Origin of the sequence: Arthrobacter sp. SPG23, from assembly GCF_000876655.1 — a bacterium.
In the GTDB taxonomy this organism is placed as follows: domain Bacteria; phylum Actinomycetota; class Actinomycetes; order Actinomycetales; family Micrococcaceae; genus Arthrobacter.
On record NZ_JYCN01000009.1, the window covers coordinates 284,362 to 335,832 of the forward strand.

A 51,471-nucleotide genomic window follows, 5' to 3' on the forward strand; every position below is an offset into this window, starting at 1 on the left:
CCGGCTCAGTCGTGGCGTAGTTCGCTAGCTCGCCCCCGGAGAGCACGTGGTGCACGGCGGAGATGGGCACGCCTGCCTCGCGCATCGTGTCCACGGTAAGTTCATGTGCCGCCCCTCGGCGTGATCCGGCGTTGATGACGACGGCGGCGGAGCGGGCGTCCCGGGCAGCATTCATGTGGGACATGTTAGGCGGCGGACCTGTGAATTCTCTTAGCCAGCCACCGCCGCCTTCGCCTCCTGCTTGGCCTGCATCCATTCGCTCATCCACGGTGCCCGGACGCTGGACGTGATCCGGCAGTCGGCCACGAAGGTTCCGTTGGCGCCTGCGTCGATCCAGTCCGGAAGCGCGGAGAGATCGGACAGCGTACGGATGATCGCCGACTCGGCACCGAGCGCGCGGGCGACGCCGCTGAAGTCCACTTCGGGGATCAGCATCGGCTTTTCGGTCAGGCCTTGGGAACCGTACTGGTGGATTTCGGCTCCGTAGGCGGCATCGTTGTAGATCACCACGACGGCGCTGTTCGCCGCACCGATCAGCGATTCGAGGTCGGACAGGCCCATCAGGAAACCACCGTCGCCGGAGGCCAGCACCAGGGTGCGGCCGTCCTCCACGGCGCGGGCCGCTCCGACGGCGCTGGCAAGGCCCAGACCGATGGTCTGGAAGGCCGTGCCCACCATGACCAGGTCCTGCGGCCGCGGGATGTTCCAGTACATGGGGGCCCAGCCGAGGAAGTGCCCGCCGTCCTGGACCACCGTGCGGCGCTCCGGCAGCATGGCGTCCAACGCGATGGCAAGGCAACGCGGGTCCAGCCGGCCGTCCACGGTTTCGGTGGTGCCTGCGTGGTGACCCGGTCCTTCGGCCAGTCGCTTGCGGGCCTCCGCCCGCCACGCTTCTGCCGAAGCCTCGCCGTCCAGCAGTTGGAGGAGGCGCCCCGCGGCAGACTTCACGTCCGCGCTGACGAACGTATCCACCCGGGGGTGCGTGGGCTGCAGGGCGGAGTCGATCTGGATGACGGTGCTGTCCGGGCCGAGCAGGTGCCCGAACCGCATGGTGAAGGGACTCAGGCTTGCCCCGGCCACGAGGACCACATCGGCCTCACCCATGAGCCCGGCCGCGGTATCCGTGCCGAAGCCGCCCGCGACGCCGAGGTACCCCTCGCCCTGGAGGAGGTTGAGAGCCAGGGCGGTTCCGGCGGTCAGCGCGCCCAGGCGGTCGGCGAGTTCCCGGAGCTCCGGGCCGGCGCCGGCCAGATGCGCACCGCGGCCGGCCAGGATCAGCGGCCGCTTCGCCCCGGCGAGCAGGCGGGCCACCTGCCCAAGGCCGCCGTCGACGTCGTCCGTCACCGCCGGTGCCAGCGGCTCGGGAAGCTCTTCGTCCCCGGCCTCGAGTGCCGCGAGGTCGTAGGGGATGGCAATCACGACGGCGGTGCGCTTGGTGAGCGCGTACTCCACCGCCTGCTGTGTGATGGAGCCCGCGGCGTCGCGGGTGACGGTGAAGGTGGCCGCGCCGAGTGCTGTGGCGATGGCTGCCTGGTCCACGTCCTGGGGCCGGGCGCCGCTGCTCGGGGCGACTCCGGTGACCAGTACGACCGGGATTTGCGCCTGGACCGACTCGGCGAGGGCGGTGAGTGCGTTGGTGTAACCGGGGCCGTAGGTGGTGGTGCCCGCGGCGAGGCGTCCCGACGTCCGGTAGTAGGCGTCGGCCGCGGCGATGACGGCGCCTTCATGGCGGACGGCGGAGAAGCGGAGGCCCAGCTTTTCCGCGGCGTCCAGGAAGTAGACGTTTCCGTTGCCCATGACGCCGAAGACATCGCTGACATAGCTGCTGAGAACCTGCGCCACGCGGCCGGAGACGGTAAGAGTAGTCATGCAGGAATCATGTGGGCTAAGTCACGAATCGGCAAGAGACTGCATTTGGGTTGGGATATTTGGCAGGCGCTAGCGGGCGGAAGTGAAAATATGCACACTTGTGGCGTGCGTCACCCGCACTTAGGTGGAAGGGCGGGATTCCTGCTCGGAGAGCCGGGCCAGGAGGCCGTCGTACCGCGGCGGCATGAGTTCCAGGACGGAAATGGCGGTGCTGGTCCGCTGGATCCCCTCGATTTCCAGGATCTCGTTGGTGATGCGGTAGAGGTCGGCCGTACCGCGGGCCACCACCTTGGCCATAAGGTCCGCGTCGCCGGTGGTGGCATGCACCTCGATGACCTCCGGGATCGCGGCGAGCCCGTCTTCCACCGCGCCGGTCCGGGTCTGGCTGATGGACAGTGAGAGGAAGGCCATGAGTTCGTAGCCCAGCGCGGCGGGGTCCAACCTCCGGCTGAAGGAGCGGAGTGCGCCGCTGTGCTCGAGCCGGGCCAGCCGGGCGTGGACGGTGTTGCGTGCGACGCCGAGCGTCCGGGAGAGTGCCAGGGCGCTGGCTTCCGGATCCTTGTCCAGGGCCAGAATGATCCGGCCGTCGAGGGAATCGAGGGTGCGAGAGTTCGCGATGGTCATATTTTCACCACACACAGTAGAAGTTGAGCAGAAGTCCCAATGGGTTGAGCGTATCTTGCATTGTGGGCGGGGTCACAACATGATCAGTCCTCATGACCCCTGATCAGCTCCTGGCCGAACCCGAAACCGCGCTTCCCGCCCTGCGTGGCGCGGTGGCCGGTCTTCCGCCCTACGTCCCGGGCCGGCGCAGCGCCGGGCCGGACATCGCCGCCCTCGCCAGCAACGAAAGCCACTACGAGCCACTCCCCGCTGCCGCGGCTGCGGTGGCCGCAGCAGCCGGTACCATGAACCGCTACCCGGACAGTGCCGCCGTCGAACTCCGTGAACGGCTTGCACGGCACCTCGGCGTCACCGCCGGAGAGGTGGCGGTGGGACCCGGCAGCGTGGGCGTACTCCAGCAGATCATCACCGGACTGTGCGACGCCGGGGATGAAGTGATATTCGCGTGGCGCTCCTTCGAGGCCTACCCCATCCTGGTTGAGCTGGCAGGCGCCCGGCCGGTCCGCATCCCGCTGGACGCCGCTGAGGGCCACGACCTCGACGCCATGGCCGCGGCCGTCACTGACCGCACGAAGGTCATCCTGCTGTGCACGCCCAACAATCCCACCGGCGTCCCGATCAGCCACGAACGCATCGGGGCCTTCCTGCAATCCGTCCGCTCGGACATCCTCGTGGTGATCGACGAGGCCTATGTGGAATACGCCGAAGCGGGCAGCGGCCCCGATTCCCTGGCGCTCTACCGCGAGTACCCCAACGTCTGCGTCTTGCGCACCTTCTCCAAGGCGTACGGGCTCGCCGGCCTGCGCGTGGGATACGCCGTGGCGGCACCGGCCATCGCCGACGGACTGCGCCGCACCGCCCTTCCCTTCTCCGTGAGCGCACTGGCCCAGAAGGCGGCCATCGCATCACTGGACGCGGGGGAGGAGATGGAAGCGCGGGTGGCCGCCGTCAGGCAGGAGCGCGCGCGGATGGCCGCGCAGCTCGAAGCCCAGGGCTGGAAGCTGCAGCCGAGCCAGGGCAATTTCCTGTGGATCCGTGCGGACGAGGGCCTCCGGGCGAGGCTGTTGGAGGCGTTTGACGCCGCCGGCGTCATGGTCCGGGCGTACCAGGGCGACGGCGTGCGGATCACCGTTGCCGATCCCGCCTCCAACGACCGCGTGCTCCGGCTTTTGGAAGCCCACGCGGCCTCGACAATCGCCTGACCTTTTACCAACCCGTTCCGCCTACAACCAGAGGAATTCCCATGGAACAACAGACAAAGACGTCTGCCCGCGCCCTCGGCGCGGCCCTTAAACCCCGCCAGCTCACCATGATGGGCCTGGGAAGCGCCATCGGCGCCGGCCTGTTCATCGGCTCCGGCGCGGGCATCCAGGCTGCCGGCCCGGCGGTGCTGATCTCCTACCTCGTGGCCGGCACCCTCATCATCCTGGTGATGTGGGCGCTCGGCGAGATGGCCGCCGCCAACCCGGACAGCGGCGCCTTCTCCGTCTACACCGCCAAGGCCTACGGTCCGGTGGCCGGTGCCACCGTGGGCTGGCTTTGGTGGCTGCAGTTGGTTGTGGTCATCGCGGCCGAAGCGCTCGGTGCGGCAGGCCTGCTGGCCACCATCTTCCCGGCCCTGCCGGTGTGGCTGATGGCCTTCGTGTTCATCGTGGTGCTCACCGCCGTGAACCTGACCAGCGTGAAGAACTTCGGCGAGTTCGAGTTCTGGTTCGCGCTGCTGAAGGTGGGGGCAATCGTGGCGTTCCTCCTGGTGGGTGCCGCCCTGCTCTTCGGCTGGCTGCCGGGCGTGCAGTCGCCGGGCCTGTCCAACTTCATGGGCGACGGCTTTGCCCCGAGTGGTTTCGCCGGGATTGCCACGGCACTGTTCGTGGTGGCGTTTGCGTTCGGCGGCACCGAGATTGTGTCCGTGGCGGCAGCTGAGACCGCGGAGCCGGCCCGCAGCGTGAAGAAGGCAGTCCGGACTGTGCTGTGGCGCATTCTGGTCTTCTACATCGGTGCGATCTTCGTGATCGCGGCGGTGGTTCCCGTGGGATCGGCGGGGCTGAAGAGCCCGTTCGCCGCGGTGCTGGATGCGGCTGGCATGCCCGGCGCGGCCACTGCCATCACCCTGGTGGCTGTCGCGGCACTGCTCTCCGCCCTGAACGCCAACCTCTACGGTGCGTCACGGATGGCATACTCCCTCGCGGAGCGGGGTGAAGCACCTCGCGTGCTTGCCTCGGTTTCCAAAGCGCGTGTCCCGGTTGTCGCAGTCCTGGCCAGCGTCGCCTTCGGCGTTGTCACGGTGGTGCTGGAGCTGGCCTTCCCCGAGAAGGTCCTTCCCGTCCTGCTCAACATCGTGGGTTCGACGTGCCTGCTGGTATGGACCTCCGCGCTCCTCGCCCAGCTCGCCTTACGCCTCCGCGCCGACCGCGAGGGGACGGAGCTTCCCCTGCGGATGCCCGGCTTCCCGTGGCTCACGGTGTTTGGTCTGGTCATCCTCGCGGCGATCTTCACGGTGGGCTTCATCGGCGAGGATTCCCGTCCCCAGCTCCTGAGCACCTTCGGACTCGTGGCGCTCCTGGCGGTGGCAAACTGGCTGCACCACCGGAGCGGCAAGGTTTCGCCGGTTGTCGAAACATCCGAGCGTGACAAGCAGCCGGTGCTCATCGACTGAATCGGGGGCCTGTACCATATCGCGCGTCCGTGCACGCGAAGGGGCACGTCCTGCTTTGGCCGGGCGCGCCCTACGCGCTACTGCACAGAGGGGCTGTAGTGGGACCCTGTGCCATCCGTCCGGCACACCAGAAGGCTCGGGGGTGAGGCAGAGATTTCCCGAGCACTGTCCCAAATGAGGACTGCACCCCGTTTAGCGGGCGTTCTAGATGAAACTCGTCGGCCACCGAATGCTGAGGTAATCCAATCGCAATATGACCAGGGCCGGTCTTCGTTTGGCACGTGGGAGGCACTTGGTCGAGGAGTTTGAACGCGCCGCGACCTGCCAAGCCAGGATCCATGAATACAATCACCAGAGATCCAGGCGGCACCGGCGGTTTCTCACCTATCAGCCGCATCCACACCGCCCGGAGAGGTGCAACCACAGAGGAGTAAGCGATGACCAATATCGAGAGCATCACGCTGGAAGCAGAGCTCGTCGGCGAGGACGCCACGCGTGACATTGCAAAGGCGGTCAGCGCCCGTCACTCGATCGCTCGCAAGTACGTCATGAGGCTGCGCCGGCGGCATCCGGACGCAACGCCCGCTGAGGTGATCCAGATGCTAGAGCGTCACTACGGAACCTCGATCACCACTGCGGGTGCCCTCATCAGCGCCGGCGCGATCGCGGCTGATATTGGTATCGCGATGATTCCAGGAGTCGGGGCGGCAGCAGCCGGCATGAAGAGTGCGGGACAACAGGCCGCCAAGAAGACCGGCAAGGAAGCCGTCAAACTTGCCGCAAAGAGCGCTGCGAAACAGGCCGCAAAGAACATGGCCCTCGGTACTGCGAAGAACGGTGCACAGCGGGCCGCTGCTCTCCTTCCAGCAGGCGATGAGCAGCTGCAGTTCGAGATCACCGCGGTCTTCGCGCTCGCTATTGCCGACATTCACGGAATGGACCTCGACAAAGACCAGGCCCTCGCCCTTGTCTACGGACTCTCGAACGAACGCGTGAGCCAGAAGCAAATCGCAACGATGGCGACAGACCTATCGAGCGCGTCGTCTGACGGCGTCGTCGGCGTCGGCAATAGGATCGCTGCTGGCCGCACGGACTGGTCGCACTGGGCGAACACGCTCGCGGACACCCTCCCTGGAGGCGCCGCGCAGAGTTTGGTTCGGACCATGGAGACAGGTCAACTGGACGCCGTGCGCGAAAATTTGAGTGGAAAGCAGCAGGCAACGATTGAGTACGGCGTTGGAGCCTTGGCGGGAGGGGTCACGCGCTTCGTGTTCGGTCGCGACGTCATCGTCGCAGCACGGGCAGCATTTGCCGATGCCCCCGACACGTTCCCCGAACATCTGGCCGTTCCTGTAAAGGCAGGCGACGATGACCGCGACGTCGAACAGAACCGAGCAATCGCAGCCATGGAAGATGCCGCAAAAGTGACGGGGAACTGGATTGCTGGCACTGCCAGCACAGTCGGAGGCGGCGTCGCAACGGGCGCCGTGGCAGTGGGCAGCGGGGTGGCCACCGCAGCCGACACGGTATCGCGCGTGTTCCGGAGCGTGGATATTGACGGGGACGGGATCCCGGATGAGCCTCAGGCCCTCAGTGCTGTCAAGGGCGTCGGGGGCGCCATCGCCGGTACGGCGGGCTCGGTCGGAGGGAGCGTCGCAGGGTTGTTCAAACGGAAGAAGCGTGGCGAACAGACGGCGGACGGGTCTGAGGCCGGCGACGAGGAAGTGGTCGAGAAGTAACCCTGCACAGCAGAGGGTGTTCAGGGGCGACGTGGTTATGTAGCCGGCCCACCTCTGGCCCCGTTGGGCGCTCTCAGTCTTTGCCCATCTGGGACGCCTCGTCCTAGTAGGCCTCGTCCCCGACTTCTTCGTCGCACGACGCAGACGAGCGACGCAACTGCCCTCTAGGGAAATCGAGTTTTCGTCAACTCCAACATCCGGAGCTGGTGATCGGAGAACAGTAAGACCGGTCGTGGCGCTCGGAATAGTCGTTCATGTTGGCCGTCGGCTTGCCACAATTAGGACACGGCCAATGGGGGCCTTCGCATGAGCGACTGTTGTGACCTTCAAATCCGCATTTACCACAAGCCATGTCGACACCCTAGTCCGGAACTTAGCAGCACGGCAACTAGCTAGTTGACCGGCCCGGCGAGCTACCTACCGGCGCATCGCGTCAATCCCAGACAGTGACGTGGCGTAGCCGCCAGGCTCTATCACCGACCACCACTCACGTGCTGTGACGGAGCTCCACCGGGTCGGGGTCTGACCTCAGAAAACTCTGATCATCGTGATTGGTGAGAACGTTGCCCGCCTAAGCAGCGACACGACGAACCAGCAGATGAGGGTGGGTAACGGGAACAACAAGGTAATCTGCTAAGTGACGTGGCTGAATTCAAATTCCATGTAAAGTGCCCAGCTGTAGCCATGTGGGGGTCTCGCAGCGTCGCCGTCCTCCATCTGGTCTTCAGGTCTATGCTCGGGGGATGATGTCGTGTCAGATGACTTGGTAACTGGGCTCCTGCCAGTGCTTGGCAGGTCCCTCGAGCTGGGTTTCAACGTTTTTGACGTCATGCACCACGGACTCCACGAGAAGCAGATCTCGAATGTATTCAGGTGGTTGTTGGACCCCGAGCAGACGCACAACCTAGGTGACCGTTTCCTGCGGATCTTTATCGACGAGTTGAACCGGGTTTCGGTGGGGAGTGAACCGCTTCCGCATGGCAGCTACTTGGTGCGTCAGGAGGTGAACACCTCGGTGGGCGGGTCGGGAGCGGACATCGCCGACCTTGTCCTTGAGAGCGAAGCTGCGGTCGTCGTCGTGGAGAACTATTTCACCTCTGACGGTCACGGTCACAGTTACAGCGGTTACCTGGCGTTCAGCGTCCGGGACGGCAAGCATGGTGCCGTCGTGCTCTTGTGTCGCGATGAGGATGCGTCCTTGCAGACCGTGGGGTGGGAGGACGCCGCGGTCCTCACGTATGGCAAGTTGGCTCAGCGACTGCTGGAACACATCGGTGGCGACAGGGCCTACCAGCGGAAGAATCCCGATGCCTACGCGTTTATCGAGCAGTTGCACCGTAAGTTCGTTAGGGAAAGGGGCCGCGTGGGTGATCAGGAAGTGCTCAACTTCGTTGTTGCCATGTGTGATACCGGGGAGGTGCGCAGATATCAGGAGCAGCCGCAAGATGTAGCCGCCGAGCGCTTTGCTGATGATCTTGCGGTGCAAGCGAGAGAACGGTTTGGCGAGGGCCGCGACCTCCTCCAGCGAGTCAAGTGGCGCCTCAGCGCCTTCAGCGAAGGACCGCTCAGACGCCAACTCAACGCGACTCGGGGTGAGGGGTTTGTGCGCGGAGTCGACGCGAGATTCGCGGGGATATACCAGTGGACCATCAACATCGAGGTGGAAGAAGATGCGACAGACTCGGGCCAGTCGAGGCTCCAGCTCAAGTTCGGGCCGTCCGCATGGTTCGCCAACGAACGGGATCCGAAATGGACCCGAACGGTCGAATCTGGCCAGGCGGACTACTCGCGATTGTTCGTTACGCGGCCCGGGGTCAAGGAGATCCATCAGTCGACCCTGAGTATCCAGGACGTCCTTGACGGCCTCGAACCCGCCGACCATAGGCTTCACGATGAGATCATTGCGTTGCTCAGAGCAAAATGAAGGCTGCCGGACCGGAGCGCACTCGGCTGGTCGGAATCTTCGGTGAGTCAAAGGGCAAGTAGGGACCTTGGGGAGCTTCAATCCAGCGGTCGCGGGCTCTTTGGCGAAGGCCCAGAAACTGCGAGGCGTAAGCCCGAGCTTAGCCTGACAGGAGTTCCAGCCAGCAGCCAGTGATGGCGTAAGGGAAGTTCTTTAATTACAAAAAGCGCTCAGCTGAGAACTTTTTGTAATTGTCTTGATTGTCCGCGGTGGCGGCTACTTTGTCGGTATGGCTGAATCAGGAAAGACAAGGAAAGCTAATGCGACCAGAAGGTGTCCGATTTGCGGGCACGAATCCTGGCGCATCATCTACGGCATGGTCATGCGTGACACAGTCGAGCAAAACCCGAAGACGGAATTTGCTGGTTGCGTCATGATGCATGAACAGCGTACCTATCCCGCGACCGGCCACATTGAGTGGGGCTTGCCGAAGTGGGCTTGCCAGAGTGCCGAGTGCCGGCACCGCTGGTGGTAGACGGCACCCTGCAAACTATAAGTCGTCGTCGGCTTTACTCTGCCGAGACTGTCGCACGACCTCTGCTTCTCCTGCCCGGCAGAAAATCAACACCAGCTCGCTCACTGTCTGTCCCGTAATGCGCTCCACCATGCGGGCATAGGTGGATAGCTGGCGCCAATAAGACATGAGCCTCTCCTGCGTGACGCTGATGTCCGTCTTGAAGTCGGCGATGACCAACGCCCCATTGTCCTCGCGGTACATTAGGTCGATGATGCCCTCCAACGTCATGCCGTCGACGGACGTGACAACAGGCAGCTCCAGCCAGTGCTCCCTGTCCGCTGCACGCTGAACAGGAGCGCTCCTTAGCGCAGAGCGCGCCCGTTCCGCGAGGCCGGCGGGGTCTTCGAGGCCGGCTGCGCTGGCGATCCTCTGGGCCAGCGCATCGAAGTTCCCAGTCTCTCGCAGGTCGCTCAGTTCGAGCAGTCGGTGCAGTGCAGTACCGAAGTCCGTGCCATGCTCCGCGCCGGGCTCAGCGAAAGACGGTACCTTTCCGGCCTCTTCCAGGCTCACAAACCGCGCAGCGCCATCCGAATCCAGGCCTGCCAAGCCGCTCTCCGTGCCTTTTGCAGTCGCGGTGACCGAAGTCGAGGAGGCTTTGGCTGAGGACTTCTGCCAGGCCCCGCGATCCTGCTGCCAAACATCGAACTCTTCTACTGGCCGGACCTCATGAGGCGTTCTGGCCTGTTCTGGCATGTCCTCCGGAATTTCCAGATCCGGTGCTGAAGCTCCCTCGGCTGCCTCCTTGAGGAGCTGGCCCAGGCTGTTCTTGGCATTCACGTAGTGGGAGACCACGAGATGGCTTTCCGCGCGCGTGCAGGCAACATAGAGCAGGCGGCGACGCTCGGCGTCGTCGAACTGCTTCTCCACTTCCTCGGCGGTGCCATATCCAGCCGATCGGATGTCGCCAATGAAGTGCACCTGCAGTTGTGCGCTTTGATCCCAAAGGGCTGCGGCTTTCTGGTTGTTGGGGCCAGACCCGGTACCGGCCAGAATCACCATGGGGAATTCCAGGCCCTTCGAGGCGTGGATGGTCATGATCCTTACGGCCTGGACATCGGTCTCAGGCACCACAGCTTCCTTGACCCGCGAGTTTTCCTCCTGCTGCACCCCGGCCCATACGAGGTAATCGCGCAGGCCGCCATGCGTGGCCTCCGTCCAGGCCCTGGCCTGGTCGATCACGAAACGTAGCCTGCGCCAGACGTCGCGGTAACGGGGGGCGTCGATCGCCGCCTCCAGCATGCGTCGGTCGTTGACCAACCGCTCCATGAGTTCAGCGGGCGTCAGGACTTCGATGTCGCGGCACAGCGCGGCAAGGTACTGAACGGAGTGCGCCACGGTGGATTCCTTGAGCGCATCCGGTGCGGGGGAGAAGAGGTTCCACCGGCCTTCGGCCTTCTTCCATTCAAACAGTTCATCATCGCCGCAGCCGAACATTGCCGACCGAAGTGTCAGCACAAGCGCAGCTTCGTCCGCCGTGTTTGAGATGGCTCGCAACGCCAGCAGCAGGTCGGTGACCTCCTGTGTCGAGTAGACCAAAGACGAAGCTTCGGCGCGGTACTCAATGCCGGCCTCGTCCAGTGCATCCTCCAGCGCGGCGAGGGACGTGCGGGTGGGGATCAGGACGCATATGTCCTTCAGCTCGACCGGGGAGGGCTTGAAACCGCCGGACCGCTTGCTTTGCTTTTGCCAGGCTGGCTGTCCTGCGGTCCCGGTCGCGATTCTGATCGCCCCGGCAACGTCGGCTGCCTCCTGGCGGCGCATGCCGTCAGCCGAGACCTTTCCGGACTCGCTAGGCTGGGCACCGGCGCGGCCGATGACTGCGACCGCCGGGCCGTGCTCGAGGTCCCATTCCGGGCGTTGCGGATCGGGCGTCAGCGCGCGGTATTCAGGCTGGATGGTGCCGCTCGCAGTGATGAGCTCACCGAATGTGGCGTTGATCCATTCGAGGAGGCTTCCGGTTGACCGGAAGTTGGTCTGGAGCGACGCGATGTTTGAATTTTGGTCGTCAGCGAAGCGCTGCTGGGCGCCCAAGTAGGTGGCGATGTCGGCCCTGCGGAAACGGTAGATGGACTGCTTGGGATCGCCGACGGTGAACAGCCGGCCCGGAGGGATGCTTAGCTGCTCCCACCCGTCCGGTCCGCAGACGGCCTCGGCCGTAATCCGGCTGGCCAGTTCGGCCTGGACGGGGTCGGTGTCCTGGAATTCGTCCAGCATAATGCAGCGGTAGCGATTGTGGAGTGCCGCGTGGACGGTGCGTTTGTCATCGCCGACGAGGAGGTCCCGGGCGTGGATGAGGAGGTCGTGATACTCGAGTTCGCCGCTGTGCTGGCGTTCGCGGGCAGCCTGGACGAGTACTTCAGCCATGGCGGCGGTGACAGTTTCCACGGCGGGCTGGACGAAGCTGTTGAGCAGGGCTGTCGCCTGTTCGGCTAGGTCTTTGCATGAGCTCCTCACATCGGCGACGTTGATGGACCAGTTGCCTCTTTGTCCGCCGCTGAGGCCCTTCTGCGGGACAGAATGCAGGAGCTCGAGAACAAGGCCCAGCTCGCCGGTTTCGGCCTCGGCCAGCCCACCGTGCCAGCTCTTGATGTGTTCGAAGGCGGTAAGCAACTTGTCGGCGGGGTCCGTGCAGTGATCAGCGTGTGCGAGGACCTCGGACGTCTGGCGCAGGAGCGGGCCCAGGTCCACAGCCGGGATCTGGCGCTTCCGGGGAGGGTGGCTTTCCAGCCGGTCCCAGTTCGCGTCCAAGTCAGCCGCCACGTTCTGCAGGTGATCCAAGGAAACGCCGACGGCGAGCAGGATGCGGAGGGCGTCGTCGATGGACGGGTCGGTGAAGAGTTTCTGCCGGGCCGCTTCCCATCGCCGTGTGAACGCAATCTGGGACCGCAGCTCGTCCACCACTGTTATCAGGGGCGGAACTCCGGCCTCGATTGGATGTTCGCTGATGATCCGCGCCGCAAAGGAGTGGATGGTGCCGATGGGAGCGGTGTCCAGCTGGTTCAGCGCCCGCACCCGCAGCTCCGTGGGGTCCGCGTCGTTCAGCTGGCGGCGGACCCGTTCCCGCAGCTCACCCGCCGCTTTCTCCGTAAAGGTGATGGCGGCAACGCTTTTCAGTTCTACCCCTGCGTCCACCATCGCGCAGATGCGCTCCACAAGTTCATGGGTTTTGCCGCTGCCCGCTCCCGCCTCGACGAAGATATTCGCTTCGAGCTCTTGCTCGATCAGGGATCGGTCGGTCTGGTCTACGAGTTCCAGGACTTCGGTTTTCATTTCTCCGCCTTCAGGAGCTGGGCATAGGGCTGAAGTTCGTGGGCGTTTTGAAGCTTTAGCCAGCGCAGGCCAAGCTCCTGGGCCCCCATCATGGTGGTGAAGTTGACATAGCGGTCAGACTCGGGCCGAGGGGGGAATATCCCGTTCCGCAGTGCCGACATGATGAGACCGGCGTCCGCTCGAAGCTGCTCGATGACGTCGTCAGTCACGTCGTAGCCGATCTTGGCGAAGCCGCCGGCCTTGGAGATGAACCAGTACTCCGCTGCGACGGGTGAGTGCGGGGCTGCGAGGGTCCGTGCAAACAGGCCGTAGACAGGAAGCTGGTAACGGGTACCGTCTGCGGTGGGGTGGTTGTTGAGCGGCTTGAATTTGTCGGCCTTGCCGGTTTTGTAATCGATGACCTTGACGGTGCCGTCGACATTCCGGTCGATCCGGTCCACCTTTCCCCGGAACCGGACCACAGTGCCGTCGTCGAAGGTCAGCTCGACCGGCGGGTAGCTGTCGGTGTCCTCCGGCCCGAAGCTGGCCTCCTCAGCGAGGTAGCTCCAGCCCTCGGCGGACCGGGCATCATCGTCAGCCAGAACCCGTTCCAGGTCCTGGCGGATCATGGCCTGGTTCCGCTCCCAGATGTGACGGAGCCACGCCGGGTTGGCGAATTCCGCAAAGGCAGCAGTGGCAAGCTCCGTGAGGCGGCTCGACGACGGTGGAAGCCCGTCCTTGGTGATGCTGCGGACGTAGTCTTCCAGCACTTGGTGAACGAGGATGCCTCGCTGCTGTGGCGAAATCTGAACCTCCAGTTCGACGTCCTCCAGGATGCTCACCTTAAGAACGTGCTTTAGGAAGTAGCTGAAGGGACTTGTCACCCAGTCCTCGAGGCGGGTCGGGGACAACGCCCTCTCGGAATCAACGATGGTTCCGGCGTGAGCGCCGAGGTTGCCATTGAACCTGGAGAAGATGCCGTCGCGCCGGTCGCGGGTGACGTCAAGTGCGCGCTGCAGCGCAGCATCCATGCGAAACGCCGCTGAGCGGTCCTCCGCGCTGAGGATGTGGCGCAGCCTCCACTCCTGGGCAGTCGGCGGGAGGGCAGCCGATGCGGGGGCGCCGTTCTCGATGCCATGGGCAAAGGAATGCAGTTCCTTATAAGACTTGGCGGTGATCCATCGGGAGATCTGATAACTGCCGGATCCGCGCAGGTCGCCGCGGGGGCAGGTGATGATCCGTTCGGATCCTGCGGCGAGGGCGGCGAAAAACTGTTCCCTGCTGGCTTCTGCACGCTGCTCCACAGTGGGGAGGTTCCCGCCCATCATGGTCCGGACACTGTCCGGCAGGAGCGGGTTTTCCCTGATTCTTGCCGGTGCAAGCCCTTCCGCCGCGCCAAGCAGGAACAGGGAATCCAGATCCCTGGCGACGGCGTCGGCGTAGCTGCCGATGACGACGCCGGTGCCGCTTTTCCCGGTCCAGCCGCCCTTCGCAGCGATCCCGTCTTCCATTGCGCTGCGGATGAGCGAGGGGGTGGGCGGCAGGCCGACGAGGTCGAGGTGGCTGAGGTCGCGGGCGATCTGGGCCAACGCGTCGCGGGCAGCAGCCTTTTCCGGCCGTTCGGTGGTTGTCCGCGGGCCCATGAAGCCTTCAAGGAGTCGGACCAGCCCGGCTGATGCTTCGCTCCAGGTCGCGGCAGTCTGAATCTCACCAAGCCGAGAAACAAGGTCCGCCACAAAGGATCGCAGCGTTCCGAGCTGCTCCCGTTGACTGTCCCGGGTAGCGGATACCGTCTCACCGGTGCCTTCATCGGCGTCGTCTTCGACCGGGGGACTGGCGTGAAGCCTTTCGCAGACGGCGCTGCTGGGCAGCTTTCCCGCCTGCCAGACGAACGTTCCTTCGGCGTGGATGTTCAGTATGGCCCGCATGTCCGGAGCCTGCGGGTCGAGCGTCAGCAGTTGCAGGAGGCCACGCGCGATCGGCGAGTCCGTAAGGCGGTGGGCCGCCGGACCAACGAAGGTTATGCCGGCCTGGCCAAGGCGCTGGGTCAGCAAAGCGGCGTACGGCTGCGAGGCCGAGTGGAATATCCCGATGCGATGGCCGGGCGTGCCCGCTGCCAGCCTCTCGACGACAAGGCGGACGACTGCGCGGACTTCGTCGTCAGCGTCGGAGGCGGTCATGAGAATAGTGCCTTCATCCCCGGTACCGGACGCCGTGACTCCTAGCATTCCGGCCTCTTCGAGGCTCCTTCGGAAGGAAGAATCGGACGGATGCGCTTCGGTGCCCGGCATGAAGCCTATGACGGTGCCAAGCCGTCGCATCGCCGCCTGGGTTCCAAGTTTGCGGCCAGCGAGAGTGAAGGCTTCATGGTCCGTGTACCAGCGCGGGCCGAGCACCTCCGTGGCTTTGCCGTGGATCCGCAGCACTTCATGCATGAGCTTGGGCAGCGCCGGGGCGGAGGGGCCAGGTACGGCGTCCAGTAGCTCCGCCGTCTTGGCTATGGCTCGGGCAGTAGCGGGCTGTTCGGCGACATCTTTGAAGAGGCCTGGATTATCGATCAGGACCTTGCTGACCGCTCCAAGCCTGAGGACCGGTAGGAGCGGACGTTTCCCCGCCAGGGCGGGGTCGTCGGCGATGAGTTCGGTTGCCAGATCCTTCAGAGTGACTGCCTTGATGCCCGCACTTCCTGCGCCCGCGTTGAGGGTCCTGCCGAGGAACCTGGTGACATCCAGCCCGGACGCATGGGACGGGACCAGCACGGTGACGGGGGCAAGCGGATCCGCGGCCTGCGCCCGGCTAATCATTGCTGCAAGCTCGGCCAGAGCATCGCTCACCGACGGAAAAGTACTGCAGGTCATGCTGTCCCCCTCATCCTGACATCTCACACAACATAGCAACCGGCAACGACAAAACTGCTACGAAGCTCCCGAGCCGCTATCTCCGCCTGCTTCTGCTGCGGCACCAAGCAGACGGTCAAAACTCGATATTCCATAATCAGGCGGCGTGACGGTGACGATGACTCGCGTCGTCCGGACCGCGTTGTTTACCCGTTTCACCACCGGATTCCGGGCTGGCACTGGCGGCTGCTCGCTGATTGCCTGAAGCTCTACCCCGGGAACACCGTTGACGAGCAACGGGAGGGGCTTGCCGTTTTCGATCAGCGCCCTGAACTGATGGGCGGATAGATTGTGGGTGGAATTTCCGGTCAGCCCCGCGACTATGTCGTTCACTCTTGCGGTGATACTGTTCAGGAATTTTTGTTCGGCGGAGGCTTTTCCTCTGATGGACAGAGCCGTGAAGACGATGGCGAAGACGGCGGTAAACAGAGTCACTGCTCCGAAACTTCTGAGTCCGGGCAAGAAGATCATCAGGATGAGGCACAGCACCGCACCGAGCAGGGCGAAGCCGATGAACATATTTCCGCCGTCCTGAGCGGGCCTGCCGCTCCACTGGTCGGAGGTGAAGCTGCTGATGACGCGCCGCTCCGGCTGGGCCTTTGGCATCATTGCTCTCGTTTCGCTTCGAGTAAGGCCTCGGCTAACATGATGGCGTGCCGTGCATCCTGGAGATCGTTGCGCAGACTCGGGTCCGGGGTTGCCACTGCAGCTGCGTCCGCCGTCCCTGCAAGTTCTCCGATCGCCCTGCTGAGGTTTTCGCGCTCCTGCGTGAGCATCCGCGACGACGTCAGCTTCATTTTGCTCTTCTCCAGGCCGGCCAGGGATTTGTTGATCTCGTCGCGGAGGGTGCGGACCACAGTTGATCGGTCGTCGATCCGCTGTGTGCGGTTCCGGAAGAGTGGCTCCATCTTCAGCGCAATCTCGTGGAGCTCGACCAAGGCAGCTTCCCGCTCGGGGATCTTGGCAGAGTCAGTCAAGAGGGCAGAGCACCGCATAAGGCGGTCTTCCCAAAGCTGAAGGCCTGTGCTGTTCTGCCGAAACAGCAGAGTCAGGATCTCAACGGTTTTGTCCAGGCCGTTGCGTCGAACCGTGAGTTTGGCGCTGGCGGCATCGAGGCGTCCGATGAACTCGTCATAGTTGTCCACTTTTGCTGTGGTCTTGGCTGACCACGCTGGCTTCCTGGGCGCCGCCATCAGTCTGAGCCCGACTCGGCGCCATCGTTGCTGGCCACGCTGCCCTCGCTGGGGTCGCGAAGGGACAGGTATTCCCTCAGTACCTGAGACCTCGAGGGATGACGCAGCTTCTTCATCGTCTTGGATTCGATCTGGCGGATACGTTCGCGCGTGACGCCGTAAACCCTTCCAATCGCATCCAGCGTCTTTTCTTCGCCGTCTTTGAGCCCGAAACGCATCGCAATGACCGCTGCTTCCCGCTCGGCGAGCGTGTCAAGTATTGCGTAGAGCTGGGCCTTAAGCTGTTGCTTCTCAATGCGCTCGACAACGTCCACATCTGTCGGGTCCACCAGCTGGTCCGCCAGTGGCTCCAGGCCGCCCTTTCCATCGGGAACCAAGTAGTCCAGAGAATGAGCTGGCCGGTCAAGACTCAGGAGATACTCCACCTTGTCTGCTGACTGGCTAGTGAGCTGTCCGAGCTCCGCGTACGTCGGCGTAATTCCCTGCACAGCCGCTCCGCGCTGAGCGGCCAGGACTTTTTGCACCTGCTCCACCATGTGAACAGGCAGTCGGATCATGCGCCCTTGATCGGCCAGGCCCCGCGTGACGGCTTGGCGAATCCACCAGGTCGCATATGTCGAAAACTTGTAGCCGAGGGTGTAATCGAACTTGCACACCGCCCGGTGAAGGCCGATGTTGCCCTCCTGGATCAGGTCCAGGAAATCCATGCCTTGATTCATGTAGCGCTTGGCGATGGACACCACGAGCCGAAGGTTTGCCTCAAGGAGTGTGTCGGCGGCGCGGTCACCCAAGAGCGCAATTTCGCGTAGCTCCCGGGATTCCCTACGACCGCGGGGAGCGCCGTCCGCCAGGAGGTGGGCGGCGTATAGCCCGGCTTCAATCTCCTGGGCGAGCTCCACTTCCTGCTCAGCCGTCAGAAGGTCCGCACGTCCTGCACGACGCAAGTAGTCCTGCACGGCGTCCTCGCTGAAGCCTTCCATGCCGGCAAGTTCTTCCGGCCACTCAGGATCTTCCAGATCGAAGTGCGTCGGCGCGCCGTCGTCGCTTTGCTCGCTGTCGTCGACTTCGTCGCCGCCGTGCTCGGGAACCACAACTTCCGGTTCAGCAAGGGCTTCACCGTCGGTCTGATCCGCCGAGCCACCTGACTCCGTCCCAACCACAGCCTGGCTGACGAGGAATTCCTGCAGCCGGTCCAGGTCGGTCGTGATGTCGAAGAACTCCACGTTGCGTGCGAACGGCAGCACCTTGCCGAGGAATTCCTCGCCCTGCACGTTGGGATCCTCAACGGTGCCGGTGGAGTAGAGGACCACGAGCCGTCCGGCGCGGCCGTCCGCCTTCGTGCGGATGACTCGGCCGAGCCGCTGCACCATCTGCCGCTGGCTGCGGTTGGCCGCCACGATGATCCCGAGGTCAGCTTCCGGAACGTCGATGCCTTCGTCGAGGAGCCTAGGTGCGGCAAGGATCTGGGAGGCGCCGCTGCGGAAGTCCTCCATGCCTTGCCGGCGGTCGTCCTTGGCCATCCCGCTGAACAATGCGGAGGCCTTGGAGCCCATGGCCGTGTACAGCTGCTGGGCCCGGCGGGCGGATTCCTGCGTCTGGGTGAAGACGAGGGTGCCGTGTGACTCATCAACCGTCTGCTTCAGGGCCGCGAGCGCGTGATACTTGGTCTTTGCCTCCGCTAGGAGGGCGAGCCGCGATGACATTGCCCGCATGTATTTGCGGGCAATCGTTGCTTCCCTGCTTGGTGAATCCGATCCCGCGAGGGCGGCAACCGCGGCGATGAACTGGTGGAAGGGCTTCCGGGGGATTCCGGCGTAGGACTCCAGGTTTCGGGCCGCGTCGGACATCGTGTTGGAAAATTCCTCGTAGTTGACCTGTTCGGAGTGGGTCAGGTCAACGCCGACCAGCGCGATGTCGAACGGCGCAATGACCTCGTCCTTCAGAGCACGGTCATACCAAAGCGAGTAGATGACGCCGCCGAAGTAGGGCGTCAGCAGGTTCTCGTGCTCGCCGTCAGACCGTTCGTACGTAGCCGTCAGCCCAAGCCGCCAGGCGTACCCTTCCTGCAGTGCGCCGGTGAACATCGGTGCGGCGTAGCGGTGGCACTCGTCAGCGATGATCAAGCCGGCCTTGTGGCTGCGAAGCGTCTCGCGGTTGGACGCCGAATGGACGATCGCCACCAGGATGTCGACGTGGTCGAGGGAGTCGAGCCGGCCGTCGCCGAGTGCGCCGCGCCTCGCTTTCGGCAGGTCGCGCTGCAGCGACGCCAGCCACTGGCGCTGGAGTTCGGCTGTTGGCACGAGGATGAGTACCTTGATGCCTTGGCGGACTGCCTCGAACGCGGCGGCGATGCCGACGCGTGTCTTGCCGGAACCGGTGACAGCTTCAACCACGCCGCGGCGGGCGTTCGCGTGCCACGCGTTCAAGGCTTCCTGCTGCCACGCGTACAGAAAGGCGTAGTCGTAAGAAGCCGGCACTAACGCGGGCGCAACCCGGGCTGGCACCTGCGGAACAACCATGACCGGGCTTGTCCCGGCGTCGACCAGTTCTGGCATTTCATCCCCCATTGGACGGTTCTGAATCTAGTGACTGGAGACTATGCGGTGGCTCCGACAATTAACGTGAGCGCCATCACCTAGAGATCCTGCAGCACCGGACTCCACGCCTGCGCACGTGACAACGCCACCTTCAGCTCCCGGCCGCCGGCCTCCTCCAGCAAGCCCGAGTCGCCAACAACCACCAGCAGGCTCCTGGCCCGGGACAGCCCGACGTAGAGCTGCTCGGCCGCCCGGTCCATGTCCTTGAAGCCGTTGACGCACAGGACCACCACGGACCGTTCCAGCCCCTTGAAGCCCAGGACGTGGCCGTAAAATTCGGCTTCACCGGCGTGGAATTCGCTCCAGTAGTCTTCGGTGGCGCCGCGCTCGAAGAAGTCGAGGTGCACCGGATGCCGTTCCTTGGTGGTGAGGAGGGCGATCTGGTTGTTGGCCCAGCCTTCGGCGATGAGGGCGTCCACGCAGTCTCCGGCGACGTTGAGGGCCTCGCCGGTAGGGCAGTCGACGAACCGGACCGGCAAACCCGTGCTGCCGCGGGGAGTAAAGTGCTCGCCGGCAAAGGGCCTGAAAGTTTCGGCGATTTTTCGGGTGTTGCGGAGGTTCTCATCAATGTGGATGGGCACCAAGGCGGCCATCGGGCCGGAGGTGAGGTCCGCCGTCGCGCCGCCCCACCGGCGGTAGACGTCCTGGCGGTCATCCATGAAGGCGTACACCTCGCCGCCGTCAGGGTCCTTCGTGCAGGCGAGCAGCGCCTCCCACCACAGCGGGGCGAAGTCCTGGGCTTCGTCGACGACGACGGCATCCAGCCGCTCGTGCGGCTTCATGGTTGCTGCCAGTTCCTTCAGCAGGAGGGGCATCTCCACGTCGAAGTACTCCTGCCCCGATCCGTCCGGAACCCCCAGCCCGCGCACGTATTCGTGGAACTCGCCGGTGAACACGGGCTTGGCCTGGCGCCAGGTGGAAACACGGTCCTGCAGGTACTGCCCGAGCCCCTTGTTGTAGCAGAAGAGGCCGACGCGTTTGCCCCGCCTGCTGAGCAGGCGCGCCTTCTCCACGGCCAACCAGGTCTTCCCGCTGCCGGCACCGCCGGTGAACCGGATCCGGGGGAGTGAACGGGTTGCTTGCAGCAGGACGGCCTGACGCTCCGTGAGGTGGTCCTGGGCGTCTTCATCCTCCTGGGGATTGCCGGAGGGCCCGACGGCGGCGTCCAGGTTTCCGCTTAGCTTGCGGACGATGCGCTCAAGGAAGACCGGAGCCAGCGGGGAGGCCCCGCCACCTTCGTTTTCTATCGCCCGGCGGACAAGCTCGGCGGGGGACTGGCTGTCGGTCTGGTCCAGGATGAGCGAGCGGGGGCAACCAGCCATGGCCCAATCGGTGGGAACTTTGGTGTACGGCAGGCTGACCATGTAGGCGCAGCGGCTGCTGAGGCGCGAACCGAGTTGGTCCTCGAGCCAGTTCTTGAGAGCATGCAGCGAGCTTTGCGACTGCGCCACCGGGCTCAGTATCTTGCGCTTGTTGTTCCGGTCCGATTGGTACCACTGGCCGTCGGCGATGGTGACCTGGCCGCCTTTGACCTCGATGGCCGCCATGCCCACTCCGGGCCAGAGGACGAGGACGTCGATTTCGTATTCTTTCCGGCCGTCGCGTATGTGCACGGAATGGGCCAGGACAACGTCATCAGGAAGGCTTTTCTTCAGTGCGTCCCAGACGGCCTTTTCTGCCAACTGCCCCTCGCCGAATTCCGGTTCCTCCGGTATGCACCTCATTGTTGCCCCCCACACTGTTGAACCGGCTGTCCGGTTTGCGCTGTTCCAACGTTAGCGGAGAGGCTTGTTCATGGAAGTAGCCGGTGATGGGTCTTTGCTTCGTCAGACCTGATGGCTCCGGGTTCTGGCGAACTCGGCTAATTCGTCGGAGAAAGCTGCGAGGAGGACTGAGGCGCGGTGCGGACGGGGCCGCCGGCTTCAATGCCGCCAGATACTCGGACGCCGTGGCAGGTGCATCCGTTCGCCGGGGCGATAGGGGAAGGTTTCAGTGCTGGGCGGTCGGTGGTCCGAGTTGCCTGGGCCGCAGCAAGGGGCGCCATGTAGGTGCGGTCTTCTCATGGCTAAGACTGCCCACGCCTCAGGGGCCCCACCTCTTTCGACCTTTCGATCCTCAGTGGCACACACTCGCCATCGGCTCGACGTCCCCCGAGAATCATCCCAAGCCCAGCCAAGGATTCACGTTCGAGAAGCGACGGATTCTTCTCAAGCATCGATGTGATGGTCTCCCCAACCTGCTGGGGTGTAAGCGCCACCATTGCGGCTTTCAAACTCAGTGGATCACCATCGTCCTCGATTTCGGCATTACGTAGCATTCTCATCTGCTCTTCACTGAACGCCCTGGCCAGTAGAGCTACAACAAAGCGTTGCCGCGCCTCTTCGCTGCTCATGCGGGCTCGATAATCCTTGAACGCAACTTCCAGTTCTGTGGAGGAATCTTCACGTACAGGTTCAGCCGCGGGGACCATTTCAACGGGGGCGTCGCTGCGCTCGGGTTTCCGAGTTCCGGTAAATCTGTTCCACGTCGACTTCACGGTCAGAAGCGTATTGTCGCTTGTCGACTTCACGGCCAGGAGTGCAGTATTGCCTGCCGACTTCAGGCCCGGAATTGCTCTGCCCTGCCACCATCTCTTGACGTGCGGCGCAGCTGCAGCTGCAACGATGATTCCGAGGCGAACTAGGGCCTCAAGCGCCTCGTCGAGTTCCTTGTCCGCAAGTTCGCGGCCCTCTTTTGGCCTCGAATCCGAAACATACACGTACTCAATGTAAGGCGAATCCGATTCGTCCTTGGCCGGCTCAAATAGCTCCGCATGACCAACGAGACCATTCGTTTCATTGTCAAAGAGATGCGCGCGATAGGCGCCATCAGTGTCTCTTGAAAACCCGAGATGCTGCCCGTCGGGAACTTCAACATCGAGTCTTTTCCTAGCCATTGGTCGCCTTCATTTTGTCGAGATGCAAGTTGGGTACGCCTTGCGAGCTGACTTCCCGGGAAGTCCAGAAGCGCATGGCCGCTGTTGTCGAGCGGGACACGTTCTTTTGGAATCATGCTCCAACTCTACGTGCGGCCCCGGACGGGTTCAGGGATCGGGTGAGTACCACCTCCCAGCCTTCGTAACACCCTGCTCAGGCTGCCAGATCCAAATTCCCTTGTTCGACTATTCCAGCGACCATGCGCCAAGTGTCGTCTGCCGGAAGGCCGGCCTCCCTGTGCCTGCGGGCCATGACCGCCAGCCGGTCAGCAAGGATGTTCAGCCGGTGGTCCGCGTGGCCTTTGACCCAGAGGAACTGGACGTCGGCAACGGCGACCAGCGTCCGGATCCGCTGGACTTCGTCACGGCACGCCAACGTTGATCGTTCTCGAGGGGAGTCTCCCTCGCGGAGCATCCTCACGGCCGAGAGGTTGTCGGAGCAAACGGTGACTGAGCAGCGTCCATCCATGACGCCCGTGTACGCGTTCTTGGCTGCGCAAAGGGCCAGCCGGATCGCCCGCAGCTCGCTTTCCAGAATGCTTCCGCCGCTCACGGCCTTCAGGCCCGCTCGAAGCGGCTGCCCCTTGCCGAAATCCAACACCCAGCCGTGTCCTGCCCAGGGAGTGCGGTGCCCCACCGAGGCGTCGGTGGCAATCTCCAGCCGGGAGAACACCGCATCGAGGCTTTCGGCGATGGCCTTTTCCGTGGCCACCACACCAGCTGCCGGGGGATAGGAATGATCAACAGGAAGCCCAAGCTCCAGCAACCGTTCGGCCGCGGTATCCACCGCGGAAAAGACGGGTTCGCTCCGGTCCGGAACCAGTTCCACAAGGGCATGAACGGCCTCCGCGTATGCCTTGCCCCAGCGCGGTCCGGCTGCGGCCTCGGCGATCCAGCCGGAGCGCAATCCGATCACGGTTGATTCGACCGTTCTGGCCACGGCCCACAGGACAAGGCCCCGGCGCGGCGCGACAAGCACGGTAAGTCCGGAACGCTTTGCAACGACCTCAGCGGCCGACTGGACTCGTCGCAGCGGCGGGGCGGGAAACGGCATGTGGCCCTCCTTGGAACGGATGAACTGTTGCTGGGAAGGCTACAGACGGCCACTGACATTTTTCGCAGTCACGACCCCGCCAATGCCAGCTCTCGGCTGCAGCAGCGCACCGGCACCCCTCAGCACCCGCATGAACAGCTCATTCGGCCTTGCCGCCGACAACACCCGACGAACATCCTCCAACGCCTCCATCGGAGACACCCCGGCAACCGAAGCCCCATACAGCGCAGCCACCGTGGGCGTCCGAGACTCGGCCCGGACGCAGTGCAGCAGGACGGTCTTGCCCTCCGCACGGAAACGCTCGACGGCGGCCGCCGCCTCCCGCAGCACGAAAGCGGCATGCGCGTTGTCCTCCTCAGTAGGAGAATCAACCACCCAGAACGTGGCGTGGTCGTCCGCCGCAACAGCAGGGACATCCAGCGTCCCCAGCCGGCACAGCGACACCACGGCGTCGATCCCCAGCTCCGCTACGCGGCCAAGCGAACCGACCCCGCCCAGCCACACGCCGTCGTCGTGCGGGTGCCGGACCAGCACGTCGGTGCGGCCCCACATGCTGTAGTCGTGGCGCTCTGCGCGCGGCCAGGACGCCGTCCGGCGGCCCTCGCCGCGGCCCAGCTCCATGCCCAGGACCATCAGGTCGCGGGCACGCATCCCTGGCCAGCCGTGCAGGCGCCGCCGCCATTCGAAGGGCACCGCCGTGTAGCCGTAGGCGGCGCCCAGCAGTCCGCCGGCGATCGCGGCCACCGTGTCGGTGTCCCGGCCGCCGCGTACCGCCTCCTCCAAGGCCGCCCGCAGGTGGGCCGGACCGGACGCCGATAATCCCGCGTAGTGGATGGCGCTCCACGCGCCCTGGAACGCCTCCACCACCCAGCCGTTGCGGGTGAAGTCCCGCGGACGGGACCGCTCCGCAACATCGATCCGCTCCAGCCACACCGAAACCCGATCAGCAGGCAGCAGCGGCAGGCCCGCCCGGACGTCGAGCCGCCCGGTGAGCACAGAGTTCCGGATGGCAACGCACCAGAGGCCGCAGGCTTCCTGCGCGTCGGGGTCGGCGTGGGTCAGGGCGCTCATCACTCCCGCGGCGGCCATGAGCTCGGACGGCTCCCGGTCCAGGTACGCGAGGGCCAGCGGGGCCGTGCGCATCAGCGAGCCGTTGCCGGCGCTGCGGCTGGTGCGGGCGTGGAAGTCCGCGGCGGCGGCGCTGAAGTCGGCCGCGTGGACCTTGCTCCGCCCGGCAGCGGAAGCCAGACGGCGGGCTGCCGCGATGACAGAGCTGGTCTGGGCGCCCACGTCCTTCGCCTCCGCAGACCACGATGTCCAAGCCCGGACCACCATGGTCAGCGCGGCGGGGGAGGAGGACCCGGTGCCGGAAGCGGACTCCAGCAGCGCCTGGGCGATCGGGACGGCCATGGATGTGTCGTCGGTCCACTCGGCCGGCGCGAACCCGAACGGGCCGCCGCCCTTCATGGTCACTTCGGCACCGTCCGGCAGCGGTGCGCCGAACTCGTAGCCGGCTCCGAGGGCGTCGCCCGCGGCCAGGGCGACGAGGACGCCGGCCGCGCGGTCATTCTGCAAGGGGTTCAGTTTCATGCCATCTCCATCAGGGGGTGTTTGGTGTTCCAGCAGGTCAGATGGGCCAGCTGGGGGCGACGTTGGGGGAGTTCGACGGCGATGCCGGCGGCGGTCACCGCTCCGGCGGCGCGGGAGATGTTGCGGCTGCGGAGCGCGCCGTGGTTGCGGACCTCCACGGCCGCCGGGCCGCCGTCGAGCGTTCCGAAGTCCATCGCCTGGACGTGGGCGGCGAAGTCGCGGGCGCGCTGGCCGGCCATCGCCCCGGATGCCACCGTCTGGGGCGGCAGGAGCTCGAGATCGAGCAGGGCCGCCTCGATCAGCTGGCGGTAGTGGCGGAGGAAGAGCGTGCTGGTGCCGAAGACTTCCAGGAGCAGGGGCTGCTGGCCGCGGCCGATCACCACGCCGCGCTGGCCTTCCAGCGGCTTGGGTGCGTCTGCGGCGCTGAAGCGGTTCCGTTCCTCCTTGTCGTCCTTGAACCAGTCCATGTGCTGGAGGAGGGAGCTAGTGGCGGAGGCGCCCCGGGCGTTGTCGAAGCGGCTGACCCGCTCCCAGATTCTGCCCTGGCGGTTGCCGCCGCGCTGCCCGCCGGGGCCGTTGGCCAGCTCGGACCAGACGCTGAGCGGGGCGCGCCGGGCCTGACGGCGGTGGCTGCTTTCACCTGCTTCCCAGCGGCCGGCCTCGACGCAGAAGGTGTCGATGTCGCGGGTTTCGCCCGGGCCGAGGACGACGTCGCGGGCACAGGTCCGGTGCTGCTGTCCGCCTTCGAGCAGCTCGCCTTCCAGGAGCAGCGCGGGGTGCGGGCCGTTGTTGGTGACGGTGAGGCGGCCCACCTGGGCGCCGCCGGCGAGTTCGGTGACGGCGACGTCGGCGTGGGTGCCGGTGCTGATGCCGAGACTGCCCGAGCCGGAGGTCCAGACGGGGAAGATACTCAGGGGGCCGAGCCTGCTGCCGGCGCCGACGTGGAGCTGTGGGACTTTCATGGTGACCTCCAGTTGATTTAATGCATTTCTGCGCTAATTGATCCCAGTATGCACGGCTTGCGTCTTTAGCGCAATACTGCGATAAATAAGGTGTGAAGGATTCCAAGAACAGCGCTGCCCCGTCCCTGCTTGACTACCCGCGGCCGTCGGTGGCGGTGGATACGGCCGTATTGACCGTTGCGGAGGGGAGCGTGTGCGTGCTGCTGGTGCGCCGCGCGGAGGACCATCAGCACGGAAAGTGGGCCCTGCCGGGAACGTTCCTGCGTGAACGCGAGACCCTGGCGGATGCGGTGCTGCGCTGCCTGCGCGAGAAGGCAGGTATCTCGGGGCGGGTGCCGCGGCAGCTGCAGGTGTTTGACGAGCCGGGGCGCGACGACCGCGGCTGGGTGCTGTCGGTGGCGCACGTGGACGTTGTGCCACTGGGGGCACTGCGGGAAGCTCTAGAGTCCGACGGCGTCAGGCTGGCTTCCGTGATCGGGGAACCGGAGCTGATCGCCGGACTCCCGTACGGGCACGCGGACATTGTGGCCAAGGCGGTGGAGTGGCTGCAGGCTGCTTACGCGGAGGAGCCGGATCCGGGAGCGCTGCTGGACGGGCCGTTCACGTTGAAGGACCTGCGGGAGCTGCACGAGGCGGTGGCCGGTGCCCCGTTGATGCGGGACACATTCCGGCGGTTCATGGAGCCTAAGCTGGCCGGGACCGGGCAGATGTCCGACGGGACGCGGGGGAGGCCTTCGCGGTTGTGGGTGCGGGGGGAACTAGCAGCTGGCTAATCGCGCAATCCGCGTGGCTGACACAAGCCGCCTCGTGGGAGACACGGGGCAGCCCTGTCAGCAGCAAGGGGCTAAAAGTCGGCTCCGACGTGGCTTGCCCCGCTGTGCCGTCGGTGGCAGTTGTTGGGCCATATCCAGCGAGTACGCGACGGAGCTTCAGGATATGAAGGCGATTCAGGGTTTCGGCGCAAAGTTGTCGGAGATAGCTGTTAGAAATAACTTCGTAGGTCTACCGTGCGGTAACCGGATGGGGGAGCATGGAATCGCATTCTTGGGACTACGATCAGTGGCAAAGTGAACTCGATCGTGTTCTACTTCGCGGACGTAACAACACGGACCCGGTGGTCGTGTTCGTGAGCCGCGAGATGCTAGAAGAGAATTTTCCCTTTTTTGAGGCACCGCTAGATTCCCTGGCTCGGGCAGTTCTGAACGCTATGCGGCCGGACTCTCCAAGTAAGGCGTTCGCGCCGATAAGGCAACGCCTAACGGTCTGGGAGAAGAGCTCGAGGAGTTTGGTTCCCCCTATTCTTCCCTTGGTTGCTTTGACGGTTGCAGCCGCAGCGGACATGGGGGCCGATGAAAGGGGCGGGCCGCTCATGTACTACGGTCGCCTTCAGGAGATCCTCGGAGAGCCTATAACTGCTCAGCAATTGAGCAATTCGTTCGAGGACGTTGCGTGGATGTGGCGAACACTAAGCCAGTGGATCACCGAGCAACAGTGGTTGGGTCCGAGCACGATCCTTGAGGACACGCACCTGTCGAGAATCGGGTTTGCACGCTCTCAGGCTGTGATATCGAAACAGGACGCCGCAAACTTGCGTGACTTCTTCTTCTCAATCGGCAGAGGAAAACTGGACGATCTCACCCCCCGGCAGCTCTTGTCCGAGCTGATGCGGTGGAACCGAAAGTTCAAGCGCTTGAGCCGAGTCCTTACGCGGTCGTTGGAGGGTGATCAGACGGGCCCGGAAATGAAGTTGCTAGCGTCCGTCATGCCTCTTCTGGCAAGAAAGTGGGACGGCCAGCCGAAAGAACATCAGTCGCAAGCCCAGCTCAGAGTTCAAATTCGTCTCGATTTGGACGCTTGGACGGCGCGTTGGGTGGTTCCGCGCCGCCAAGGGATCGATGCCCTTGATGTCGTCGACGCAAGCGGGCGGGAGCTGTCACTGCGCTCGGTGGGCGTCGGCGGCTTCTACCGCTCTACTGGTCTGCCGGACTCTGTCGCTTCATCCATTGATTCCAGCCATAAGTGGTCTACCGCCGACGTGCGAATACAAATGAAGCCACGAAAGGTGTGGATGTTTGCAGTCGATGCTGTGTCTGGCGACTGGGTTTCAACGAACGTCTTGGAGCCGTTCGACGAAATAGCCCTGCTTATCCGGGAAGACCAGACGGAGGACTTTTGCGGGATCCTTGACGCCGTCGGAGTCCAAGGCTACAAACGGATCGGCGGCTCTCGCCAGATCGTAAATGGATGGGACCTTTTTCTTCGAGTAAATCTCTCCGACAACGCTGATGACACGCGGATCATTGAGTGGCTGGGGTACGGGCGTGCGTCTGTGGAGGAATCCGCTGAGTCCCCTCGCCTCGTCAATGGGCTCAGGGTCCGCTCGCACTCAGGTGTAGAGGTCTATGTCGCCGGGGGCGAACCTGACCTGGTTGTGCCTGCTACTCCGTTCGGCACTTACTCGATTTCTTTGGACGGCTCGGATGAGATGGAATTGAGAGCGAATGGAAGCGCCCTTCCGCTTCATAAGCTCGTGACGCCAGATCCGGCCAGCCATTTCCTCTTTATTAACGACTCTCATATCCTCGAGTTTGAGACAATTGCGGTCGATGACCCTAATCTGGTTCCGGCGAACAATCTTATGGAACCGGTTACTGGCCGCAACCTAGTTAGTGTGGATACTGGGCGGGAACGAATCGTCCTTGCACGAAGCGCAGATCACTGGACTGTGACCAGGCATGGGACGATCACAAAGATAGTCGCACCAAAAATACCGGAGTGGCTGAGCAACGCCGGCTATACAAATGAGTATCGGTTTGATGCTGAAGTTCCGGCGGACGCGGTTTGGTTGGTCACGGTCCGTCGCGATGCTATTCGCTCGATCAAGAAGCTTGGCACTGCAGATGTCGAGCTAAATCTGGATGGTATGGGAGCCTCCGAAGCGGAGTGGAAGTTCTTGTCCCGAGATGAAGGACTTGTTCAACGCGGCGCTGATTGGCTAAACGTAGTTTATCAAGCAAGAAGATTGTTGAGATTCTAGATGGATCGCGCTGAGATTTTTCTCATTTGGTTGACTAGCCAGGGAATGGGTACATATGAGCGACTTATACGAACAGTGTCCAGTCACTTCGCCGAGGAGCTGGGCGCGGGAATCTCATATGGAGCCCGGCGTATCGTTGCCCAGCTCCAGCACCTTGGTTATTTGAAAGTTGACTGGGCAAGCGGCCATTGGCAAATGCGGCCATCCAGCGTTCACCTTCTCCCTGGAGGAGTCGCTCTCGCCACCCTGCGAGGCGGCCGGCAAGCATCCACACTGCATCAATTGGAGTCCGTGGGACTTTTCCCAAAGCTTATCTCCGCCACAGGTGACGGCGAGTTTGCCTCATGCTTGCCACACACTGTTCTGCTTGAGTTTGATGGAATTCCTGAGGCTCGGGACGCATGCTCAAGTATCGGCATACGGTTCGAATCCACATACGTGGAACGGTTGGCAGCGAACCTGTCGCAAATCGGCTACTCCGACATTCCCGTCGGCGGCCCGGCTACAACTGGGGCGCCCCTGCAAAAGTTCAACCCGGTGACTTATCGATACAGTGACGTTGGCGAAGCCAAGGGCGACGGCCTGTACCGGCAGCAAGGATTTGGGCTCACTCGCTACTGGGGGCGAGTCGACGAGAGTTGGTACCAGACAAATCGCGCTGAGGGGCAATGGCTCGCGTGCGCTGGGAGCCATCCAGAGTTGCTCGAGTGGGATTATCTCAAAGAACAAAAGATCGGGCAGCTAAAGGTACCGGCGCAACTCGTTTTCCCGTTCGACCACGTTGAGGTTTTGTCGGCGTGCTCGGGCGTCCTACCGCAGCGGATATCCGGTCAAAGACACTTGTTTCACAACGTTCCGGAAGCCGTCTATTCGGCCCTTCGGACGTCACTTTTACCCAGCATTCGCACGGCCGCTTCTATCGCATATGGGAGATAACTTGACCTCTAGTTCGGATGGCATCGACGCCTTCGCAGCTTTTGCTTCTTTGAAAGAGGCACTTCTTCGCTACTACGACACGCCATTTGGGCTTGCCAACGAGTCCCTGATGGAAGAGCGTAGGGCACTCCTCGACAAGGATCGTGGTCTCTACCGGGAGCCGCTTCTCGAGTTGCGGGCGCCCTACAAGACAACGGGCCGATCAGTCGCGGAGTCTGCGGCGTCGGCGGGCCTCAGCTCAATCGAGGCTGAGTTCCTTACAAGCGGGCTGATGGAGCCTGGGCTTCAGCTTTACACCCATCAGGAAGCGTCTCTTCGCTCAGCCCTTCGTGGGCGAAAGAACATTGTCCTTACCCCCGGCACTGGTTCGGGCAAGACCGAGGCCTTCCTGCTGCCTATCCTCGGCCAGTTGCTCATGGAGTCGCGGAGATGGGGTGGAAAGGGATCAAGTGCCAGCGAATGGTGGGCGGGCCCCGGGATGCCCTTCTCACCCATGCGCACGCCGGTCGCCGGCCGTACGGCGGCAGTCCGAGCCCTGATTCTGTACCCCATGAATGCCCTTGTAGACGACCAACTAGTTAGGCTGCGCCGCGCTCTCGATAGCACCGAAGCGCATAACTGGCTTGATCAGAACCGAAATGGGAACAGATTCTATTTTGGTCGGTACACCGGAGCCACTCCAGTAACTGGCTCCAGGGACAAGAAGCAAGTGGATCTTCTGCGCTCACTCATGCTGGATGCTTCGGCCCTCTACGACGCTGCAATGACAGCGGGAAACGGACGGGAGCACTTTGTTCCAAGGCTTGACGGCGGAGAGATGTTTAGCCGATGGGACATGATCGAGTCACCCCCTGACTTCCTCATCACCAACTACTCAATGCTGAATGTGATGATGCTGCGGGACAGCGAAAGTAATTTCTTTTCATCCACGCGCCGGTGGATGGACGAACATGAAGACAATGTTTTTACAATTGTGCTCGATGAGATGCACTCGTACAGGGGGACAGCAGGAACCGAAGTTGCCTACTTGATTAGGAATCTGAAGAAGAGACTCGGACTCGATGTCAGGCCGCAGAAGCTCCGGGTCATCGCAGCTTCCGCCTCGCTTGAACCGGACAGGGACAAGCAATACCTATCCGACTTCTTTGCACTACCGAAAGAGTCCTTTGAGTTTCTTGGTGGCTCGATCAGTCGGCTCGATGTCGGTCCGAAAAATCTTTCAGATTCGTGCGAGCCTCTACAGCGGGGAACTGCCGCGCCGAGTCTAAATCTGGCCGCTGCGCTCGAGAACGCCTTCTACGATGGCGCCAAGACTCCTGAGGAAGCCACTCCCGAAGTCCGGACCCTTGCTGAACTTGGCTCGCGGCTCTTCCCTAATGAGGGAGGGGAAGTCCGGTCTGCAGCGACGATGCGGCTCCTACAAATGGCGCGGGAAAGAGAAGGTGGTATTCGCTGGCCAAAGTTGCGTGCGCATATGTTCTTCCGGAATGTCGCGGGCATGTGGGCATGCAGTGATCCCAAATGCAGCGAGCTGCCGATCATGAGACCCCAGTCAGTTAATATAGGCCGGCTTCATGCCGTTCCCACGCCTCGATGTGGATGCGGCGCGCGCGTGCTTGAGCTCCTCTATTGTCAAGGATGCGGCGACGTAATGCTCGGAGGATACACGACAGCCGGTGCCCCACAGCAGAAATCCCTGAACCTGTCGTTGTTATCCGATGTTCCGGATGTTTCCATGCTTCCCGACAATGCATCCCTGGACCGAACGGCCAACAACTACGTCGTTTACTGGCCCAACACACGTAATCCGGAGCTGCTAGAAAAGAACACGACCGCAGACAATGGCAAGGTCGGCTATAGCTTCAAGCCCGTATCTATGAACCCGCCCGCTGGCAGCATCAAGTCGACAGACGATTTGCACACTGGGTGGGTGTTCAGGGCGCTTGCCCTCAAGCCCAAGGACCGCTCTCCGGAGTCAGTGCTGCCCTTTCCGATCACGTGCCCTGCATGTGGAGACGACTGGAGAATACGATTCGATGCGGCTGGCGTTCTGAAGGCCACGGACGCCCGTACGATGAGATCTCCCGTTAGGACCATGCGGACTGGCTTCGAGAAGGTGAATCAGGTTCTAATAACAGAGCTCATGCGCCAGTTCGACGACGACAATAGGAAATGTATTGTCTTCGCGGATAGTCGACAAGATTCTGCGAAGTTGGCATCCGGGATCGCGTTGAATCATTATCAAGATAGTGTGCGGTCCCTGATTTTTTCCGTGTTGAAAACGTATGGAAACTCGATGCCGGGGCTAATGCATGCGAGGGCTTTTATTAGCGGAGAGGACAAGTCGGAACTGAACAAGGCTGCCGCAATAGCCCTGCAGAAATCTGAGCCATCGGTATTCGCCAGGTTGCAGGGCGTGTGGTCAGGTTTGTCTGACGAGACGGAAGACCTGGTCTTGGCGGATATAGCTGGTGCCCCATCCATCCTCGAGCTGTCGAGACGGGTGCGAGTTGAGTTTCTACGTCGAGGCATGAATCCTGGTGGCCCGGGTGTTGACCTGGCATCGGCGGTTGAGGCCGGGGAAGGGCCTCGGGAGGTTCCGTGGACGAAGATCTACGACTTCACTAACTCCAGTCCGGAATTGCAACCCTCCCTGAGTCCGTCACTGGAGCTGCTCTTCAAAAAGATTGAGAATGCCCTAGTGCATAACGTCGAGGAATCTTTGGTCTCGGGCTCCGGCCGAGATTTCGAATCCATAGGTCTCGGTTGGCTCTCCACAACTAAATCGGGTGATGCCTCGGGAAGTTCAAACCTCCTTGGATCGGTTGCGCAGTCAAGCTTGCGGATACTCGCCGAGAAGAAGAGATTCGTAGGACTTCGATACGAGCTCGACCAGCCCCCGGCTGCCCTGAAAAAGTTCTGGTCAAAGGTCTCCGAACGGCACCATCTCGAGAACGATGAGATCCAGCAGGCCGTGCAGGACATCTGGGGTGACGCAGTCAGAAAATACCTCATAGATCCCGCCAAAGTTTTTGTACGCCCTGCGAATGCCGATGTCTTCCGTTGCGACAAATGCCGACGAGTGCACATGACGCGCGGCGCGGGCCTGTGTACTCGATGCTTTCAAACCCTTCCGGATATGGCTGGGAAAGTTGATCAGTCAGATGACTACTATGCACGGCGGGCTACCGCCGACGAGGGGAGCTTCCGGCTGAACTGTGCCGAATTGACGGGGCAGACGGATAGAAGTGAGGCGCAGCTGAGGCAGGCCCGATTCCAAAAAGTTTTCCTCGGTACCCGCGACATACCCATAGCCGACGAAGTCGACCTCCTGTCGGTCACCACAACAATGGAAGCGGGCGTAGATATTGGATCCCTAGACGCTGTTGTCATGGGCAACATGCCCCCGACTCGGTTCAATTATCAGCAGCGAGTCGGTCGCGCAGGTAGGCGGAGTTCGCCTGTGGCGATTGCCCTGACCGTCTGCCGACCAAGAAGCCATGATGAGCACTATTTTGCAGATCCTCGGGCCATAACGTCGGCTCCTACCCCTAAGCCGTACCTAACATTGGGTAGCGACACGATCGCAAGACGAACGCTTTCGGCTGAGATCCTGCGCATGAGCTTCGAGGCAAACGCGACAGCCATAGCCCAGACGGACTTGGACGCGACCGTCAACACGCATGGGCGCTTCGGGCGCTCAGAAGATTGGCCTTCAGTACGGAATCTGATATTGGAGTGGATACGCACACAGGAAACCGCGACGGTGGAAGCGGCCAGAGCGCTGCTGGATCGCACACCCCTGGCCGGACGTGCGGCGGTGTTCGCGAAGGAGACCATCGAATGGCTTACGGACATGGTGGACAGGGTCGCTGCAGAAGAGACGGGGCACGAAGATCTGAGCCAGCGCCTGGCTGAGTCTGGCGTGTTGCCAATGTTTGGTTTTCCATCGCAGGTGAGGAATCTATACCTCAAGACACCGGAAAACCGGCACCCCTGGCCTCCGCGCGCAACAATCGACCGCGATGGGGTGCTTGCCGTTTCATCGTTTGCGCCTGGTAGCGAGCTGATCAAGGACGGATGGGTATATCGAGCAGAGGGCGTTGCGAACTTTGTACCAAGTTTCCCCCGCCCAGCTCTGGTCGCTGACCCGTTAGGCCGTGGCCGCATTATCCATACGTGTCGTCGTTGTGCGTATTTGCGGGAGAGCTCAGATTCAACTTCACAAGAAGTTGCATGCCCTCAGTGTTCCGCGGAGCCTGGAGTCGCGAAAATTGTAGATTTGCGGCAGCCTGCTGGCTATTTTGGGGCGCAGTCGAGGCCCTTTGACGGGAACTTCTCGTGGGCGCCGCGAGCCATGCCGGTCAGGGCGATGGTCGACCTCAGTTCGTTGTCGCCCAACTCGATGGATTCGTTCATTACCTACAGAGGCCCAGCCCTGAAGTATGTCATCAACGACAACGGGGGCCGGCAGTTTGAGTTCGTCCCGATTGCGGACGGGAAAAAGTTGGTTGAGCGGGCATTTTTGAAGATGCCCATGACGGAGCAGATGTCAGCGCAGACCAAGCGTGTGGCCATAGGAGCGATTCAGCCAACAGACTTCCTATTTATTGGGCCCAAGACTTCTAAGTTTGCTAACGGATGGCGCCTCGACCTGACGTCCGAGGATCAGCAAATCGGCGGGCAGCTGGATAGAGTAGAAGGTCGCCGAGCCGCCTGGTATTCGTACTCATATCTTCTTCGCAAGATTGCTGCTCTCCATTTGGACGTCCAGCCCCATGAACTTATCGCTGGCCTCTACTCGACGGTGCAACACGGGGTGCCCACGTCGTACGCTTTTATCGCAGATGAGCTGGAAAACGGTGCTGGCTTCTCCACTAGCTTGGGACATCCTGAAAATTTCGGAAAGTTTCTGGATGCGGTCGAGGAAAATCTGGTCAAATTCGATGAATTTTCCCACTCAAGTATGTGTAAGGGTGCTTGCTACGGTTGTCTCCGGGACTATCAGAACATGGCATTCCACCCGTTGCTCGATTGGCGTCTGGCCCGTGATGTTCACCGGCTCCTGTCGGGCCAGCCCGTAGAAATCGACCATGACCGCCAGCGCACGCTTCTGAACCAATGGAGGCTGGCAAATGACGGCGAGATTCAAGAGATGTCAGCCGGGCCGGTAGTGCTGACTGATCACCCAGCCCGCGGGAGCTATGTGATCTTGCCGCACCACCCCCTCGAGGGTGTAACGCAACAGTGCGTCACTGAACGGATTCGTAGACTCAGCATTGAAGTTGCGCAGGCGTACCCGGGATATGGCCAGGTATTCATTGATGAGTTTTCGCTGGATAGGACTCCGGCGGTAGTTCTCGATTTGATCGCGTCACTTGCCGGGTAGGCAAGTGACCGACTCCCGCTCTGGAGCACCAACAACGATTAGGGTCGGTACTTTCTCGGTGGACGAAGCCCTCGTCGAAGCGCTTGAGTTTGTTGCGCCCTTTGTCGTCGACGACGTCGACGACAAAGGGGCTTCGGGCAGACGACTAACACTGTGCGTGCTGGCGTTCCTCGGCCGCTCGCTCGGATTCCCCCATTCGCCAACAGGCGGCTAACCGATGCTTTCCGCGCACGGGGCTCGCTGTGGGGCCACAGGGCACCAAGGATCGAGATATTGGCGTCGAATATGCCTAATAACTTCGAGCCCTGTATGTTGTCGATGTGGGGGAATCGAAACCGTGGAACGACGACGAGACACGTGCGCTTGTGAGCGCTTATTTTTCAATGCTTGAGCAAGAGACGCGTGGCGCGGCCTACTCGAAGATTGCCCACAACCGACACGTTCAATCGCATACAGGCCGCAGCAAGGGCTCCATCGAGTTCAAATTCTGCAACATCAGCCATGTCCTGGCAGAGGCCGGCCTCCCATATGTCGCGGGTTACAAGCCGCGTAGCCATGTACAGGAGGCCTTACGCGCGGCCGTCCTTGGTGAGGTTGGTGCGGAGAGCAAACGCTCAAGCGGCGTCAAACCTCCACCCTCCGTCGGCGGGGTGTTATCTTCGTCGGATACCCCCGGTATTGCTGCACAGTCCGCCGCAGCCTTCAACGAAAGAGGCCCGTTGTCTGCTTCAACCCCAGAATCAAAAATTGGCAATTCCTGGGATGGCCTCGTCGGGCTGTGGGATCGCGCAACCGGAGGGACCGACGTCGCGGCACGGCCCGACCACCCTGTGGATTCGTCTTGGCCGTCTGCACTACGTCCCGCCGGCGTAGAAGAGGCCTGTGAGTGGCTGAAGTCGGGCGTATCTGCTGGGCGCCCTCCTCGATTCCTGTTTCTGGTCGGAGGGCCAGGCGCGGGAAAATCCCATGCCACGGCACACGTCGTACATGGCATGCGCCTCATGAGCGAGCTCGAAGAAGGACTGGCGCATCGAATTTATGACTATGAGGGGACGCTGGCTGATCTAGTCGTAGTCAACGACGCCACAATCAACTTGGAGGCTTCCAATCGGGCTCCACTCATTTCAGACATTGATCGGGTCGTAGGCGTCGGCATGGGAGCGGTCCCGCCGTCCCGTTCGCGCCATTTGATGGCATGTGTGAACCGAGGCGTCCTGGTTGAGGAGATGTCCGAGTCCCGGCTCCGTGATTCACAGGACTGGACCGCGGGCGATGTACTGGTGCGCTGGTTGTACGGCTCCCCGCTGACTGGCCCGATTCAGTCGTCGTGGCAGGTGACTGGCGTGACCGGACAGGACTTTGTCCGATCCGCCAGGCTGAGCCACATGGGTGAGCACGTTGCCAACGTATTGGCAGTGTTCGTTGACGAATGCTCGCTTTTCGAGGAACGCCCCGCCATCACCATCGGTGCCGATTCCCACGTGTCCGCTGAAGAATACCGGATTGTGCCCCTGGCGCAGCGTCCAGAAATGGAAGCGTCGCGCACTCCAGCAGCCGACTTGCTGGTCAACGTCTTGAAGGCTGTTGAAGAGTCGGTGGACAATCCTCGAGAACACGCATTGGAGACCGTTGTCGACCCGCTTGGGGCCAACCTGCAGTCGCTCCGCTCACCGTTGGTACGCTCAGGGCTGTTGACCATGGCACGAAGCGCTGAGTTAATGTCGGCAACCCGTATGACCTATCGGGAACTTTGGGGTTTCCTGACTCGCGCTTTGGTGGGTGATGCGCCATCCCGGATGCCTCGAGAACACTTGGGCGAGTTTGTCATGGCCAACCAGCCATCGGGTCTGGGGGCGGAAGAAGATTTTGAACGCATGCGAATCCTGTCGGCGCTTAGGTTCAACCAGAGCATCTTTGGTGCGGGGGAACGCTCGGCAGCACCGGATGGCTCAATGCGGGATCCAGTCCTGAAGCTCCTCATCCCAGTCGACCCAGTCAGCGATGCCGTACCAGGTTCGAACCCCGATGCGCCGGGAGAAGGCTGGGCCACTCGTATTTCTGACGCTTTCGGCGTCCACGCCTCGGACGGGACGCCGCTACAGAGTCTGCTTGATTCGGCAGCAGAAGATGGTCCATTACACGCCGTCGTGACCGACTTTGACCGGCGTCTCGACGATGCTTTCTGTCAGTTACTGCAGTCGCCACACCTCAAGGACGAGAAGCGGTTGGAAGCCACCGGCTGGTATGGGGCCTACCTAACGCGCCTATACGCTGTGTCCCACGGGATCTGTGCGTTTCGGCGCGAGGTGGACCTGCTAATCAGAACCTGGGTGCAGTCCCCACACCTTCCGGATGACTTGAAGTCTCCGCTGCGTACCCTCATCAGGCCCAAGCGGAATCCGACTGAATCTGGCTCGTCCCTCTTGCCGCTATTCGATAGCAGGACGGAGCCAATTACCGGAAGAACCGCGACGCCGAAGCTCGCTGTCCGCGTCAGGGAACCAGAACTTTCCACCAATCGGCAAGGACAGGGTGAGCAAGTCCTCCTGGTGATCGGGACAGATGGAACGACTATGAGCCGAGTGTCCCTGGACTTTCCCTTGATCCGGGAGGCCTTGGCCTGCGTAGACGACCACATAGGCGTCACTGACCTCATTGATGTGACCGCACCACGTTTGGAACGTGTTCGGGCATCCAGGCTCCTGTCGTCCCACCTACACGGGGCCGAGTTCTGCCTGGCCGATGGCGACAGTGAAGTCCAAATAACCCAGCGGTACAGGAAGGAGTCTTGATGGACAGGGCTGCCCAAGCGAAACATCTCCTGCTTCCGTTCAATCGGCCAGAGTACTTTTCAGTGCCCGAGGCCCTGCTCTCGTCGCTTGCTTGGCGTGCCTACGAGATCGCATCAGACACGGATGCGCGTAAGCCTGTCGGCCTGATGTACAAGGCCGATGCCAAGGAGACACAGTACCTATCGCTGCGGCCGACGAAACCAGCAGGTGCTGCCGCAGAAGCGCTTGGACACGGGCTCAAGAAAATGGCCTTGAACACCGCTGCTTCTGACCTTCTCTTGGGCGAGGCTGTCGCGTCGAGCGTCATGGGCATCCGAATCGAAAAAACGGGGAACCAGCCCTCCAGTCCGATGACGCCGGCTCTTGCACTCATGCAGGATCCCCGTGGTGTTTTGGTGAAGAAGGGGCCACCCGACTTTGCCTCCATTATTGAAAGCCTCTTCACTGTTGGTCATAACCCAGGGGGGCCGTCGGAGTCCGCCACACAGCTATGGCTGCGTGCCGCGGATCAGCGGCTGGAGCTGGACCCGCTGTTGAACGTAATTGATGCGTGCATGATGTCGACCGTCTTCGATGATCAATGCAGGCGACGCCCATCGTTCCCTATTTCTGAAGACAGCGTCGACTGGTGCGGCTTCTATCCGGAGACCCCCTATCAGTGGTTTGCCAAGTCGTGGGCGACCCTGACCTCTGAAGAGTGGGTCGAGGCGCTTCCGGCAAGAGTCTGGGTTGACTGGGCAACCACGGTCCTGCGACTCGCAATGGGGCTCGGATTCCTGTGGGAATATGCGTGGTACGAAGCGCTGGGCGCGACGATAATTCAGGGCTCCGTACCTGACACTTTTGAAGAATTGCGAACCACGGTTAGGTCGCCGCTGCCTTGGCAATCGAGCCGATCGTCTATTTCCGTGCGCGATGTTGGTTCCAGCATTAAGTGGCGTATTTCGCGAGGTGAAAGAATTAGGAAGAGCCTCAAGGAACGGTTGAACGAACTTGGCGGGCAGCAGGACGCTATTGAATTTCTACGCGGCGCCGCAGAAAGTGACTTCAGGCGCTCGCTAGCGGCCGAGGTTGCAGAAAAAAAGGAAGCCGGAAAGCTTGTATGGGAAACGGTCAAATACGGCCTGCAGATCCGCGAATCGAGCGGACCCTTTACGGACTATTACGGAATTCTCAAAACGCGGGGGCGCAGGTACCTCGTAATCGATCCGGGCACTGAGTGGATTGCAGTTGTTGCCAGCCTCACCTGCGGTACACCCGGGTCTCAGTGCAACGTCGGAGACGTCCTACGGGACCTAACGATATTAGGAATGCGGCCTGAACTCGGCGACCTCGTGTCATTGCTTGAGCGGGCCGGGATGGCGCGCGGCAGCGCAGATGCTGACCACGCCGTTATTGTCGAGAGCGCTTTCTAGGAGAATCATGGCGTCGATTTCATTGGGCAAAGTTCTCGGACGTGCCCTTGCAACAACCAACGGCCTCGTACACGTCCACCTCCCGGAAGGAATCGGAAGCGACGTAGCAGAGGAGATTGTTCGCTCTGCCAACACGGCTCGGCCGACTACACCCCCGTTTGCTCTTCTAGTTAGAGCAGGGCAAGAGTCCCTCGAGGATGTGAACTGTCCGCGTGTGAACCCCCAGCGCACAATCCAATACCGTCAGGGCGACCATTTGGCGGTCGTGTACGGCCGCCAACCTGACCTTTCATCATTCGTTCAAGTCTTCCGCGAGGTCTTCGGCCAGAGCTTTCCAGAACAGGCTGAAGGCGCAGTGGCTATCCACGAACTATCAAACCAAATGGTTCATGAACTTGTCGGAGAGTTTGGCCTCGAAGGGCTGAATGAGAGCCAACGAGCACGCTGCTCCGAGGTACTTTCTTCGTGCCTGTCCACGCTTTCGACTTTACATTCGCGGTCGGCGGACAGCGGACGGAGCTGGAACGCAGCCTGGTTTGCGCATGTTGATCGCGGAATAGGCAACCTGCTGGTAATACTGGACCACTTAGTGGCGACCGGCTCCTCCTTGGAACTGCCGGAGGCCTTGGCTAGGTATGCGTACGCGTGCTTCGCGTTGCCCAGGCCCAGCTCGGCCGTGGCAAGGTCGTTCCTTTCCTCTGTATCGGCGGCAGTAGCGCTGGGGGATTCCCTTTCGGAGTGCTGGAGCGACGAGGAAACCTTTCGGATGAGCGCGGGACAGCTGGCTACTCGTCCAGAAGTCAAAGCGGCCGGGGGCAAGCACCCCCTCGAGGATTTCGCTATTGACAACCTCGATGAGGCAGTCTCCCGCGAAGGCAACGCATGGTTGGGGTTGACCGATGTCATCGGAGTATCTCCGGAGAACATCGAGCGCTTTTCGGAACTGACGGAGGCACAGTTTAGGAGTCCGGCCCGTGAGGACAGCGACTCCCTAACTATTGATATTGCGTTCGCGGTGGGAGGCTCACTCGTGCTTGACCCTGAACTCCCCGAAAGTCCCTTCCTCATTCCTTTGTCTTCGGATGGATCCGCCGGTGGAAGGCAGCTCCAATCCGAGCTTCTGGCGATTCGCATACCGACGTTGGAGCGCATCGGTCCAGACGTCGCCCGCTCCTCTCAACTTGCGATTCAAGTCTTGCCTGCAAACATCGCAAATTGGGTGGGGACCGTGGAGATGGCCGAAGACGGAAGCTTGCTAGCCGTTGGCCGGTTCGTCAAACCTCGCGGAAACGGACGCAGCGCCGCGCCATTCCGTTTGGTCTCGCTAAGGGTTTCGCTAACGACCAACGACCCGCTCGCGCCGTGGGTACGGACCGATCTGACTGCCAAAGGGTATGTCTTTTCCGGCATGCAGACCTTCCTGGCGGCGGCGCCATTCAAGAAGTCGGGTGCCCTCGGGAAGGTCTCGTACCTTGGACCGATGGATTGGACCCCGTCCTCCAACCCGGATGAGCGCGAACAGGACTTCGCGGACGAACTTCCAGACGTGCCGGGTGGTTACCAAGTCATGCTTTGGCACCCTGACGCCGCGGAGCAACCGCTGTTGGACGGTGTCGCACTCAAGGTTCATCCCGTACTTGCGGGGCTGTACCCACTACGCTTCGCGCCCACAGGCGACAACGAATTCGTGGCCAATGGAACTACTTTCCGTGTGAGGCCCGTGGCAGCTGGAGGGGGCCACCAGTCCGCGCTCCTCGCTGCTGCAGTCAAGCAGCAAGTCGTACCGGACAGGCCTAAACTAGCGACAGAGGGTTCAGTCCGGGGGCAAGCGGAATCGTTCTATGCCAGCCGGATAGTGGCCGGGGACGAGGCCATCATCGCTGCCCTTGGCCACATCATGATGCCGAGTAATGAGTCGACGCGGGTCGCGGACGCGCGTCCTCAGGACCGCGGTGCAATTCTCATGCCGGATGCCGCGCGATCAGCTCTCGACAGTGTCAGCTATTTCGAGGTGGAGCAAGACTTTGTATCTGGCGCCGAAGCTGAGAGGTTCCGAGACGCATTTCGAGCCCTAAACCTGGCCGGCCTCCTCCTGCGGAAAGACGTGCACGGTGAGGGCGTCGATTTCGAATGGCCGTCCCGGACGTCCTGGCGGTCGCTCTGGGGTTCCGCGGAGTTAAGCGAGTACTTGGATGCTTACACGCAACTCGTTGACGCTGCTCGGGCAACGGGAAGGGACGAGAACGTCTTCTGGGCGGCTTACCCAATGTCCGTCAGCGTATGGGATGTCAGGGGGGACGAAGGCTGTCAGGCCGTGCTCTTGAGCCCACTCCATCCGTTAAGGCTGGCATGGCTAGCTGGTGCGGAACATGTACTATTCGAAGCCAAGAACTCGGTGCAGCATGCGGGCTCGATCGAAGGATGGAACCTTCCACTAGTTGGCCCCGGAGAGTCTAGCTCTGGACGGATGTTGGCGGTTCCCACTGACTCGGGGGAGGACCAGATATTTCTGGGATGGTCTATGATGCTTCCCCCTGGGCGTTCAAGGCCCCGGAGGCTATCTCCGCCGGATCGGATTGGAAATGCAGTCACACCGGGAACGGCAGTGAGTGGACTCAACGCAACAGCGGTGGATGCCGCTTTGAGGTCTTTCCGCAGGATGCATCCCCACATCACGACACTGACAGTGGACTTGCATGCCCAGGACCGCCAGATCCGCCTGACCGAAATTGACGATTCCGTCCTCGCCGTCGCAGAAGAATGGGGCAAAGACGATCCCGGACGCCTAATAGGCGGAGTGAGGGTGCTCGACTCCGTGATGCGCGAGGGGCCTGTGCCCCGGGACGCGGTCACGAGGCTAGTCCGTGAGAATCGAGACATGCTCTTGACCTGGTCCCGCTACGTCCCACGTCCGGATTCAAAGGTCTGGTGCAACATACGGTTGCTGCAGGACTCAGGCACTACTGTCCGGGTGGGGGACGGCGGGCAGGCCTACGGTGTGCTGGGAATCGTGCCCCTTCGACGATTTGAAAGCAACCTTAACCGGCTGACAGAAAGGAGACTCAGCCAGAGCCAGCCAGCGGTTCCAGGGCACATGGGCTGGGTCCCATTTAGCCGCGCCCTCGAGGCATGTGAGTCTGACGATTCCGCTCCCGTCGTTGAGGCCGGGATGATGCGCCGTGACGTAGCGGATGTGACGGCGGACTGGACCGTGATGGGAGAATCGTTCCTTAGCCCCGCGATCATGGCTGAGCTGATGGACGCGCACGGCGAAGGCGGGCGCATGCTGTGGGAATGGCGCCCGCCGGTCTTCGAACGGTCCGCGGACGTTCCTTTCATGGAACGTCGTCCCTTCGTGTCCATTGCCAAAGTTCCGGATAGCTTCGGGCATCAACTTGAAAGTCTCTTGACGAAGGCCACCGGGAAAGAGGACACGTCTGCCCTCAAAGCGTCAGTCATGTCGAGACTTGGAAGCCGTGGAGTTGGCCTGTCTTCCCTGCTTTCCATGGGCGGTACACATGTAGCAGGCGCTCTCGGATTCTTCCTCACATTTGGTCTTTTCGATAAGGCCCTTTCCAGAACAACGAACCGATTCGTTCTCCCAATCGATGCTGCCGACTACTTCCTACGCACCCTCTCCGGGCAGGCCAACCATGGCCAGCATCAGCGTCGAGCTGACTTGCTTTTCATAGAAATGGATGACGAACAGATCGTTCTTTCTCCGGTAGAGATCAAATGCTACGGCCTAAAAGGTGATTCGATCGGCTCCACGCTCCCCGGCCCAGCCTCTGCGGCATTAAAGGAACCTCTTGCGCAGCTCGAAGCCAGCTACCGCCTGTTGACAGGCATTGAGCTCAGGGCTGCCGAAGTCTCGGGGGCCGACAGGGTCATCTGGATGAACAGCTTGGCCACCTTGGTAGAGACAGCGGCGCGCCTTAACCACATTCTTGCCGGTTTGCCGGGTGAGTTCGCCAACCGCCTATCGGCTTTGGTGGATGGTCGAATGAAGGTTCGTGTGGGCAGGCCGCTCCTCACATACCTTCAACATGGCGCGACCACGTCAACAGGTGATGCCTTCTACGCCGGCACGGTCGGCGGCGACGAGTTCCAAGCTGGGGCGTTGGTTGCCGATACCGCAACCGTCTTTGAGGCATTGGACACAGCTGATCAGAGCGGCATCATCGAGGGCTGGGCCAGACTGGTCGACTGGTCCGCGGCCGAAGCAGACGACGAGGAACTTCCTATCAGGGGCGCTTCGGACGAAGAGCTGATCGCCGAAAATGGTAGCCACGAGGGATCCGAAGGTCAAGAAATGGCCGATCCAGTGCCACAGCAGGGCATGTCTAGCGGCCAGGAGCCGTCCTCTGGATTGGGAGTCGGCGCTGGAACCCAGACCGGGTCTGAAAATTTGGAATCAGGTCGCGATGTGGGCGGGGAAGCCGATTCCCGGGGTGGAATAGCTGGGGACGGGGTCCGAATCAAGGTTGGCAAGCTGTTGGGTTCCGTCGGCAACTCGGAGGTAGATTTTTGGCCGAGCAGCACGAACCTCAATCAAATGAACGTCGGAATCGTCGGCGATCTGGGAACAGGTAAGACCGAACTCGTGAAAGCTTTGATCGCCCAGATCCGGGAGCAAGCTCGCGAAAAGCAGCCTTCTGTGGCGACGTCCATGCTGATCTTTGACTACAAGGGCGACTTCCAAAAGGAAGAGTTCATAAGCCGCGTCGGCGGCGTTGTCCTGGAACCACACCAGATACCGGTGAACATATTCATGCCTGTGACCGGCGAACATTCAAAGCTGCCCTACCAACAGGCGGCAGCCTTCGTCGATGTGCTCCGGAAGATCTACCGGGGCGTGGGTCCAGTCCAAGCTAGCCTCCTGAACGAGGCCGTCAGGGAGCTCTATGAGCAGAATGACAATAGGCCACCAACACTCGCGGAAGTCAGGCTTGCCTATTTGGAGAAGTCGGGCAATCCAGATTCCGTGTCCTCTATACTCGACAGCTTCGTGCTTAGCCAGATATTTAGTGCCGACAGGGAAAATCTAAAGCCGTTTGGGGAGTTGCTCGAGGGCAAAGTACTCATCGTTGCCCTGGACCGGCTGGGTCAGGACCAAAGCGCCAAGAATGCCCTCGTCGCCCTGTTTCTGAACCTCTATTACGACAACATGTTGAGGACGCCCAAGCCGCCATTTCAGGGTGACCCACCCAACCAGCTTCGCTACTTGAAGTCATTTCTGTTGGTCGACGAGGCAGTCAACATCATGCGCTACGATTTTCAGGTCCTCATGGACTTGATGCTTCAAGGTCGCCAGTTCGGGTACGGGGTCATGCTGGCGTCCCAGTATCTTTCGCATTTCAGGGAGGGCCGCGAGAACTACGGACAGCCTTTACGGACATGGTTCATCCACAAGGTGCCGTCCGTTAGCGGACGTGAACTTGCCTCCCTAGGCCTGCCGGACCTTTCGCCGGACGTACCCAGAAGAATCCCCGACCTTCGCCAGCACCAAGTCTTGTACAAATCTCTGGGCTATGACGAAGGTCGCTTCATCAGCGTGGTGCCGTACTACGAGCTTTACGGGCTTTGATGCCCGCGGACCACTGTGCCGTGCCCAAGGAATGGGGTCGAGCTCTGGCACAATGTATCAGTGATGAAGTTCGTTGACCTGTTCTCGGGTTGTGGTGGTCTCTCGTTGGGCATGGAACGGGCGGGGGGCGAACTTGTCGCTGCCGTAGAGAAGTCGGATATGGCGGCTCGGACCTTTTTCCATAACTATGTCGCGGATGCTGCTGACATGCGCGTCTGGCAGCAATACTTGCAGCGCAGCATCCGACGTCAGTTCGAGGGCAAGGTGTTGGTAAGTGAGCTGGCCAAGGTGCTCGCTGATGATGACCTCATCCAGAGATTCAATGAGCAGGATCTTGATGCCGTAGTTGGCGGCCCTCCGTGCCAGGGGTTCTCGCTCGCCGGCCGTAGGCTTAAAGACGACCTGCGGAACCGGCTTGCGTGGGAGTATCTGGACTTCGTGGAACGCACTGCCCCAAAAGCGGTTGTGATTGAGAACGTTGTTGGCATGAGCCAAAGCTTCGTAAAGGGCGAGGAATCCTCCTTCTCACAGCTGCAGACCGCACTGACCAACATCGGATCTGGATACGTAGTCCAAGCCGTTCGTGTCAACGCTGTCCACTACGGGGCCCCCCAGTTCCGGCCCAGGCTCATGCTGATTGCCCTGCGGAGTGACGTCGCGAGAAAACTACGGATACTGGCGACGCCCGGAATTTGGAAATCAGATTTCGCGGATCTGGTGGGCGACGTCCCGCCCCTAGCGCCCGTACCCACCACCATGTCTGGTCGTGCATTCACAATCCGTGATGCCATCTCAGATTTGGGCGGCTGGGAAGCTGCGGACACTGGTAGGAACGGGGAGTACTTAGCCGGGCTGAGGCAAGCGGAGGAGGCCGTACGCCCCAAACGTCGCGAAACTCCCACCGATCCTCCAAACCAGACACCCAGACGGCACACGGACATTGTTGTAACGAGGTTCTCTTTCTACCGGATGATGCACAGCAATGGCATCGACCAGCGGCTGCTCAGCCAGATGAGCGCCTTGGACCCGGAAGGTCAGAAATCGCTGGCGAAGCGTGCCTTGGCGAACATCGAATTTCCCCTGGACCTCCAGTGTTCGACAAGGCCATCAGCGGCGAGGACTATCTGTTCTTTGGACGAGCTGGTGGAACTTGCTGTTGACCTTGTGACGCGGAAGCACAGCCAGAAGGTGCTTAGTGCCAGCGAACCGAGCCGAACTGTGGTCACGCTGCCGGACGACTATGTCCACCCCATGCAGTCCCGGATCTTTACGGTTCGAGAGCTTGCACGTTTCCAAGGCTTTCCTGACTCATTCGAGTTCTTGGGTAGGGAAACCACCGGTGCGCATAGGCGGAAGATGGAAGTACCCCAGTACACCCAGGTGGGGAACGCTGTATCGCCGTGGCAGTCGTTTGCAGTGGGCACCCTCCTCGCAGGACTGCTGGCAGAGTACCGGCGAAATAAGGCTTCGGAATAGCCTTCGCCAGAGGTCATCGTCCGGCTTCAACATCATGCGAGTCAGCGGCGGGCTGGCTCAGCTACTGGCCTGCTTGGCCGGCCGACAGCTGCAGCGTCCGCGGGCCACTGGGGCGGTCGGGGCGGAACTAAAATATAAACATGGCTGACTTCATGAGCCCTGAACGCCGAAGTGCCCACATGGCAAAAATCCGTTCCAAAAATACAAAGCCAGAGATTATGCTACGGCGAATGTTGCATCGCGACGGGCTTCGGTACCGCCTCCACGATCGCCGGCTGCCCGGAAAGCCGGACTTAGTTTTCGCTGGGCGAAGGAAGGTCATCTTTGTCAACGGGTGCTTTTGGCATGGGCATGACTGTCCGGTGGGATCACGCTTACCGAAAAGCAACACTGAGTTCTGGGCAGACAAACGACTGCGGAATCAGGAACGGGACGCCAAGCAGCGCATCCAGTTGGTTGATCAGGGTTGGGGCTATCTAGACATTTGGGAATGTGAAGTGTTGGCCGACGAAGACCTAGTCAGCCATGTGAGGCTCTTCTTGGAGAAATGAGAAGGCGATGATGCAACTGCTAAAGTGTTAGCCTAAACGCTGGCCCCATGCGCTGAATTCACAATCTCAGCCATCGCGAGGGAGACCCTTCACGGTTAGGACCCGCCGTTCAGTGCGGAATTGTGACAGATCCTGTGGGTCTTTCGGACAGCATCAGGTGCGTCCCTGAGACGACTAAAAGCGACAGATATCTTTAGCCGGCATCCTCAAACATCATATCCAGAAGATAGAATCACGAGATGGAATTTTTCGTGCGGAAGTACCTGAAGGACTCAAAGTCGTATGAGTTATCATCGGAATCGGGGCTGGCACATGAATGGGGTATTCGAGGGCGACTAGAGAAAGTCTTTCGTCCGACGGAGCTCTGCAATGACTGAATGGCTGATTTTGGCAGCAGGCGACAAGCGCGTGCATGGCGGTAATAGTGGATATGATGACATTCCAGCAGAGCATTACTCATGGGATTCAACAGTTCCTCGCCACGCGCTGGTGAAACCTGGCGACGTCGTCGTCCTCTGGAACAAGCTAGTCCTATTAGGGGCATCAAGGATTGATTCAATAGATGTGGAAGAGCGCTCAAATGTGTACTTTCATTGCCCTCGTTGTGCAGGACAAACGTTTAAAGCACGCTCGACTCTGACACCGAAGTGGCGCTGCAACATGTGCTTCCATGAATTTGATAATCCGAACGAGACCCGGAAGAGGGTAACGGCTTATCGGTCCAGCCACGCCGGTGGCTGGCTAGACCTACAGGGTCTATTGACGGGGAGTGTACTGCGCTCGGTGTCTATGAACCCAAAGGAACAGCTCAGCTTACGCTATCTCGATTGGGAGAAGTTCGTTGACGCGTTGGAGCAGGCTTCTGTAGGTTCCGGCATCCAGAAACTGGCAGCAACGGTTCCGGACATCGTGAGCGATGAGCTGCCCGGTGGCTTTAAGGAAGGGACCGTCAGAGCGCGTGTGGGTCAGGCGGCATTCCGCGCGAAACTGCTAAGCATTTACGGTGAGAACTGCGCTGTCTCTGGGCCGAGTATCCATGCAAGTCTTGAAGCTGCGCATCTGATGCAGTATTCGAAGCACGGATTGCACGATTTCAACGCAGGGCTTCTCTTGAGGCGTGATCTGCATTCACTGTTCGACCGCAAATTACTGTCGATCAATCCGCCAAGTTGGCGTGTAGAAATGTCGCCCCACCTACTCCACATTCAGGGATATGTTGAACTCCAAGGAGAAGATTTGCGCGTCCCGAAAAAACCTAAAATCCAAGCCATTATGGCCCTTCACTATAAAGAGTTTCGAGAAGCGGTCCTCTACTAGCTGGACTGCCGTCATGGCCGCTAGGGCTTCGTGTCCATCTGGGGACGGGCAACGGATTTTATGCTTTGCCCGGTGTGGCTCTGAAGCAGATGTAAATGGGGGCCCACCCGTTCCGTTTACGGATTGTTAGCGGCCATGAAAAACTGCCCATAGGCGGCCACGAAAGTGCCCGCTGGCGGCCAGTAGAACTGCCCGCCGGTGGCCATGAGATCTGCCCACTTCCTTACTGAACCGACCGCGTCTTAAGCGGTGGGGGCCTCTCCCTGGGGTTTGATGACGGTGTCTAAGCGCACCAAGCGAACCAGGAAGAGGCCCTGTATGAAGTCTGACGGAGAAATCATGGAAATTCTTGTTGCCTACGATCTGACCGGGTCGTTGCGCGCCACCGCGGAGCTCACGGGCTGCTCGCACCACACCGTTGCCAAACACGTCCAGGCCCGCGACGCGGGCCGGCCGATCGGGGAACCCGCGGCCCGCGGCCGGGTCACCGACGCGTTCCTGCCCAAGATCGAGGAATGGATCGAAGGATCCAAGGGCCGGATCCGTGCCGATAGGGCTCACGAAAAGCTCCTCGCCCTGGGCTACACGGGTTCGGAACGGTCCACCCGCCGGGCGATCGCCCAGGTGAAGGCCGCGTGGCGGCTGGGCCATACCCGCGTCCACCGGCCCTGGATCACCGAGCCGGGCATGTGGCTGCAGTACGACTTCGGCGACGGGCCACGGATCGGCGGGGTGAAGACGATCCTGTTCGTGGCCTGGCTGGCGTTCTCCCGCTTCCGGATCGTGATCCCGCTCAGGGACCGGACCGCGCCGAGCGTCTTCGCGGCACTGGACCGGTGCTTCCGGATCCTCGGCGGCGCACCGACGTATGTCCTGACGGACAACGAGAAAACCGTGACCACCGCCCATGTTGCCGGGGTCCCGGTTCGGAACCAGCAGACCCTGGACTTCGCCCGGCACTACGGAATCACCGTGCTGACCTGCCAGCCCGCAGACCCGGCCACCAAGGGCGGGGTTGAAGCCTCGGTGAAACTCGCCAAGGCCGACCTCGTCCCCAAGGACACGAACCTCCGCGGCGAGTACGCCTCCTTCGCGGAACTCGAGGCCGCCTGCGCGGCGTTCATGGAGGACGTAAATAGCCGTGAACACCGGGTGACCCGGCGCAAACCTGCGGCCGTGCTCGCCGAGGAAGTCCCCAGGTTGCACCGGATCCCGGATACCGCCCACACGGTCGCGTTCGGGCTGGCCCGCACGGTCCCGGAAAACACCCCGATGGTCACCTTCGAAAACGCCCAGTACTCGGTCCCCGCGCATTTGCTGGGGTCCCGGGTGTTCGTCCGCACCCACGGCACCGGACCCGGCGAGCAGGTCATCATCGTCCACCACGGCACCGCCGGGCCCGTCGAGGTCGCCCGCCACGGCCGGGCGCGGCCCGGCAGCCCCGCCATCAACGATGACCACTTCCCCGGAACCCGGGCAAAGCTCCCTGGCGATTATGAGGTCAGGGCCCGCAGCGCGGACGAGGCCGCGTTCCTGGCGATCGGCGAAGGCGCCCGGACTTGGCTGCTGGAAGCCGCCGCGGCCGGGACGGCACGGATGAACGTGAAAATGGCCGAAGCCGTCACGCTGGCCAAAATCGCCGGCACCGACCACGTCGACCGGGCACTGGGCGACGCCGCCCTGCATGGCCGCTTCGCGCACCCGGACCTCGCCTCGATCCTGAACGCCAACATCCGCCGCACCACCACGCACGCCGCCAACGAGTTGACTTCGCTGACCCAAGGCACCGGTGCTTGGGCCGCAATCGGCAACCCCGCCCTGAACACCACGCCGGAGGACGCCCGATGAGTCCCGTGACCACGACCAACACCGCGGCCCCGCCGCTGCCGGCGGACCTGGAAGCCCTGATGCGGTCCCTGAAAATGCCCCACGCCCGGGCGCTGGCCCCGGACCTGATCGCGACCGCCCGAGCCCAGCGCTGGGAACCGGTCGAGGTCATCAAAGCCCTCTTCACCGAGGAAGCCGCCGGACGGGCCCGGTCCATGCTCGCCTCCCGCCGCAAAGCCGCTGGCTTCCCGACCGGGAAAACCTTCGACGCCTGGGACCCGGCAGCGTCCTCCATCCCGGCACCGACCCAGCAGGCGCTTCGGACCCTGGAATGGATCACCCGGCGGGAGAACCTGGTCATCTGCGGGCCCTCCGGCACTGGGAAGACCTTCTTCCTCGAAGCCCTTGGCCAGCAGGCCGTCGAAGCCGGGATGCGCGTGGCCTGGTTCAGGCTCGAAGACCTCGGCGTCCTGATCCGCGCGCACCGCACCGATGACAGCGTCACCCGCGCCGTTGCCCGGATCCTCCGCGCCGAGCTCGTGGTCATCGACGATATTGGTCTGTTGCCGGTGGCCACGGACGCCGCAGAAGGGCTCTACCGGGTCGTGGACGCAGCCTACGAAAAACGCTCCGTCGCGATCAGCTCCAACCTTCACCCGGCCGGGTTCGATGAACTCATGCCCAAAACCCTCGCCACCGCGACCGTTGACCGGCTGCTGCACCACGCTCACGTCTGCCAGACCAGCGGCGATTCCGTCCGCCTCACCCAGGCCCTCGCAGGAAAAGGAGTAACCAGACCGAACTGACCAACCCAACGATGGCCAACCCCGCCGAACCAATCAGTGGGCAGATCTGTTGGCCATCACCGGGCAGTTTTACTGGCCACCAGCGGGCACATCAACTGACCGCACATGGGCAGAATCTAATGGCCATTGACAACGGATCGACCTATTCTTCGCAATCCAAATCTAGCCGGACTGAGACGCTCTTGAAATCTGCAAAAACGTCTGAGGCACTCGGTACAGCTGCCGACATGGCGATGATGGCAGAGAAAACAGGTTTGCTCGAACAACGCTTGGTGAGGGACATCGAAGGCATGTTCTTCATCCCGGCCTATCAGCGCGGATACCGTTGGGGCGTCGAGGAGGTCACCCGCCTCCTAGATGATGTTGCCGAGAGCCGAGAGCCGAGAGCCGAGAGCCGAGAGCCGAGAGCCGAGAGCCGAGAGCCGAGAGCCGAGAGCCGAGAGCCGAGGCAGTC

At 61.8% G+C, this 51,471-nt stretch carries 31 protein-coding genes and 1 pseudogene (1 of these 32 only partly in view); 19 read left to right on the forward strand and 13 right to left on the reverse strand.

Annotated elements, in window-relative coordinates:
* The 3 genes from TV39_RS22465 to TV39_RS04665 form a co-directional block, all read right to left on the reverse strand.
* Positions 1-175 carry the 5' portion of a hypothetical protein gene (locus TV39_RS22465; protein WP_235347271.1) on the reverse strand. Its footprint begins 140 nt before the window's first position, so only the first 175 of its 315 coding nucleotides appear in the window; the start codon lies at positions 173-175; its stop codon lies off the left edge, out of view.
* Between the two features lie 35 nt (positions 176-210).
* Complete coding sequence (locus tag TV39_RS04660; protein ID WP_043478963.1) at positions 211-1,869, reverse strand: thiamine pyrophosphate-binding protein; 1,659 nt, start codon at positions 1,867-1,869, stop codon at positions 211-213.
* Positions 1,870-1,989: 120 nt separating this feature from the next.
* Entirely contained in the window at positions 1,990-2,493 is a 504-nt protein-coding gene (locus tag TV39_RS04665; protein WP_043478965.1) for an Lrp/AsnC family transcriptional regulator, read from the reverse strand.
* A gap of 92 nt (positions 2,494-2,585) precedes the next feature.
* On the opposite strand from TV39_RS04665, the gene hisC reads away from it, so the two are divergent.
* The 4 genes from hisC (at position 2,586) to TV39_RS04685 (ending at position 8,812) form a co-directional block, all read left to right on the forward strand.
* Positions 2,586-3,695 carry a histidinol-phosphate transaminase gene (gene hisC, locus TV39_RS04670; protein WP_043478968.1) on the forward strand — a complete coding sequence of 370 codons (1,110 nt, stop codon included), beginning with the start codon at positions 2,586-2,588 and terminating at the stop codon, positions 3,693-3,695.
* 41 nt (positions 3,696-3,736) lie between these two features.
* Complete coding sequence (locus TV39_RS04675) at positions 3,737-5,149, forward strand: amino acid permease (protein ID WP_043478972.1); 1,413 nt, start codon at positions 3,737-3,739, stop codon at positions 5,147-5,149.
* A gap of 437 nt (positions 5,150-5,586) precedes the next feature.
* Positions 5,587-6,888 carry a hypothetical protein gene (locus TV39_RS04680; protein WP_043478975.1) on the forward strand — a complete coding sequence of 434 codons (1,302 nt, stop codon included), beginning with the start codon at positions 5,587-5,589 and terminating at the stop codon, positions 6,886-6,888.
* 751 nt (positions 6,889-7,639) lie between these two features.
* Entirely contained in the window at positions 7,640-8,812 is a 1,173-nt protein-coding gene (locus tag TV39_RS04685) for a PD-(D/E)XK nuclease family protein (protein ID WP_052500484.1), read from the forward strand.
* A 529-nt stretch (positions 8,813-9,341) separates the two neighbouring features.
* Here the strand turns inward: TV39_RS04685 and TV39_RS04690 are convergent.
* The 10 genes from TV39_RS04690 to TV39_RS04735 form a co-directional block, all read right to left on the reverse strand.
* On the reverse strand, positions 9,342-12,638 hold the full coding sequence (locus TV39_RS04690; RefSeq protein ID WP_043478978.1) for a UvrD-helicase domain-containing protein: 3,297 nt from the start codon (positions 12,636-12,638) through the stop codon (positions 9,342-9,344).
* On the reverse strand, positions 12,635-15,475 hold the full coding sequence (locus tag TV39_RS04695; RefSeq protein ID WP_043478981.1) for a PD-(D/E)XK nuclease family protein: 2,841 nt from the start codon (positions 15,473-15,475) through the stop codon (positions 12,635-12,637). Before TV39_RS04695 ends, TV39_RS04690 begins: the two co-directional genes overlap by 4 nt.
* Before the next feature lie 57 nt (positions 15,476-15,532).
* A complete protein-coding gene (locus TV39_RS04700) occupies positions 15,533-16,120 on the reverse strand; it encodes a hypothetical protein (RefSeq protein WP_144406313.1) in 588 nt (195 codons plus the stop codon).
* Positions 16,120-16,659, reverse strand: coding sequence for a hypothetical protein (locus TV39_RS04705; RefSeq protein WP_043478986.1), 540 nt, complete (start codon positions 16,657-16,659; stop codon positions 16,120-16,122). The genes TV39_RS04700 and TV39_RS04705 overlap by 1 nt, the downstream gene beginning before the upstream one ends.
* A 47-nt stretch (positions 16,660-16,706) precedes the next feature.
* Positions 16,707-19,262: a sigma-70 family RNA polymerase sigma factor gene (locus tag TV39_RS21315; protein ID WP_160292477.1), complete on the reverse strand. Its 2,556-nt coding sequence runs from the start codon at positions 19,260-19,262 to the stop codon at positions 16,707-16,709.
* An 80-nt stretch (positions 19,263-19,342) separates the two neighbouring features.
* Positions 19,343-21,028: a nuclease-related domain-containing DEAD/DEAH box helicase gene (locus TV39_RS04715; protein WP_043478989.1), complete on the reverse strand. Its 1,686-nt coding sequence runs from the start codon at positions 21,026-21,028 to the stop codon at positions 19,343-19,345.
* A 341-nt stretch (positions 21,029-21,369) separates the two neighbouring features.
* Positions 21,370-22,239 (reverse strand): hypothetical protein, encoded by an 870-nt coding sequence (locus TV39_RS04720; RefSeq protein ID WP_043478992.1) that lies wholly within the window; start codon positions 22,237-22,239, stop codon positions 21,370-21,372.
* Positions 22,240-22,432: 193 nt separating this feature from the next.
* Positions 22,433-23,332, reverse strand: a complete 900-nt coding sequence (locus TV39_RS04725) for a ribonuclease HI (RefSeq protein ID WP_043478995.1) — start codon at positions 23,330-23,332, stop codon at positions 22,433-22,435.
* A 39-nt stretch (positions 23,333-23,371) separates the two neighbouring features.
* Complete coding sequence (locus TV39_RS04730) at positions 23,372-24,922, reverse strand: ADP-ribosylglycohydrolase family protein (protein WP_082049496.1); 1,551 nt, start codon at positions 24,920-24,922, stop codon at positions 23,372-23,374.
* Entirely contained in the window at positions 24,919-25,884 is a 966-nt protein-coding gene (locus TV39_RS04735; RefSeq protein WP_043478998.1) for an ARPP-1 family domain-containing protein, read from the reverse strand. Before TV39_RS04735 ends, TV39_RS04730 begins: the two co-directional genes overlap by 4 nt.
* A gap of 92 nt (positions 25,885-25,976) precedes the next feature.
* On the opposite strand from TV39_RS04735, the gene TV39_RS04740 reads away from it, so the two are divergent.
* The 15 genes and pseudogenes from TV39_RS04740 to TV39_RS22470 all read left to right on the forward strand — a co-directional run.
* Complete coding sequence (locus TV39_RS04740) at positions 25,977-26,657, forward strand: NUDIX domain-containing protein (RefSeq protein ID WP_043479001.1); 681 nt, start codon at positions 25,977-25,979, stop codon at positions 26,655-26,657.
* Positions 26,658-26,914: 257 nt separating this feature from the next.
* Positions 26,915-28,921: a hypothetical protein gene (locus TV39_RS04745; RefSeq protein ID WP_144406315.1), complete on the forward strand. Its 2,007-nt coding sequence runs from the start codon at positions 26,915-26,917 to the stop codon at positions 28,919-28,921.
* A gap of 438 nt (positions 28,922-29,359) precedes the next feature.
* On the forward strand, positions 29,360-29,857 hold the full coding sequence (locus TV39_RS21965; protein ID WP_144406316.1) for a hypothetical protein: 498 nt from the start codon (positions 29,360-29,362) through the stop codon (positions 29,855-29,857).
* A gap of 271 nt (positions 29,858-30,128) precedes the next feature.
* Positions 30,129-30,455: pseudogene (locus TV39_RS22820) on the forward strand (DEAD/DEAH box helicase); the annotation flags it as partial.
* A gap of 111 nt (positions 30,456-30,566) precedes the next feature.
* A complete protein-coding gene (locus TV39_RS04755; RefSeq protein WP_235347272.1) occupies positions 30,567-35,246 on the forward strand; it encodes a helicase-related protein in 4,680 nt (1,559 codons plus the stop codon).
* A gap of 58 nt (positions 35,247-35,304) precedes the next feature.
* Positions 35,305-35,460 (forward strand): hypothetical protein, encoded by a 156-nt coding sequence (locus TV39_RS22215; protein ID WP_160292478.1) that lies wholly within the window; start codon positions 35,305-35,307, stop codon positions 35,458-35,460.
* Positions 35,461-36,247: 787 nt separating this feature from the next.
* Complete coding sequence (locus TV39_RS04760; protein WP_144406317.1) at positions 36,248-38,038, forward strand: hypothetical protein; 1,791 nt, start codon at positions 36,248-36,250, stop codon at positions 38,036-38,038.
* Positions 38,038-39,453, forward strand: coding sequence for a hypothetical protein (locus TV39_RS04765; protein ID WP_043479016.1), 1,416 nt, complete (start codon positions 38,038-38,040; stop codon positions 39,451-39,453). The genes TV39_RS04760 and TV39_RS04765 overlap by 1 nt, the downstream gene beginning before the upstream one ends.
* Before the next feature lie 7 nt (positions 39,454-39,460).
* Positions 39,461-45,040 carry an ATP-binding protein gene (locus tag TV39_RS04770; RefSeq protein ID WP_160292479.1) on the forward strand — a complete coding sequence of 1,860 codons (5,580 nt, stop codon included), beginning with the start codon at positions 39,461-39,463 and terminating at the stop codon, positions 45,038-45,040.
* 63 nt (positions 45,041-45,103) lie between these two features.
* Entirely contained in the window at positions 45,104-46,516 is a 1,413-nt protein-coding gene (locus TV39_RS04775) for a DNA cytosine methyltransferase (protein ID WP_043479024.1), read from the forward strand.
* A gap of 140 nt (positions 46,517-46,656) precedes the next feature.
* Complete coding sequence (locus tag TV39_RS04780; protein WP_052500487.1) at positions 46,657-47,067, forward strand: very short patch repair endonuclease; 411 nt, start codon at positions 46,657-46,659, stop codon at positions 47,065-47,067.
* A gap of 369 nt (positions 47,068-47,436) precedes the next feature.
* Positions 47,437-48,384, forward strand: a complete 948-nt coding sequence (locus TV39_RS21555) for an HNH endonuclease (RefSeq protein ID WP_082049497.1) — start codon at positions 47,437-47,439, stop codon at positions 48,382-48,384.
* Between the two features lie 318 nt (positions 48,385-48,702).
* The gene (gene istA / locus TV39_RS04785) at positions 48,703-50,232 is read left to right on the forward strand and encodes an IS21 family transposase (protein ID WP_043479030.1); all 1,530 of its coding nucleotides are present in this window, start codon (positions 48,703-48,705) and stop codon (positions 50,230-50,232) included.
* 5 nt (positions 50,233-50,237) lie between these two features.
* Positions 50,238-51,017, forward strand: a complete 780-nt coding sequence (gene istB / locus TV39_RS04790) for an IS21-like element helper ATPase IstB (RefSeq protein WP_442853481.1) — start codon at positions 50,238-50,240, stop codon at positions 51,015-51,017.
* Between the two features lie 119 nt (positions 51,018-51,136).
* Positions 51,137-51,471: DUF262 domain-containing protein (locus tag TV39_RS22470; protein WP_235347273.1), on the forward strand; the 335-nt coding region annotated here is incomplete at its 3' end.

Excerpts from the sequence above, each read along its gene's own strand:
- TV39_RS04765 (WP_043479016.1), top strand. The coding sequence starts at position 38,038 with ATGGACAGGGCTGCCCAAGCGAAACATCTCCTGCTTCCGTTCAATCGG.
- TV39_RS04745 (WP_144406315.1), top strand. The coding sequence starts at position 26,915 with ATGGAATCGCATTCTTGGGACTACGATCAGTGGCAAAGTGAACTCGAT.
- hisC (WP_043478968.1), top strand. The coding sequence starts at position 2,586 with ATGACCCCTGATCAGCTCCTGGCCGAACCCGAAACCGCGCTTCCCGCC.
- TV39_RS04680 (WP_043478975.1), top strand. The coding sequence starts at position 5,587 with ATGACCAATATCGAGAGCATCACGCTGGAAGCAGAGCTCGTCGGCGAG.
- TV39_RS04735 (WP_043478998.1), bottom strand. The coding sequence starts at position 25,884 with ATGAAAGTCCCACAGCTCCACGTCGGCGCCGGCAGCAGGCTCGGCCCC.
- TV39_RS04675 (WP_043478972.1), top strand. The coding sequence starts at position 3,737 with ATGGAACAACAGACAAAGACGTCTGCCCGCGCCCTCGGCGCGGCCCTT.
- TV39_RS04760 (WP_144406317.1), top strand. The coding sequence starts at position 36,248 with ATGAGCGAGCTCGAAGAAGGACTGGCGCATCGAATTTATGACTATGAG.
- TV39_RS04725 (WP_043478995.1), bottom strand. The coding sequence starts at position 23,332 with ATGCCGTTTCCCGCCCCGCCGCTGCGACGAGTCCAGTCGGCCGCTGAG.
- istA (WP_043479030.1), top strand. The coding sequence starts at position 48,703 with ATGAAGTCTGACGGAGAAATCATGGAAATTCTTGTTGCCTACGATCTG.
- TV39_RS04780 (WP_052500487.1), top strand. The coding sequence starts at position 46,657 with ATGGCTGACTTCATGAGCCCTGAACGCCGAAGTGCCCACATGGCAAAA.
- TV39_RS04775 (WP_043479024.1), top strand. The coding sequence starts at position 45,104 with ATGAAGTTCGTTGACCTGTTCTCGGGTTGTGGTGGTCTCTCGTTGGGC.
- TV39_RS21315 (WP_160292477.1), bottom strand. The coding sequence starts at position 19,262 with ATGCCAGAACTGGTCGACGCCGGGACAAGCCCGGTCATGGTTGTTCCG.
- TV39_RS04730 (WP_082049496.1), bottom strand. The coding sequence starts at position 24,922 with ATGAAACTGAACCCCTTGCAGAATGACCGCGCGGCCGGCGTCCTCGTC.
- TV39_RS04665 (WP_043478965.1), bottom strand. The coding sequence starts at position 2,493 with ATGACCATCGCGAACTCTCGCACCCTCGATTCCCTCGACGGCCGGATC.
- TV39_RS04770 (WP_160292479.1), top strand. The coding sequence starts at position 39,461 with ATGGCGTCGATTTCATTGGGCAAAGTTCTCGGACGTGCCCTTGCAACA.
- TV39_RS04720 (WP_043478992.1), bottom strand. The coding sequence starts at position 22,239 with ATGGCTAGGAAAAGACTCGATGTTGAAGTTCCCGACGGGCAGCATCTC.
- TV39_RS04715 (WP_043478989.1), bottom strand. The coding sequence starts at position 21,028 with ATGAGGTGCATACCGGAGGAACCGGAATTCGGCGAGGGGCAGTTGGCA.
- TV39_RS04660 (WP_043478963.1), bottom strand. The coding sequence starts at position 1,869 with ATGACTACTCTTACCGTCTCCGGCCGCGTGGCGCAGGTTCTCAGCAGC.
- TV39_RS04690 (WP_043478978.1), bottom strand. The coding sequence starts at position 12,638 with ATGAAAACCGAAGTCCTGGAACTCGTAGACCAGACCGACCGATCCCTG.
- TV39_RS21555 (WP_082049497.1), top strand. The coding sequence starts at position 47,437 with ATGACTGAATGGCTGATTTTGGCAGCAGGCGACAAGCGCGTGCATGGC.
- TV39_RS04695 (WP_043478981.1), bottom strand. The coding sequence starts at position 15,475 with ATGACCTGCAGTACTTTTCCGTCGGTGAGCGATGCTCTGGCCGAGCTT.
- TV39_RS04700 (WP_144406313.1), bottom strand. The coding sequence starts at position 16,120 with ATGCCAAAGGCCCAGCCGGAGCGGCGCGTCATCAGCAGCTTCACCTCC.